The organism is Burkholderia sp. Ax-1720 (assembly GCF_011753035.1).
Classification (GTDB): domain Bacteria; phylum Pseudomonadota; class Gammaproteobacteria; order Burkholderiales; family Burkholderiaceae; genus Burkholderia; species Burkholderia gladioli.
In genome coordinates this window covers 1-51508 of record NZ_VWWK01000039.1, presented here as the reverse complement: position 1 = coordinate 51508, position 51508 = coordinate 1, and the positions used below count along the sequence as shown (strand labels likewise).

The window sequence follows — 51508 nt, the reverse complement described above, 5'->3', positions numbered from 1 at the left end:
CAGGACCGTGAAACGACTCCACGCCGATGATAGTGCGGATTGCCCGTGTGAAAGTAGGTAATCGTCAGGCTTCCCTTCATGACAACCCCCGTTGCCCAAAAGGCAGCGGGGGTTTTGTCTTTTCAGCAGCTGGATAGTAGCGCAGCGTAGAATCGCCACATTCGTCCGAATGTCGAGCGCTCCATGCACGCCCCCGTTGAATTCGCCCGTGCCGTCTGCCCGCACGATTGCCCTGACACATGCGCGCTTCGCGTTTCGATCGACGGCGAGGGCCGTGTCAGCAAGGTCAATGGCGACCCCGATCATCCACCGACACAAGGTGTGCTCTGCACCAAGGTCAGTCGCTACGCGGATCGAATCTATCATCGCGAGCGCCTGAATACGCCTCTGAAGCGAATCGGGCCGAAGGGCGAAGGGCGCTTCGAAGCGATCGGCTGGGACCAGGCGAATCGAATCGTAGCCGAGCGACTCGGTGAAATCGCGCGGCGCGCGCCGGAGGCGATCGTCCCTTACAGCTACGCGGGCACCATGGGCTTGATCCAGGGCGAAAGCCTCGCCCAGCGCTTCATGAATGTGCTTGGTGCCTCGCGTCTCGAGCGCACGATCTGTTCGTCGGCGGGGTCGGCCGGATTGCGCTACACCTACGGCGCAAGCGTGGGCATGCATGTCGACTTCTTCGAGGAAAGCGAACTCATCCTGATCTGGGGCGCGAATCCCGTCGCCTCGAGCCTGCACTTCTGGACGCGAGCGCAGGAAGCAAAACGGCGCGGCGCTCGACTGATCGCCATCGATCCTTATCGCTCGCTAACCGCGGACAAATGTCATCAACATATCGCGATTCGGCCGGGAACCGATGCTGCCTTCGCGCTCGGCATGATGCATGTACTGATCACGGAAGACCGGCTCGACCACGCCTATCTGCGCGACCACACGCACGGTTTCGAAGAACTGAAGGCGCGGGCTTGGTCCTATCCGCCTACGCGCGTGGCCGAAATCTGTGGCGTATCCGAAGCGGAAATCATCGATCTTGCTCGCATCTACGGTCAAACCCGGAAATCGGCGATTCGCCTCAACTACGGGATGCAGCGAACCCGAGGCGGCGGCAATGCTACGCGGGCCATCGCGAGCTTGCCGGCGCTGACCGGTGCCTGGCGCGATCGCGCGGGCGGCTTGCTGTTGTCGGCGTCGGAATGGGCGCCGGTGAATTCAGCGGCGCTAGGCCGTCCCGATCTGCTGCCGGGTTGGCCGAACAAGCTGCCGAGATCGATCAATATGAACGCCATTGGCGACGCCTTGCTACATCCTGGCGATGCCGGCTTCGGCCCGAAAATCGAAGCGCTGATCGTCTACAACTCGAATCCAGTAGCGGTGGCTCCGGATTCGGTGAAGGTGGCGCGTGGCTTTGCCCGCGAGGACCTGTTCACCGTGGTTCTGGAGCATTTCCAGACCGACACCGCCGATTATGCCGACCTCGTGCTGCCGGCCACGATGCAACTCGAGCACCTCGACGTCCATAAATCCTACGGCCACACTTATGTCATGGCCAACCTGCCGGCGATCGCGCCGATCGGCGAATCGAGGCCGAATACCGAGATCTTTCGCGGCTTCGCCCGTGCGATGGAGCTGACCGAGCCCGCCCTATATGAAGACGACGAAACGCTTGCGCGTGTGTCCTTGCGCTGGGATGATCCGGCACTCGATTGCGATTGGGATGCGCTGAAAGAGAACGGATGGCAAAAGCTGAAGCTGGCTGATGCGCCGTTTGCAAACGGTGGATTTCGCACGCCTTCCGGGAAATGCGAGTTCTACAGCGAGCGGCTCGCGCAAATGGGCCTCGATCCGGTGCCTGACTACCTGCCGCCGCACGAATCGCCGGATGGCGCCCCGGAGTTGGCAGCACGTTATCCGCTCGCGATGATCTCGCCGCCGGCGCGCCATTTCCTGAACAGCACCTTCGTCAACATCGAGAGCCTTCGCGCGACGGAGCGCGAACCCCATCTCGAACTGCATCCCGACGATGCTGCTGCGCGAGACATTGTCGAGGGCGATAGGGTGCGCGTGTTCAACGACCGCGGTTCCATGCAGGCTCGCGCGGTGGTTACCGAGCGGGCGCGCCGTGGCCTCGTGGTTGGCCTGTCGATCTGGTGGAAGAAATTCGCGCCGGACGGCTGCAACGCCAACCAGGTGACGAGCCAGGCGCTGACCGACCTCGGCAACGCCGCGACTTTCTACGACTGCCTGGTCGAGGTCGCGCGCGCTTGATGGTGAGCAAGCGCAGGGCGCGCGTTCGATCTGCGTCGGAATCGTGGCGAAAGCGCGGTGAACGGGGTCGAACACGAGCCAAGCCCGTCGCGGAAGTTGGAAAGGAGTGTCTAACCCGGTTGTTTCGAAGCAGCCGAGCGGCTAGGATGCGTTTTTAGCACGACCATTCGAAAATCAGTGAGGAGACGTGTTGCATGGACAAGATTTGGCTGAAATCGTACCCACCCGGCGTTCCGGCCGAAATCGATCCATCGCGTTATCCGACCGTACCCGACCTGCTCGATGAGAGCTTCCGCTCGTATCGCGACCGGGCCGCTTTCATCTGCATGGGCAAGTCGTTGAGCTATGGCGAACTCGATGCGATGTCGCGCAAGCTCGGCGCCTGGTTCCAGTCGCGCGGCCTCGCGCGCGGCGCGCGCATCGCGATCATGATGCCGAACGTGCTTCAGTATCCCGTCGCGATTGCTGCCGTGCTGCGCGCCGGTTATACGGTGGTCAACGTCAATCCCCTCTACACGCCGCGCGAGCTCGAGCATCAGCTGACGGACAGCGGCGCTGAAGCGATCGTGATCCTCGAGAACTTCGCGGCCACCCTCCAGGCGGTGATCGACAAGACGGCGGTCAAGCATGTCGTCGTGGCGGCGATGGGCGATCTGCTCGGCTTCAAGGGCTTGATCGTCAACTACGTCGTGCGCAAGGTGAAGAAGATGGTGCCGGCCTGGCAACTGAAGTCCTTCACGCGCTTCAATGCCGCGCTGGCCGAGGGCGCGCGCCAGACATTCACGGCGCCGAAGCTCGGCCCGGACGACGTCGCCTTCCTCCAGTACACGGGCGGCACGACCGGGGTCGCGAAGGGCGCGACGCTGTTGCAGCGGAACATCGTCGCCAACGTGCTGCAGTCGGAGGAGTGGCATGCGCCGGCCTATACCAAGGTGCCGGGCCTGTCGCAGTACATCACGGTCGCCGCGTTGCCGCTCTATCACGTGTTCGCGCTGACCGTCTGCGGCTTCCTGACCATGCGCACTGGCGGTACCGCGCTGCTGATCCCGAATCCGCGCGACATCGGCGGCATGTTCAAGGAGCTCAAGCGCTACTCGGTGTCGACCTTCCCGGCCGTCAACACGCTCTACAACGCGATGCTGAATCATCCCGATTTCGACCAGCTCGACTTCTCGAAACTGGCGGTCGCGAATGGCGGCGGCATGGCGATCCAGGAAAGCGTCGCGAAGCGCTGGTACGAGAAGACCGGCACGCCGATCGTCGAGGGTTACGGCCTGTCCGAAACCTCTCCCGTGGTCAGCTGCAATCCGGTGACCGCGACCGAGTACACCGGCACCATCGGCCTGCCGGTGTCGTCGACCGAAATCTCGATTCGCGACGACGACGGCAAGGAAGTCCCGCTCGGCCAGCCCGGCGAGATCTGCATCCGCGGCCCGCAGGTGATGGCGGGTTACTGGAATCGCCCCGACGAAACCGCCAAGGTCATGATGACCGACGGCTTCTTCAAGTCCGGCGATATCGGCGTGATGGACGAGCGCGGCTACGTGAAGATCGTCGATCGCAAGAAGGACATGATCCTGGTCTCGGGCTTCAACGTCTATCCGAACGAGGTGGAGGACGTGGTGGCCTCGCATCCGGGCGTGTTCGAGGTCGCCGCGGTGGGCGTGCCCGACGAGCATTCTGGCGAGGCCGTGAAGCTGTTCGTGGTGAAGAAGGATCCGGCACTGACCGACCAGGACATCATTGCCTACTGCAAGGAACGATTGACGGGCTACAAGCGGCCGCGCTTCATCGAATTCCGCACTGAACTGCCGAAGACCAATGTCGGCAAGATCCTGCGCCGCGAACTGCGCGACGGCAAGGTCTGATCCGGGCGGGCTTCCACCTCGACGGGCGTCGCGTGAGCGGCGCCCGTTTTCGTTTGGAGGCCAGTCGCTCGTGCGCGCCGAAAGTGGCCAAGAAAAAAGGCGCCCCGCGGGGCGCCTTCGAGGCTGCTACGTATCGTTATTCCACGCTTGTTCGTCAGAACTTGTGACGGATGCCGACCTGGGCGGCCACCTGGTTCGGCGTGGCCGAGGCCGTGATGTTGTTGATCGACGCGACCGCGCGGTTGCCGGTCGAATCATAGCCGAGCGCGTGCTGATAGACGCCGATCGCATACAGATCGGTGCGCTTGGACAGGAAGTAGTCGACGCCCAGGTTCACCTGGTGATACTGCGCCGCCGACTGGCCGTTGACCTTCGAGCCGCGCGTGTAGTCGTAGGCGATACCGGCCAGCAGCGCCGGGGTCAGCTGGTACTTGAAGTTCGCTTCGACGTTGTTGAACACGGCGTCGCCGCGCAGGTTCAGCGGGTTCAGGCCCGTGCCGCCGGTCGAGCCGACCGCGTCGAAACGCGTGTAGCTGTAGGTGAAGCCGAGCGTGGCCGCGCCGATCGAGTAGGCGCCGGCCGCGCCGACGATCTCGAGCGTGTTGGCCGAGGCGTAGCCGCGGTAGACCGGGCTCGTCATGTTCAGGCCCGAGGTCGAGGTGGCCGTGTTCGCGTTCGGGTTGTTGCCGAAGAACGAGTAGTTCGGGTTGCGCGCGTTCACGTAACCGACGCCCAGGGCGAGCGGGCCGTTGTTGTAGCCGGCACCGACCGAGAAGATCTGGTTGCGGCCCGGCTGGCCGGCCACGCCGCCCAGGCTGTACAAGCCGCCGAACTGGAAGCCGCCATACACCGGGCTGGTGTACTTGACCGCGTTGTTGACGCGGTTGGCGTTGTTCATGTTGTCGAGGTCGCCCGGGTGCGCGCCGATATAGCCCGCCCACTGGCTGCCGGTGGCGAGTGCGCCGGTGTAGTCGACCACCGAGTCGTATTGGCGACCCAGCGTGACCTTGCCCAGCGAATCGCTCGACAGGCCGACGTAGGCTTGCCGGCCGAACATCGCGCCACCCTGGCCGAGCGAGCCATTCGAGATGCTGAAGCCGTTTTCGAGCACGAAGATGGCCTTGAGCCCGCCGCCGAGATCCTCGGCGCCTTTCAGGCCCCAGCGGCTGCCCTGCAGCACGCCGCTCGACTGTTGCCACTGTCGGGCGCCATTCGCATTGTTGTTGAAGAGAATGCCGGCATCGATGATGCCGTACAGCGTGACGCTGCTCTGCGCGTGGGCCGCGCCAGCAAACGCACTCAGCGCGACGAGCGCGAGAAGCGACTTTTTCATTCAACGATCTCCAAGGATTACAGAATGATTTTTATCTGGCGGGGCGTATGGTTTTCATTGATCGGGTGCCCCGCCGTACTTCTGAGTAGCCGGTCGTACTGTAGCGCAAGGCTTTTTCACGAAAAAGCAAAAGCCCGGCGTGAGCCGACTCATGTTTCCTTTTGGCAACAATGGTTAAAATCGGGGGTTTACCGCAATGTTCGCGGCAGAATCGGTTCAGTTATTGCAACAAACAACTGACGAAACGCCTGCCGCGGGGCGGCTGACCGGAGGTAGCGAATGCTGTTCGATGAACTGATCAATGAATTCGACCGGGGCCTGCGAGCGATCGCGGGCGTGAGTCGCATGACGCGTCCCTTGCCCGTGCCGGCCGACGACACGTCGCCGGAACTGGATGCCGAGGCGCGCAAGCACGCGGCCGGGCTGATGCGCGTCAACCATGTCGGCGAGGTCTGCGCGCAGGCGCTGTACCAGGCGCAGAAGCTGTCGACCTCGTCGCCGTCGCTGAAGGCGCTGTTCGAGGAATCGGCGCGCGAGGAGGAGGATCACCTCGCCTGGACCATGCAGCGGCTGCGCTCGCTGGACTCGCGGCCGAGCCTGCTCAACCCGCTCTGGTACGGCGGGGCGCTCGCGATCGGCCTGGTGGCCGGGCGGCTCGGCGACAGGGCAAGCCTGGGCTTCATGGCCGAGACGGAGCGCCAGGTCGAGCGGCACCTGGACAGTCATCTGTCCGAGCTGCCGAGCGGCGATACCGCCTCGCGCGCGATCGTCGAGCAGATGCGTGACGACGAGGCCAAACACGGCCGCACCGCCGCCGACGCGGGCGGCGCCGAGCTGCCGATGCCGGCTCGCTGGCTGATGCAGGCCGCCTCGAAAGTCATGACGAGGACTGCCTACTATCTGTAGCATCCGCGGTGGGGCGCGGCGGTTGCCGCGTCCACCGTCCCACCCCGAGAATCCGGACTTTCCCGCCCGCCGAACCCCCGCCCTCACACCGCCTTGCGCGCGACTTTTCACGTATCACATTCACAAGTTGCACTAGCTCATTAATTTATAACGAGTTTTGGTTTGAGGGTCGGCTTGAGGACTTGCACGTAAGTCCTTGTTCTAACTAACAAAATTCGTCAAAAAATCGTTGGCCTCCCTTGACCGTCCCTGACCCTTCCTCTAAAGTGGGAGACAGTGTGAGAAAGTGTATTTTTGTGTGATCCAGAGAGCGGTTCCGGGTAGATTCTGAGCCAATTGGGCGGGTGCCGAGGCACCCCGATCGGGAGAGCGGAAAGTGTTCCAAGGGGCGTCGGCGCTGACGCTCGATGCGAAAGGACGGATGTCGGTGCCGTCTCGCTATCGCGAAGCGCTGCAAGGACAGGCAGAAGGACGGGTGACTGTGACCAAGCACCCGGACGGCTGCCTGTTGCTGTTTCCGCGCCCCGAATGGGAAGTATTCCGCGCCAAGATCGCCGCGCTGCCGATGGACGCGCACTGGTGGCGCCGCATTTTTCTCGGCAACGCGTCGGATGTCGATCTCGACAGCGCGGGCCGGATTCTCGTATCGCCCGAGCTGCGCATGGCAGCCGGGCTGGAAAAGGAAGTCATGTTGTTGGGAATGGGTAGTCACTTCGAGCTGTGGGATTCGCAGACCTACACCGCGAAGGAGCAGGCGGCGATGGCGCAGGGCATGCCCGATGCGCTGAAGAACTTCACGTTCTGATTGCGGTGACGGAGACGCCCGCGATGGGAAACGAATTCCAGCACCGCACGGTGCTGCTCGACGAGGCGGTGGACGCGCTCGTGACGCGGCCCGACGGCATCTATGTCGACGGCACCTTCGGTCGCGGCGGCCATAGCCGCCTGGTGCTCGACCGGCTGGCGGAAGGCGGCCGGCTGATCGCCTTCGACAAGGATCCGCTGGCGATCGAGACGGCCAGCCGGATCGGCGATACGCGCTTCTCGATCGTGCATGACAGTTTTGCGTCGCTCGGCGGCGCGCTCGCCGAACGCGGCGTGGGTCGCGTGACGGGCGTGCTGCTGGATCTGGGCGTGTCCTCGCCGCAGATCGACGATCCCGAGCGCGGTTTCAGTTTTCGCGCGAACGGCCCGCTCGACATGCGGATGGACACGACACGTGGCGAATCGGCGGCCGACTGGCTGGCCCGCGCGTCGCTGCAGGAACTGACGGAGGTGATACGAGATTATGGGGAAGAACGGTTTGCTTTTCAGATTGCAAAGGCGCTTGTTGCTCGCCGGGCAGAATCCGATCGTCTCGGGCCCCTCGACAGCACGGGCGAGCTTGCCCAAATCGTGGGTCACGCCGTCAAGACACGTGAGAAAGGCAAGGATCCGGCAACCCGCACCTTTCAGGCTATACGGATTCACGTCAATCAAGAGCTTGCGGACCTGCAGGTCGTTCTAGAGTCCGCGTTGTCGTCGTTGGAGCAAGGGGGGCGGCTGGTCGTGATCAGCTTTCATTCGCTCGAGGATCGGATCGTCAAACGTTTCATGCAGGCGCACGCGAGTGCGCCGGCGGTCGACCGCCGCCTGCCGATCCGTGCCGTCGACCTCCCTTCGCCGCCCCTGAAGCTGCTCGGGCGCAAGTTCCCGGGCGAGGCCGAAGTCGCCGCCAATCCGCGTGCCCGGTCCGCCGTGATGCGCATCGCGGAGCGCGTCGCGCCATGAACCGCCTCAACATCTTCCTGCTGATCATCGTGATGGGCTGCGCCTTGTCGGTGGTCAACTCGACCAACCAGCAGCGCCAGATCTTCTTCCAGCTGCAGCGCGCGCAATCGCAGGAGCACCAGCTCCAGCAGGACTACGCGCAGCTGCAGTATCAGCAGAGCGCCTTGTCCAAGACGTCGCGTATCGAGCAGCTCGCCAACGATTCGCTCAAGATGCAGCCGATCGTGACCGGCCGCACCCAGTACCTGACGCTGCCCAACGGCGCCGCGAAGGCCGTCGACGCGCCGCTGCCGAGTTCGGCCGCGGCCGGTGGCCCGGGGAGCGGACGATGAAACAGCGCCAGTCGAAGTCGAGCGCGAAATCGAGCGTCAAGTTCGCGTCGAGCCCGGTGCTGTCGGTGCACCTGCCGATGTGGCGCTCGAAGCTGGTGGTCTTCATGCTGTTCATGGCCTTCGTGGCCCTGGCCGCGCGCGCCTTCTGGATCCAGGGGCCCGGCAACGCCTTCTACCAGAAGCAGGGCGAGAGCCGTTATCAGCGCACGCTCGAATTGCCGGCCACGCGCGGCAAGATCCTCGACCGCAACGGACTGGTGCTGGCCACCAGCCTGCCGGTGCGCGCCATCTGGGCGATTCCCGAATCAGTGCCGGACGATCTCGGCGCCGACAAGCTCACCCAGCTCGGCCAGTTGCTCGACATGAGCTCGACCGAGCTGCGTCGCAAGCTGTCCGAGGACAAGAGCTTCGTCTACGTGAAGCGGCAGGTGCCGATCGAGGTGGCCGACAAGGTCGCCGCGCTCGATATCCCCGGCATCTACGCTCGCAACGAATACAAGCGTTTCTACCCGGAAGGGGAGATCACGGCCCACCTGATCGGCTTCACCAACGTCGAGGACGAGGGGCAGGAAGGCGTCGAGCTGGCCGACCAGAAGATGCTGGCCGGCATCCCGGGCAGCCGCCACGTGATCAAGGATCGCGTCGGGCATATCGTCGAGGATGTCGACGAGCAGATGCCGCCGCACAACGGCACCGACGTCGACCTCTCGATCGACAGCAAGATCCAGTACATCACCTACGCGAACCTGAAGGCCGCCGTCGACAAATTCCACGCCAAGGCCGGCGCGGCGATCGTGGTCGACGTGCGCACCGGCGAGGTGCTGTCGCTGGTCAACTACCCAACCTACAACCCGAACGACCGCTCCCACCTGACCGGCGAGCAGCTGCGCAACCGCGTGCTGACCGACGTGTTCGAGCCCGGCTCGATCATGAAGCCGTTCACGGTGTCGCTCGCGCTGGACCTGCATCGGGTCTCGCCGACCACGCTGGTCGACACCGGCAACGGCCATTTCGTGCTGGACGGCGCGCCGATCTCGGACGATGCCGGTTTCGGCGTGCTGACGGTGGGCGGCGTGATCCAGAAATCGAGCAACATCGGCGCGACCAAGATCGCCATGACGATGCGGCCCGAGGAAATGTGGAATATGTATACCAGCATCGGTCTCGGCCAGGCGCCGAAGGTCGGTTTTCCCGGCGCGGCGGCAGGCCGCCTGCGGCCCTGGAAGAGCTGGCGCCGCATCGAGCAGGCCACCATGTCCTACGGTTATGGCCTGTCGGTCTCGTTGTTCCAGCTCGCGCATGCCTACACGGCGATCGCGCACGACGGCGAACTGATGCCGCTGTCGATCTTCAAGGCCAGCGAGACCCAGCCGCCGCAAGGCCCGCAGGTGTTCTCGCCGACCACCGCCCGCGAAGTGCGCGAGATGCTGGAGAGCGTGGTCACCAAGAACGGCACCTCGCCCGACGCGGCGGTGCCGGGCTATCGCGTCGGCGGCAAGAGCGGCACGGCCTACAAGCAGGTCGGCCGCGGCTACGACCACAAGAAGTACCGCGCCTCCTTCGTCGGCATGGCGCCGATGCCGAATCCGCGCATCGTGGTCGCCGTGTCGGTCGACGAACCGACCGCGGGCAGCCACTTCGGCGGCCAGGTTTCGGGGCCCGTGTTCTCGGCGATCGTCGGCGATACGCTGCGCGCGCTGAACGTGCCGCCCAACATGCCGGTCAAGCAGCTGGTGGTGTCCGACGACACGGCGCCGGCACCCGGCGCACCGAAATCCGCCGGCGCGCAGAAGCTGGCCGCGCTGCCCGCGAGCCATCTCAGCGTGTCGAGTTCGGCACACAATCGCCCAGGAGTCGTTCGATGAGCGCCGTCCGCAGTTCCCATCCGGCGCACTCCACCATCGCAGCCGCGCTCGCGTGGCTGCGCGCGCATGCGCAGCCCGGCGCGAACCTGTATTCCGATTCGCGCGCCGTGCAGGCGGGCGACGTGTTCCTGGCCTATGCCGTGGACGGCGTCGACAACCGCTCGCATATCGCCGGTGCGCTGGCGCGCGGCGCGGCGGCCGTGCTGGTGCAGCCCGACGGTTTCGCGATCGAGGCTCTCGACCCCGCCGTCACGCACGCGGTGCCGGATCTCGGCGCGTTGGCCGGCGAGATCGCCAGCGGCTGGTACGGCGACCCGAGCGACGCGATGTTCGCGGTCGGCGTGACCGGCACCAACGGCAAGACCTCCTGCACGCAATGGATCGCCACCGCGCTGAGCGCGCTGCGCACCCCCTGCGCGGTGATCGGCACGCTCGGCAGCGGCATGCCGGGACGCCTGGTCGCGACCGGCTTCACCACGCCCGATGCGCCGCAATTGCAGCGCAGCCTCGCGCAACTGCGCGACGAGGGTGCCAAGGCGGTGGCCATGGAGGTGTCCTCGCACGCGCTGCAGCAGGGCCGCGTCAACGGCACCGCGTTCGACGTCGCCGTGTTCACCAACCTGACCCAGGATCATCTCGACTACCACCGGACCTTCGAGGCCTACGAGGCCGCCAAGGCGAAGCTGTTCGCCTGGCGCGGGCTGCGTCATGCCGTGGTCAACCGCGACGACGCGGCAGGCGCCCGCCTGCTCGCCACGCTGGCGGGACGCGTGCGCACCGTTGCCTACGGCATCGACGAGCGCGCCGATGCGCCCGAGGCCGATCGCCAACTGATCGCGCACGAGGTGCGCGCGACCGCGACGGGCACGGCGTTCCGGCTCGAATCCTCATGGGGTTCGGCCGAGGTCGAGGTCGGCACGCTCGGCCTGTTCAATGTCAGCAACCTGCTGGCCGTGCTCGGCACGCTGCTGGTCGCCGACGTGCCGTTCGAGGCCGCGCTGGCCGAACTGCGCAGGCTCGAGTCGGTCAATGGCCGCATGCAGCGGCTCGGCGGCCGGGTCGCCAACGACGAACCGCTGGTGGTGGTCGATTACGCACACACGCCGGATGCGCTGGAGAAGACGCTGGAGGCCTTGCGGCCGATCGCCGAGGCGCGCGGCGGCGCGCTGGTCTGCATGTTCGGCTGCGGCGGCGATCGCGACGCGACCAAGCGTCCGCTGATGGGCGGCATCGCCGAGCGGCTCGCCGATCGCGTGGTGGTGACCAGCGACAACCCACGCAGCGAGCCGCCACTGGCGATCCTCGAGCAGATCGTGGCCGGCATGAAGACGCCCGCCGCCGCGCTGCGCATCGAGGACCGCGCCAGCGCGATCCTGCAGGCGGTGCGAGGCGCCGCGCGCGAGGACGTGGTGCTGCTGGCCGGCAAGGGACACGAGGCAACACAGGAAATCATGGGCAAGAAGCGGGAGTTCTCGGATCAGGATCACGCGCGGCTGGCATTGGCCGCGCGCGCGACGCAGGCACACGGAGGCGGCGAATGACGATGCTGACGCTCCAGCAGGCCGCCGCGCTGATTCCGGGCGCCATCGTGACGGGCGACGGGAACGTCTCGTTCTCGCGCGTGTCCACCGACAGCCGCAGCGTGGGCGAGGGCGACCTGTTCGTCGCGCTCAAGGGTGAGCGTTTCGACGCGCACGACTTCCTGGCCGACGTGGCCGCGCGCGGCGCGAACGCGGCGCTGGTGTCGCGCGAAGGCGCGCCGGCCTCGCTGCCGCAACTGCAGGTGGCCGATACGCGCCTGGCGCTGGGCATGCTGGCGCACGGTTGGCGCCAGCGTTTCGCGATCCCGCTGGTGGCGGTGACCGGCAGCAACGGCAAGACCACGGTCAAGGAGATGATCGCCTCGATCTTCGCGGCCGCGGTCGGCATCGACGCTCGCCTGTCGACGGCCGGCAACTTCAACAACGACATCGGCCTGCCGCTGACGCTGTTGCGCCTGAGCGCCGCGCACCGGCTCGCCGTGATCGAGCTGGGGATGAACCATCCCGGCGAGACGCAGACGCTCGCGAAGATCGCCGCGCCGACGGTCGCCTTGGTGAACAACGCGCAGCGCGAGCACCAGGAATTCATGGCGACCGTCGAGGCGGTCGCGCTGGAACACGCGTCGGTGATCCACGCGCTGGCGCCGGACGGCGTCGCGGTGTTTCCGGCCGACGACAAGTACGCGGGCATCTGGCGCGTCGCGGCGACCGGCAACGCGATTCTCGATTTCGCGCTGAACGACGCGGACCGAAGCACGGCTGCCGCCGTGACCGGAACCATGTCGGGCGGCGTGCTGGCGATCGAGACGCCGGCCGGGCGCGTCGAGGTGCGCCTGCAGGCGCTCGGCGCGCACAACGCCCGCAACGCGCTGGCGGCCACGGCCGCGGCGCTCGCCTCCGGCATCGCGCTCGAGGCGATCCGCACCGGCCTGGAAGCCTTCGAGCCGGTGAAGGGGCGCCTGCAGGTCAAGCGCGCGGCCGTCGGCTCGCTGGCGGGCGCGATGCTGATCGACGACACCTACAACGCGAACCCCGATTCGATGCGGGCCGCGATCGACGTGCTGGCCCAGCAGGCCTCGCCGCGCGTGCTGGTGATCGGCGAGATGGGCGAGGTTGGCGACGAAGGGCCGGCCTTCCATCGCGAGATCGGCGCCTACGCGCGCGAACGCGGCATCGACGCGCTGTATGCGACGGGCGATGCCACGCGCGACGCCTGCGCGGCCTATGGCGACACGACCCGGCATTTCGACGATGTCGGCGCGCTGCTCGCGGCCCTCGACGCGGCCGGCTTCGGCGCGGCGGCGACGGTGCTGGTGAAGGGCTCGCGCTATACGCGCATGGAGCGCGTGGTCGACGCGCTGACGAACCAACCCGCGACGGGCGTGACGCCCGGCGCACACTGAGAAGGAAAGTAAGCAATGTTGCTGGCGCTGGCGCAATGGCTGCAAGGTGACGCAAGCTTTTTGCGCTTGTTCACATACCTGACGTTCCGTGCGGTGATGGCCACCATCACCGCGCTGGGCATCGGCCTGGTCTGTGGCCCCTGGGTGATCCGCAAGCTGACCGAAATGAAGGTCGGCCAGGCCGTGCGCAAGGACGGCCCGCAGACGCACCTGGTGAAATCGGGCACGCCGACCATGGGCGGCGTGCTGATCCTGATCGGCATCGCGGTCGCGACCCTGCTGTGGGGCGACCTGACCAACCGTTTCATCTGGATCGTGATGCTGGTCACCTTCGGCTTCGGCGTGGTCGGCTGGGTCGACGACTACCGCAAGGTGGTCCACAAGGACCCGCGCGGCATGTCGTCGAAGGAGAAGTATTTCTGGCAATCGCTGATCGGGCTGTTCGCGGCGGTCTACCTCGCCTTCAGCGTCTCGGAAGCCAGCAACGTGCGCGTGTTCGACCTGTTCATGGCCTGGGTGCGCAGCGGCCTGTCGATGGGCCTGCCGGCGCGCGCCGACCTGATGCTGCCCTTCCTCAAGTCGATCAGCTATCCGCTCGGCGTGTGGGGCTTCATCGCGCTGACCTACCTGGTGATCGTCGGCGCGAGCAATGCCGTCAACCTCACCGACGGCCTCGACGGCCTGGTGATCATGCCGGTGGTGCTGGTGGGTTCCTCGCTGGGCATCTTCGCCTACGTGATGGGCAGCTCGGTCTACTCGAAATACCTGCTGTTCCCGCACATCCCCGGCGCCGGCGAGCTGCTGATCTTCTGCTCGGCGATGGGCGGCGCGGGCCTGGCCTTCCTCTGGTACAACACGCACCCCGCGCAGGTGTTCATGGGCGACGTCGGCGCGCTGGCGCTGGGCGGCGCGCTCGGCACGGTGGCGGTGATCGTGCGCCAGGAAATCGTGCTGTTCATCATGGGCGGGATCTTCGTCGCCGAAACGCTCTCCGTGATGCTGCAGGTCACCTGGTTCAAGTACACCAAGCGCCGCTACGGCGAAGGGCGCCGCATCTTCAAGATGGCGCCGCTGCATCACCATTTCGAATTGTCCGGCTGGAAGGAAACGCAGGTGGTGGTGCGCTTCTGGATCATCACCCTGATGCTCTGTCTGTTCGGTTTGTCCACCCTCAAGCTGCGGTAAAGGGATAGCAAGGATGTCTGGCGAGATGTTTGGAGATCGGCAACGGCCGATGGTGCTGGTGCTGGGGCTCGGTGAATCGGGTCTCGCGATCGCGCGTTGGTGCGCGAGGCACGCCTGTCCGCTGCGGATCGCGGATACGCGCGAGGCGCCGCCGAATCTTGCCGCGCTGCGCGAGACCGTCGCCGAGGCGGAATTCGTCGGCGGTTCGTTCTCGCCCGCTCTGCTCGACGGTGGCATCGAACTGGTCGCCCTGAGCCCGGGCCTGTCGCCGCAGGAGCCCGCGCTGGCCTCGCTGCTGGCGGCCGCGCGCGAACGCGGCATCCCGGTGTGGGGCGAACTCGAATTCTTCGCGCGCGCGCTGGCGGCGCTGGCCGCGAACGGTTACGCGCCCAAGGTGCTGGCGATCACGGGCACCAATGGCAAGACCACCACCACCAGCCTGACCGGGCTGCTCTGCGAACGCGCCGGACGCTCGGTGGCGGTGGCGGGCAATATCAGCCCGGCCATGCTCGACAAGCTCTCGGCCGCGATCGACGCGGCCGCGCTGCCGGACGTGTGGGTGCTCGAGCTGTCGAGCTTCCAGCTGGACAGCGCGGAAAGCTTCGCGCCCGACGCGGCCACCGTGCTCAACATCACGCAGGATCACCTCGACTGGCATGGCGGCTTCGAGGCCTACGCGGCCGCCAAGGGCCGCGTCTTCGGGCCGCGCACGGTACGCGTGCTCAACCGCGGCGACGCCGAAGTCATGAAGTTCGTGCCGCCGGCCGCCGCCGCCGACGCGCCGCGCGTCGTCACCTTCGGCCTGGACGAGCCGAGCCGCGAGGGCGATTACGGCCTCGCGCGCGACAACGGCATCAACTGGCTGGTGGAAGCGGTCGATCGCGACGGCAACGACGAACCGGTCTCGCCGCGTCGCCGCAAGGCCGAGGCCGCCGCCGCGCCGAACCTGGTTTCCAAGCGGCTGATGCCGGCCGACGCGCTGCGCATCCGCGGCCTGCATAACGCCGCGAACGCGCTGGCCGCGTTCGCGCTGGCGCGCGCGATCGAGCTGCCGCCCGCCGCCCTGCTGCACGGCCTGCGCGAATACCGCGGCGAAGCCCATCGCGTCGAGCTGATCGCCTCGCTCGACGGAGTCGACTACGTCGACGACAGCAAGGGCACCAATGTCGGCGCGACGGTCGCCGCGCTCGACGGCCTGGCGCAACGCACTGTGCTGATCGCCGGCGGCGACGGCAAGGGCCAGGCGTTCGCGCCGCTCGCGGCGCCCGTGGCGCGCTGGTGCCGGACCGTGATGCTGATCGGCCGCGACGCGCCGCTGATTCGCGAGGCGCTTGCCGAGACCGGCGTGCCGCTGGTCGAACACGCCACGCTCGAGGCGGCCGTGCAGGCCGCCAGCATGATGGCCGAGCCCGGCGACGTGGTGCTGCTGTCGCCGGCCTGCGCGAGCTTCGACATGTTCACCGGCTACGCGCATCGCGCCGCCGTGTTCCGCAGCGCACTCGAGGACATCGCACTCGATCGAGGTACGACGCTATGAGCTGGTCCGACCGTTTCGTCTCCCGTTTCATCGGCCAGCGCGAGGCCGGCGGTGCCGCCTCCGTCGCCCGTGCCGCCACCGGCCGCGCCGCCTCGGCCGCCAGCGGCCTGGCCGCCGGCCTCGGCGGGGTGCGCCCGACGCGCTCGCGCATGCTCGACTTCGACTACTCGCTGATGTGGGTGGCGATCGCCCTGCTCGGGCTCGGCGTGGTGATGGTCTATTCGGCGTCGATCGCGATGCCCGATTCGCCGAAGTACGCCGCCTATCACGACTATGCCTTCCTGCTGCGCCATATCGTGTCGCTGACGGTCGCCTTCGTGGCGGCCGTGTTCGCGTTCCGGGTGCCGATCGCGACCTGGGACAAGTACGCGCCGCACCTGTTCCTGCTGGCGCTGGTGGCCCTGGCGATCGTGCTGGTGCCGCACGTCGGCAAGGGCGTGAACGGCGCGCGCCGCTGGATTCCGCTCGGCATCACCAATATGCAGCCGTCCGAGATCATGAAGCTCGCGGTGACGATCTACGCGGCCAACTACACGGTGCGCAAGCAGGAGTACATGCAGAGCTTCGCCAAGGGCTTCATGCCGATGGCGGCCGCGGTCGGCCTGGTCGGCATGCTGCTGCTGCTCGAGCCCGACATGGGCGCCTTCATGGTGGTGGCCGCGATCGCGATGGGCGTGCTGTTCCTCGGCGGCGTGAACGGCAAGCTGTTCGGCGGCCTGGTGGCCACCGCGGTCGGCACCTTCACGATGCTGGTCTGGCTCTCGCCCTGGCGGCGCGAGCGGATCTTCGCCTATCTCGATCCCTGGGACGAGCGCTACGCGCAGGGCAAGGCCTACCAGCTCACCCACTCGCTGATCGCCTTCGGTCGCGGCGAGTGGTTCGGCGTCGGCCTGGGCGGCAGCGTCGAGAAGCTCAACTACCTGCCCGAGGCGCATACCGACTTCATCCTCGCCGTGATCGGCGAGGAGCTCGGCTTCGTCGGCGTGCTGGTGGTGATCCTGCTGTTCTACTGGATCGTGCGCCGGGCCTTCGAGATCGGCCGCCAGGCGCTCGCGCTCGACCGCACCTTCGCGGGGCTGATGGCCAAGGGCGTCGGCATCTGGTTCGGCGCGCAAGCCTTCATCAACATGGGCGTGAACCTCGGCCTGCTGCCGACCAAGGGCCTCACGCTGCCGCTGGTCAGCTACGGCGGCTCGGGCATCCTGCTCAACTGCATCTCGCTGGCGGTGCTGCTGCGCGTCGACTACGAGAACCGGGTGCTGATGCGCGGAGGCAAGATATGAGCGCCAAACCGCGCACGCTGATGGTGATGGCAGGCGGCACCGGGGGCCACGTGTTCCCGGGGCTGGCCGTCGCCCATCGGATGGAGGCGCAGGGCTGGCGCGTGGTGTGGCTCGGCAATCCGGCCGGCATGGAAGCGAGCCTGGTGCCCAAGCACGGCATTCCGATGGAGCCGGTGCGCTTCGGCGGGCTGCGCGGCAAGGGCCTGAAGACCAAGCTGACGCTGCCCTTCAACCTGCTGCGCGCCTGCGCGCAGAGCCTCGGCGCATTGCGCCGCGTGCAGCCCGACGTGGTGCTCGGCATGGGCGGCTACATCACCTTCCCGGCCGGCGTGATGACCGCGCTGACCGGCCGCCCGCTGGTGCTGCACGAGCAGAATTCGGTCGGCGGCCTGGCCAACAAGGTGCTGGCCAAGCTGGCCCGGCGCGTGCTGGTGGCCTTCCCCGGTGCCTTGCCGAAGGCCGAGTGGACCGGCAACCCGATTCGCGACGAGCTCGCGCATTGCGCGCTGCCGGCCGCGCGCTACGCCGCGCGCAGCGGCCCGCTGCGCCTGCTGGTGGTGGGCGGCAGCCTGGGCGCGGCCGCGCTCAACGAAGTCGTGCCCCGCGCGCTGGCGCTGCTCTCGCCCGAAAGCCGCCCGCGGGTGGTGCACCAGGCCGGCGCCAAGCATATCGACGCGCTGCGCGCGAACTACGACGCGGCAGGGCTCGCGGCCGGCCAGGACGTCGAGCTGCTGCCCTTCATCGACGACATGGCCGCGGCCTATGCGAACGCCGACCTGGTGATCTGCCGCTCCGGCGCGATGACGGTCTCGGAGATCGCCGCGGTGGGCGTAGCCGCGTTGTTCGTGCCGTTCCCGCACGCGGTCGACGATCACCAGACCACCAACGCCGCCTTCCTGGCCGACCAGGGCGCGGCGGTCCTCGTACAACAACGCGACCTGTCGGCCGAGCTGCTCGCCGACTGGCTGCGCGGCCAGACGCGCGACTCGCTCGCGCAGATGGCCGAACGTTCGCGCTCGCTTGCGAAGCCCGATGCCACCGATGTGGTCGCGCGCGTGTGCGCGCAGGCCGCGGGCGCGAACCTGGAATCGAAGTCATGAAACACATCGTCAAACACATCCATTTCGTCGGCATCGGCGGTGCTGGCATGAGCGGCATCGCCGAGGTGCTGGTCAATCTGGGCTACCAGGTCAGCGGCTCCGACCTGTCGCGCAATGCCGTGACCGAGCGGCTCGAGGCGCTCGGCGCGCGCGTGGCGATCGGCCACGACGCGGCCAATATCGAGGGGGCGAACGCCGTGGTGGTGTCCACCGCGGTGCGCTCGGACAATCCCGAGGTGCTAGCCGCGCGCCGGCTGCGCGTGCCGATCGTGCCGCGCGCGGTGATGCTGGCCGAGCTGATGCGCCTGAAGCAGGGCATCGCGATCGCCGGCACCCACGGCAAGACCACCACCACCAGCCTGGTGGCCAGCGTGCTGGCCGCGGGCGGCCTGGACCCGACCTTCGTGATCGGCGGCCGCCTGATCAGCGCCGGCGCCAACGCGCGGCTCGGCTCGGGCGACTTCATCGTGGCCGAGGCGGACGAGTCGGATGCCTCGTTCCTGAACCTGTATCCCGTCATCGAGGTGATCACCAACATCGATGAAGACCACATGGATACCTACGGGCACGATTTCGCGCGCCTGAAGCAGGCCTTCATCGAATTCACCCAGCGGCTGCCGTTCTACGGCAGCGCGGTGGTCTGCGTCGACGATCCGAACGTGCGCCAGATCATTCCCTTCATCTCCAAGCCGGTGGTGCGCTACGGCCTGTCGCCCGACGCCGAGGTGCGGGCCGAGCAGGTCGACGCGCGCGACGGCCGCATGCACTTCACGGTGATCCGCGACGGCCACGCGCCGCTGCCGGTGGTGCTGAACCTGCCGGGTCTGCACAACGTGCAGAACGCGCTGGCGGCGATCGCGATCGCCACCGATCTCGGCGTGGCGGACGCGGCGATCCAGCAGGCGCTGGCCGACTTCAACGGCGTGGGCCGGCGCTTCCAGCGCTACGGCGAACTCGCCGCGGCCGACGGCGGCAGCTACACGCTGATCGACGACTACGGCCATCACCCGGTCGAGATGGCGGCCACCATCGCCGCGGCGCGCGGCGCGTTCCCGGGCCGCCGGCTGGTGCTGGCGTTCCAGCCGCATCGCTATACGCGCACGCGCGACTGCTTCGAGGATTTCGTCAACGTGCTGTCGACCGTCGACGCGCTGGTGCTGACCGAGGTCTACGCGGCCGGCGAGGCGGCGATCCCGACCGCCAGCGGCGAGGCCCTGTCGCGCGCGCTGCGCGAGATCGGCCGGGTCGATCCGAGCTTCGTGGCCGGCGTCGACGAGGTCCCGGCCGCGCTCGCCCAGGTGGTGCGCGCCGGCGATGTGGTGATCACGATGGGCGCGGGTTCGATCGGCGCGGTGCCGGGCCGGATCGCGCAGCAACAGCAACAGAAGGGATGACATGAGCGGGATCGATCCGAAACGTTTCGGCAAGGTGGCGGTACTGTTGGGCGGCGTGTCCGCCGAGCGCGAGGTATCGCTGAAATCGGGCACGCTGGTCGTGCAGGGGCTGCGCGAGGCCGGCATCGACGCGCATCCGTTCGATCCGTCCGAGCGGCCGCTGGCCGCGCTCAAGGACGAAGGCTACGTGCGCGCCTTCAACGCGCTGCACGGCGGCTACGGCGAGAACGGCCAGATCCAGGGCGCGCTCGACTTCTACGGCATCCGCTACACCGGCACCGGCGTGCTCGGCTCGGCGCTCGGCCTCGACAAGTTCCGCACCAAGCTGGTCTGGCAGCAGACCGGCATCCCCACGCCGCCGTTCGAGGTGGTGCTGCGCGGCGACGACTACGCCGCGCGCGCGCCGGAAATCGTCGCGAAGCTGGGCCTGCCGCTGTTCGTGAAGCCGGCCAGCGAGGGCTCGAGCGTGGCGGTGATCAAGGTCAAGGACGCGGCGGCGCTGCCTGCCGCGCTCGACGAGGCCGCGCGGCACGACAAGATCGTGCTGGTCGAGAAGAGCATCGAGGGCGGCGGCGAGTACACCGCCTGCATCGCCGGCGACCTGGACCTGCCGGTGATCCGCATCGTGCCGGCCGGCGAGTTCTACGACTACCACGCGAAGTACATCGCCGACGACACGCAGTACCTGATTCCTTGCGGCATCGAGGCTGGCCGCGAAGCCGAAGTCAAGCGCCTGGCGCGCCGAGCCTTCGACGTGCTGGGCTGCACCGACTGGGGGCGCGCCGACTTCATGCTCGACGCCGCGGGCAACCCGTATTTCCTGGAAGTGAACACCGCGCCGGGCATGACCGACCACTCGCTGCCGCCCAAGGCGGCGCGCGCGGTCGGCATCAGCTACTCGGAGCTGGTGGTGAAGGTGCTGGCCATGACGCTCGAAGACTGACGGGACACGGGACGCAACCATGTGGAACAACGTTCGCCAACTCAACCTCGCGGCCAGCGCGCTCTACGCGCTGCTGCTGCTCGGTTGCACGGCGGCGGGCTGCTACTGGCTGATCCAGCGCCCGGCTTTCGCGCTGCGGACGATCCTGATCGACGGCGACACCGAGCACATCAACGCGCCCACCGTGCGCGCCGGCGTGGTCGGGCGGCTGAAGGGCAATTTCTTCACGGTCGATCTCGACACCGCGCGCGTCGCGTTCGAGCAGATGCCGTGGGTGCGCCACGCCAGCGTGCGGCGGGTCTGGCCGAACGCGCTGGCTGTCACGCTGGAGGAGTACAAGCCGCTGGGTACCTGGGGCAGCGACCAGCTGGTCAGCACCGACGGCGAGCTGTTCACGGCCAACCAGGGCGAACTCGACGAGGAACTGCCGGCCTTCGACGGACCGGACGGCAGCGCGAGGGAGGTGGTGCAGCGCTATCGCGACTTCGCGAAGTGGCTCGCGCCGCTCGACTCGGCGCCCGAGGAGGTGAGCCTGTCCTCGCGCTACGCCTGGACGGTGAAGCTGGCCAACGGCATGGAGATCGAATTCGGTCGCGAGCGCAATGGCGACACGCTGCCGGATCGCGCGCAACGGCTGGTCGCCGCGTGGCCGGCCGTGACGCAACGCTGGGGCAAGGACATCGAGTACGCGGACCTGCGTTATCCGAACGGTTTTGCGATCCGGGCGGCGAACATGCGCTTCCTGAGCGACGCCGACAAGGCCAAAAAGTAACAAGACATCACACGCAAGAGCACTTATGAGCAAAGACTACAAGGATCTGCTGGTTGCCCTCGACATTGGCACGTCGAAGGTCGTGGCCGTCGTGGCGGAGCTGAAAGGCGAGGGCCACTACGAGGTGATCGGGCTTGGCCAGAGCGAGTCGAAAGGTCTCAAGAAAGGCGTGGTGGTGAACATCGAGGCCACCGTGCAGTCGATCCAGCGCGCGCTCGAGGAAGCCGAGCTGATGGCCGACTGCAAGATCACGAACGTGTTCACGGGGATCGCCGGCAGCCACATCCGCAGCTTCAACTCGAGCGGGATGGTGGCGATCAAGGAGAAGGAGGTCACCCAGACCGACGTGGCGCGCGTGATCGAGACCGCCAAGGCGATCAACATCCCGACCGACCAGCAGGTGCTGCACATCCTGACCCAGGAATTCATCATCGACGGCCAGGAGGACGTGCGCGAGCCGATCGGCATGAGCGGGATCCGCCTCGAGGTGAAGGTGCACATCGTGACGGGCGCGGTCAGCGCCGCGCAGAACATCGTCAAGTGCGTGCGCCGCTGCGGGCTGGAAGTGAACGACCTGATCCTGCAGCCGCTGGCCTCGTCGCTGGCGGTGCTGACCGAGGACGAGAAGGATCTCGGCGTGGTGCTGGTCGACATCGGCGGCGGCACCACCGACATCGCGATCTTCGCCGAAGGCGCGATCCGCCATACCGCGGTGATCCCGATCGCCGGCGACCAGATCACCAGCGACATCGCGATGGCGCTGCGCACGCCGACGCCGGACGCGGAGGACATCAAGGTCAGCCACGGCATCGCCAAGCAGGCGCTGGCCGACCCGGACGAGATGGTCGAGGTGCCGGGGCTCGGCGAGCGCGGCCCGCGCACGCTGTCGCGCCAGGCGCTGGCGGCGGTCATCGAGCCGCGCGTCGAGGAGCTGTTCTCGCTGGTGCAGCAGGTGGTGCGCGAGTCGGGTTACGAAGAGTTACTGAGTTCCGGTGTCGTGCTGACCGGCGGTGCTGCGATGATGCCGGGCATGGTCGAACTCGGCGAGGACATCTTCCTCAAACCGGTGCGCATCGGCGCGCCGGAATACGCGGGCGGCCTGGCCGACGTGGTGCGCAATCCGCGCTACTCGACGGCGATGGGGCTGCTGGTGGAGGGCAGCGCGCAGCGGATGCGCGGGCGCAAGGTCGCCGTGCAATCCGGTTCCGCGGGGCAGATCTTCACGCGCATGAAGGACTGGTTCCTGAGCAATTTCTAAGGGTTTTAGCGCCGGTGCCGGCGGCCGGCGCGCGGACAGGAGGTTGCCCGATCTCCTGCCGGATAACGGCCGAGCAGATTTATCTTTCTTGACGGAGGCAACAATGGAATTCGAAATGCTGGAAACCGAGACCAACGGCACCATCATCAAGGTGATCGGGGTCGGTGGCGCGGGCGGCAACGCCGTGGCGCACATGATCAACCGTGGTGTCCAGGGCGTCGATTTCGTCGTCATGAACACCGACGCGCAGGCGCTCTCGCGCTCGCGCGCACCGAACGTGATCCAGCTCGGCAACACCGGCCTGGGCGCCGGCGCGAAGCCGGACATGGGTCGTGCGGCGGCGGAAGAGGCGCGTGAGCGCATCGCCGATTCGCTGCGCGGCGCGCACATGGTGTTCATCACCGCCGGCATGGGCGGCGGCACCGGCACGGGCGCCGCGCCCGTGGTGGCGCAGATCGCCAAGGAAATGGGCATCCTGACGGTGGGTGTCGTCAGCAAGCCGTTCGAGTTCGAGGGCGGCAAGCGCATGCGCGTGGCCGAGGCCGGCGCGCAACAGCTCGAGGATCACGTCGATTCGCTGATCGTGGTGCTCAACGACAAGCTGTTCGACGTGATGGGCGACGACGCCGAGATGGACAAGTGCTTCCAGTGCGCCGACGACGTGCTGAACAACGCCGTGGCCGGCATCGCCGAGATCATCAATGTCGACGGCCTGGTCAACGTCGACTTCGAGGACGTGAAGACGGTGATGGGCGAGCAGGGCAAGGCGATGATGGGCACCGCGACGGTCGCGGGCGTCGATCGCGCGCGCCTGGCCGCCGAGCAGGCGGTCGCAAGCCCGCTGCTGGAAGGCGTGGACCTGTCGGGCGCGCGTGGCGTGCTGGTCAACATCACCTCGAGCCGTTCGCTGCGTCTGTCGGAAACGCGCGAAGTGATGAACACCATCAAGAGCTACGCCGCGGAAGACGCGACCGTGATCTTCGGCGCGGTCTACGACGACGCGATGGGCGATGCGCTGCGCGTGACGGTGGTCGCCACCGGCCTGGGCCGTGCCGCGAAGAAGCAGCAGACCACGCCGATGACGCTGCTGCGCACCGGCACCGACAACCAGCCGGTTGGCGCGGTCGGCCACAGCTACGCGCCGGCGCACGTGAATACGTCGGACTACGGCGCGCTCGACACGCCGGCGGTCTGGCGCAATTCGCGCGAGACGGCGGCGTCGCACGTGCAGGCGCTGCAGGAAAAGGGCGTCGACACGTACGACATCCCGGCCTTCCTGCGCAAGCAGGCCGACTGACAGGGGCAGGCCGGCCGCTCGCGCGGCCAGCCGACCTGACGGGTTGAACGCAACCGCAACAGGCCGCGTCGCTGTCGACGCCGGGCCGGGCCAGCTGCCCTCTTCGCATTCGCGAGGCGGAATGGGCCTTGCCGTCCCTGTCGGTTACGTCACCCGCAACCGCATCGCAATGAAGGACCAGTCATGATTCAAGCAGGCGACACGCTGCCCGACGCACAAGTCTTCGAATTCGTCGACGAAGCGCGCGAGGGCTGCACGCTCGGGCCGAATGCGCTCGACGTGCGTGAGCAGACGGCGGGCAAGCGCGTGGTGATCTTCGGATTGCCGGGCGCGTTCACGCCGACCTGTTCGGCGAAGCATGTACCGGGTTATGTCGAGCAGTTCGACGCGTTTAGCGCGGCCGGCATCGACGAGATCTGGTGCGTGTCCGTCAACGACGCATTCGTGATGGGCGCTTGGGGACGGGATCAGCACACCGCGGGCAAGGTGCGCATGATCGCGGACGGCAGCGCAGCCTTCACTCATGCACTGGGGCTTACGCAGGATCTGTCCGCGCGCGGCATGGGAATTCGTTCCCAGCGCTACGCGATGGTGGTCGACGACGGCGTGGTCAAGACGCTGGCCGTCGAGGCACCGGGCAAGTTCGAAGTCAGCGACGCGGCAAGCATCCTGGCGGCCGTGAAGCGCTGACGCGCTTCGCGCCGCACGTTGCGTCGCGGCAACGCGTCGCATAAAAGGGTGCCGCAACACGGGCCGTCGTCCGGGAACGCCTCCGTTCCGGGCGCCGGCCCGTCTTTCTTGACCTGTGCGTGCCTTGCAGGGGTAACGTGCAGAAACAGTTGATACGACATTCGGCGCAACCCGGCCTGTCGTTTTGCGCTATACTCTCGTCTATCGAATAAAAGTCCTGATTGATAACTTCAATCAAGAAGCACAACACCATGTTGAAGCAGCGAACCATCAAATCGATCGTGAAGACCGTCGGCATTGGCGTCCACTCGGGCCGCAAGGTCGAACTGACGCTCCGTCCGGCCGCAGCGGGCACGGGGATTGTTTTCACGCGCGTCGATTTGGCCACGCCGGTCGAGATCCCGGCCAAGCCGCTGGCGATCGGCGACACGCGCCTGGCCTCGGTGCTGCAGAAGGACGGCGCGCGCGTCTCGACCATCGAGCACCTGATGTCGGCCTGCGCCGGCCTCGGCATCGACAATCTCTACGTCGACGTGACCGCCGAGGAAATCCCGATCATGGACGGCAGCGCCGCGTCCTTCGTGTTCCTGATCCAGTCGGCCGGCATTGAGGAACAGAACGCGCCGAAGCGCTTCATCCAGGTCAAGCGCCGGGTGGAGATCCGCGACGGCGACAAGTTCGCGCGACTCGATCCCTACTTCGGCTTCAAGCTCAAGTTCACCATCGACTTCCGCCATCCGGCCGTCGACAAGACCGGCCAGGAGCTCGAGGTCGATTTCGGTACCACCTCGTATGTTCGCGAGATCGCGCGGGCCCGCACCTTCGGCTTCGCGCACGAGGTCGAGATGCTGCGCGAGCTCGGCCTTGCGCGCGGCGGCAGCATGGACAACGCGATCGTGCTCGACGAGTACCGCATCCTCAACAACGACGGCCTGCGCTACGACGACGAGTTCGTGAAGCACAAGATGCTCGACGCGATCGGCGATCTCTACGTGATCGGCCATCCGCTGCTGGCCTCGTATACGGCCTACAAGTCGGGCCACGGGCTGAACAACGCGCTGCTGCGTGAATTGCTCGCGCACGAGGACGCCTACGAGATCGTCACGTTCGATGACCTGAAGGCCGCGCCGCGCGGTTTCGGTTTCGAGGCGCAGACGGCCTTCGCCTGAGCGGTTTCGGCGGGGTCTAATGAGAAAGGCAGCCTTCCGGCTGCCTTTTTTGCGTTTCGGGCCGGCAAGGCGGCGATTTCAGCGCGTCGGTTTTGTCTTGGCGTGGCGCGCGGCCATCCGTGCCAGTGCGCTCTGCAGCGGCGAGGACGGCAGGCTGTCGGCCAGTTCGCGCAGTGCATCGGCACCGGCCGGCGTCATGCGCGCCTGCTTGATCCGCACCGGCTCGGGAGCATCCTGCGGGCGCACCCGGACCTTCAGCATCGCCACGTGCCAGCCGCGTGCCTGCAGGTCGGCCACCAGGCGCGGCGCGACCTGCCGCAACCGCGCGGCCAGCGCGTTGTGCCCCGCGAACAGGGTCAGCACGCCGTCCTTGATCGAGCCGGGATCGACATGATTGGCCAGGTACTCGGGCAGCAGCGCGCGCAGGTCGCGCTGCAGCGAGGCGACCTGCTCGACGCCGGCGCGCAGCGCGGCGAACGCGTCGGTGCGCTTGAGCACGTCGGCGGCGACCTGCGGCCGCGCGAAGCCTGACGGATGGGCGTACCTGGAGGAGCGGTTCATGGACGGACAGGCGGGAGCAATGGCCGGATTGTACCGCGCGCAATGGCGGCCGGCGGCCGTTTCCACGGGGCCGGATCGTTTTGCGGTGGGTCCCGCGATGGCCCTGCAGTCGCCCCTCGCCGTGTCCTCGCGGCGCCTCTTGCGGTGGCGCCGATCCGCCCGCATATCGGTAGCGGCGCGGGCAGCTTCGGCCCGGGCGTCGCGGCCCGCGAAGTCGGTGCCGGCGCGACACCGGCTTGCCTAAATGCGCGTGCTAAAATTCCTCGTTTGAATTCACTCATACGCTAAGCCGCCAAGGCTCGGCGCGCCGGGGCCGGCGTCATCCGCTCCGGGGCCGTTGCTGCGACGCAGACCCGATCGATGACAACCGGTTTTCTCCAGAAGATTTTTGGCAGCCGCAACCAGCGGCTAGTCAAGCAATACCAAAAGACCGTCACGGCGATCAATGCGCTCGAATCGCAATTCGAGCAGCTGACGGATGACCAGTTGCGCGGCAAGACGGGTGAATTCCGGCAGCGTGTCGCGGCCGGCGAGTCGCTCGACAAGCTGCTGCCGGAGGCGTTCGCGGTGTGCCGCGAAGCCAGTCGGCGAGTGCTGAAGATGCGCCACTTCGACGTGCAACTGATCGGCGGCATGGTGCTGCATTACGGCAAGATCGCCGAAATGCGTACCGGCGAGGGCAAGACCCTGGTGGCGACGCTGCCGGTCTACCTGAACGCGCTGTCGGGCCGCGGCGTGCACGTGGTGACCGTCAACGACTACCTGGCGCAGCGCGATGCCGAGTGGATGGCGCGCCTCTACAACTTCCTCGGGCTGTCGGTCGGCATCAACCTGTCCGGCATGGAGCACGAGCAGAAGCAGGAAGCCTACGCGTCCGACATCACCTACGGCACCAACAACGAATTCGGCTTCGACTACCTGCGCGACAACATGGTCTACGAGACCGAGGCGCGCGTGCAGCGGGCGCTGAACTTTGCGGTGGTCGACGAGGTGGACTCGATCCTGATCGACGAGGCCCGCACGCCGCTGATCATCTCGGGCCAGGCCGAGGACCACACCGAACTCTACGTGCGCATGAACGCGCTGCCGCCGCTGCTCGAGCGCCAGATCGGCGAGGAAAAGGCCGACGGCACCGGCGTCGAGAAGCCGGGCGACTACACGCTCGACGAGAAGGCGCGCCAGGTGTTCCTGACCGAGTTGGGTCACGAGAAGGCCGAGCGCCTGCTGTCCGAGTGGGGCCTGATCGGCGAGGGCGAGAGCCTGTACGCGCCGCAGAACATCACGCTGATGCACCACGTGTACGCGGCGCTGCGTGCCCACACGCTGTTCCATCTCGACCAGCACTACGTGGTGCAGAACGGCGAGGTGGTGATCGTCGACGAGTTCACCGGCCGCCTGATGGCGGGCCGCCGCTGGTCCGACGGCCTGCACCAGGCGGTCGAGGCCAAGGAGCACGCGAAGATCCAGAGCGAGAACCAGACGCTCGCCTCGATCACCTTCCAGAACTACTTCCGCATGTACGCGAAGCTGGCCGGCATGACCGGCACGGCCGATACCGAAGCGTACGAATTCAACGAGATCTACGGCCTCGAGACGGTGGTGATCCCCACCAACCGTCCGCCCAAGCGGATCGACAAGCAGGACCAGATCTACAAGAGCGCGAAGGAGCGCTACGACGCGGTGATCCGCGACATCCGCGACTGCTACGAGCGTGGCCAGCCGGTGCTGGTCGGTACCACCTCGATCGAGAACTCCGAGCTGCTCTCGCACCTGCTCAAGCAGGCCGGGCTGCCGCACGAGGTGCTCAACGCCAAGCAGCACGCGCGCGAGGCGGCGATCGTCGCCGAGGCCGGCCGGCCCAAGCGGATCACGATCGCCACCAACATGGCCGGTCGCGGTACCGACATCGTGCTGGGCGGCAACGCCGAGAAGCAGGCCGCCTTCCTCGAGGCCGACGAGGCGATCCCGGCCGAGGAGAAGGCCGCGCGCATCAAGCAGCTGCACGACGAGTGGGAGACGCTGCACGAGCAGGTCAAGGCCGCCGGCGGCCTGCACATCATCGGCACCGAGCGCCACGAATCGCGCCGGATCGACAACCAGCTGCGCGGCCGTGCCGGCCGCCAGGGCGACCCGGGTTCCTCGCGCTTCTACCTGTCGCTCGACGATCCGCTGCTGCGCATCTTCGCGGGCGACCGCGTGCGCGCCATCATGGACCGCCTGAAGATGCCCGAGGGCGAGGCGATCGAGGCCGGCATCGTGACGCGCTCGATCGAATCGGCGCAACGCAAGGTCGAGGCGCGCAACTTCGACATCCGCAAGCAGTTGCTCGAATACGACGACGTCTCCAACGACCAGCGCAAGGTCATCTACCAGCAGCGCAATGAACTGCTCGAGGCGCACGACATCGCCGAGACGATCGGCGCGATGCGCCATGGCGTGATCACCGAGGTGGTCCACCAGTTCGTGCCGCAGGGCAGCATCGAGGAGCAATGGGACCTGCCCGAGCTCGAGGAAGCGCTGCGCAACGACTGGGGGCTCGACCTGGCGATCCAGGAGATGGTCAACGAGTCGCAGTCGATCAGCGTCGACGAAATCCTCGAAGCCGTCGTGACGGCCGCCGACGAGCATTACGAGGCCAAGGTCACGATGGTCGGCCGCGAGGCCTTCAGCTCCTTCGAGCGCTCGATCATGCTGCAGACGCTCGACCGCCTCTGGCGCGAGCACCTGGCCGCGCTCGACCACCTACGCCAGGGCATCCACCTGCGCGGTTACGCGCAGAAGAACCCGAAGCAGGAATACAAGCGCGAGGCCTTCGAGCTGTTCGCCGCGATGCTCGAGGCGACCAAACAGGAAGTCACGCGCATCGTCATGAACGTGCAGATCCAGTCGCCCGAGCAGCTCGAGGAAGCCGCCGAGCAGATCGAGGAAGCGGGCGGCAATCTCGACAACGTCGAGTTCCGCCACGCCGATTTCTCCGATGCGGGCGCGGCTGCGGCCGGCGTCGCGGTGGCCGCGGCGGCCGCCACCGATGCCACGGCCGAGCTGGTCGGCGACGCGATGGCGGGCAATGCCGTGGGCGAGGTGCCGCGGGTCGGGCGCAACGATCCCTGCCCCTGCGGCAGCGGCAAGAAGTACAAGCAGTGCCACGGCAAGCTGAGCTGATCCCGGCGGCGTTCGGCGCGGCATGCGATCCATGCCGCGCACGGTCGCCGTTTCGTCACTTGGGTACTGCAAGATGAATCCGCGGCGGCCCGCAGCAATGCGCGCCGCCGCTTCGTTCGAATCCATCGATGCCGGCAGGAGCCGGCATTTTCCTTCCGGCAGGTGTCTCCATGGCTGTCAATTTCCCTTCGATCGATCCCGCGCAACTGCATCCCGTCGCCGGCGTCACGCTAGGCTGGGCCGAGGCCAACATCCGCAAGCCGAACCGCAAGGACGTGCTCGTCATCTCGGTCGAGGAAGGCGCGACGGTGGCCGGCGTGTTCACCGAGAACCGCTTCTGTGCGGCGCCCGTGATCGTCTGCCGCGAACACCTGGCTGCGGTGCGTGCCGGCGGCCCGGCGATTCGCGCGCTGGTGGTCAATACCGGTAACGCGAACGCCGGCACCGGCGAGCCGGGCCTGGCGGCGACCCGCGCGACCTGCGACGAGCTCGCGCGCCTGGCCGGCCTGCAGCCCTCGCAGGTGCTGCCGTTCTCCACCGGCGTGATTCTCGAGCCGCTGCCCGTCGATCGCCTGAAGGCCGGCCTGCCGGCCGCGCTGGCGAACCGGGCGGCCGCCAACTGGTTCGACGCCGCGCAGGCGATCATGACCACCGACACGCTGCCCAAGGCCGCCTCGCGCCAGGTCACGATCGACGGCCACACGGTCACGCTGACCGGCATCAGCAAGGGCGCCGGCATGATCAAGCCGAACATGGCCACCATGCTCGGCTACCTGGCCTTCGACGCCAAGGTCGCGCAGCCGGTGCTCGACCAACTGGTGAAGGAAGTCGCGAACCGCTCCTTCAACTGCATCACGATCGACGGCGATACCTCGACCAACGATTCCTTCATCCTGATCGCCTCGGGCAAGTCGAGCCTGCCGGCGATCGATTCGGTGGACTCGCCCGCCTACGCGGCGCTGCGCGAGGCCGTCACCGAGGTGGCGCAGACGCTGTCGCAACTGATCGTGCGCGACGGCGAGGGCGCCACCAAGTTCATGACGGTGCAGGTCGAGGGCGGCCGCGACGTGGCGGAATGCCGGAAGATCGCCTACGCGATCGGCCATTCGCCGCTGGTGAAGACGGCGTTCTACGCCTCGGACCCCAACCTCGGCCGGATCCTGGCCGCGATCGGCTACGCCGGGGTGGGCGATCTCGACGTCGGCAGGATCGACCTCTACCTCGACGACGTGCTGGTGGCCAAGGCCGGCGGCCGCAACCCGGCCTACCAGGAAGCCGACGGCCAGCGCGTGATGAAGCAGAGCGAGATCACGATCCGCGTGCTGCTGGGCCGCGGCGAGGCCAGCGCGACGGTCTGGACCTGCGACCTGTCGCACGACTACGTCAGCATCAACGCCGACTACCGCTCCTGAGCCGGCGCATGGCGCGCCCGGCGCGCCGTGCCGCCGCCGAATCTCGAATCACCCGATTGCTGGAAAGTGGATGGACAAGCTCGAACAGTTTCTCGACCGCGCCGAAGCCCTGCTGGGCCGTTTCGAAGCCCTGCTGCCGCCGGCGCCCGCCGACGTCGACTGGAATGCGGCGACGGCGTTTCGCTGGCGCAAGCGCCAGGGGCGCGGTTACCTGCAGGCCGTGCCGGCCATCTCGCAGATCGCGCTCGACGACCTGCACAACATCGATCGCCAGAAGGGGCTGATCGAACAGAACACGCGCCAGTTCGTGACGCGGCGCCCCGCCAACAACGTGCTGCTGACGGGCGCGCGCGGCACCGGCAAGTCCTCGCTGATCAAGGCCTGCCTCAATGCCTTCGCGGCCGACGGCCTGCGGCTGATCGAGGTCGACAAGGACGACCTGCATGACCTGGGCGATATCGTCGACCTGATTTCGGCGCGCCCGGAGCGCTTCATCGTGTTCTGCGACGATCTCTCCTTCGAGGACGGCGAATCCGGCTACAAGGCGCTGAAGGTGGCGCTGGACGGCTCGATCTCGGCGCAGTCCGACAACGTGCTGATCTACGCGACCTCGAACCGCCGGCACCTGCTGCCGGAGTACATGAGCGACAACGAGAGCTACAAGCACCTGCCCGACGGCGAGATTCATCCCGGCGAAGTGGTGGAGGAGAAGATCTCGCTGTCCGAGCGTTTCGGGCTGTGGGTCAGCTTCTACCCGTTCAAGCAGGACGACTACCTCGCGATCGTCGGGCACTGGCTGCGCCATTTCGGCTGCGACGAGGCGCAGGTCGAGGCCGCGCGCGGCGACGCGCTGGTCTGGGCGCTCGAACGCGGCTCGCGTTCGGGCCGGGTGGCCTGGCAGTTCGCGCGCGACCGCTCCGGTCGTCAGGAGAACGTATGACGGTGAACGCCGAAACCGCGGCCGGCGGCACGGCGCCGCGCAAGGTCACCGAGGTGGCGGTCGGCGTGCTGGTGCAGCCCGACGGCCGCTACCTGCTCGCGCAGCGCCCGGCCGGCAAGCCCTATGAAGGTTACTGGGAGTTCCCCGGCGGCAAGCTGGAGCCGGGCGAGAGCGTGGAAGCGGCGCTTTCGCGCGAGTTGCACGAGGAACTGGGGATTCACGTCACGGCCTGCCATCGCTGGCACACGCTGGAGCATGATTATCCGCACGCCTATGTGCGGCTGTTCTTCTGCAAGGTGACGGGCTGGGACGGCGAGCCGCATAGCCGTGAAGGGCAGGCCTTCGTCTGGCAGCAATTGCCGGTGGAGGTCGATCCGCTGTTGCCGGCGGCCCTGCCGGTGCTCGAACTGCTGGCACGCGAGGCCGAGGCGGGCTGATCGCTTCTCGGCCGTATCTTTTCCGCCCGGTCGTTCGGCTGGGCGGCACCACTTCCCCGTTCCCCGTTATATCGCGTCGAATTCAGGACGCCGCGCTCGCGGCAGCCTGGGAAAAGTGACCGCTCAGTCGTGACGGCCGGAGCCGCCTTCCGGCTCCGCGTCCGACGACGGCTCCTCGTCGGTGCCACCGATCCGATAGCGTTCGGCAGCCCAGGCGCCGAGATCCATCTGCTTGCAGCGGGCCGAGCAGAACGGGCGGAAGGTATTTTCCGGAACCCAGCGGACCTGTTTTCCGCAGGCCGGGCATTTGACGGCAAGAGTCACGATTTCAGAGATTACAGAGCGTCAACTGGAACGGCACGTCGATGTCGACCGCGCGCGGCCGCACGTCGCCGTCCTGGACGGTGAAGCGCACCCACAACATGTACTTGTTGGCGCTGGCTTCGGGGATCACATGGAGTTCCGGCGGCACGCGCACCTGCATCAACTGGTAGGTGCGCCCCGACAGCATCTGCTGGTAGCTGCCCTGCATCGCCATCACCTTCGAGGCCTGGCCCGATTCGCGCGCCAGGCGCAGCACGATGGTGGCCGCGTCGCGCAGCGGCAGCAGGGGCATCGCCCACTTGGTGATGTCCTGGCGCCGCTGCTCGGCGGGCCATTGCTGCCAGGCGTAATACGAGGGCAGGTCGAACTTGCAGGTGCCGCCCGGGATCACGGCGCGGCTGCGAATGCTGCCCAGCCATTCGTTGTCGAGCAGGTGCTGGCCGGTCTTGCCCTGCATCTGGCCGAGATTGGCGAGGGTCTGCTCGATTTCGCCGAGCACCGCCTCGAGCGCGTTCTGCTCGATGCCGGGGTTGCCGCGAAACGGCGCGAGCGTCTGCCGCTGGCGTTCCAGTTCCTTCATCAGGTCCGACTTGAGATCCGCCCGGCCCGCGACTTCCGCGATTTCGAACAGCGTCGTCAGCGCCACGTGATGCTCCCTCGGATCTTCCTGCGACAGGAAGAACGCCAGGCGCTCGAACAGGTCTTCGAGGCGCAGCAAGGTGCGGATGCGTTCGTTGAACGGATACTCGTAAAGGATCAAGCGCGCTCGCCTCGGGCGTTGGGACAAAGGACCGGAATTGCTGGACATTCTAATGCCCACGCTCAGGCGTCGCAATCGCGCCTTGCGCAGGGATTCGCGCGGGCGTGGCGCTTGCTCGATCCCGCGCGGGCCCGGCCCGGCGGGCCCGGGAACGTTCAGGACTTCGATGCGGCCAGCGCGAGGTAATGCGCGTGCAGCGCGTCGATGCGGGTATCGAGCGCCGCGTCGGGCGCGGCCTCGTTGACGATCACGTCGTCGGCCGCCGCCAGGCGGGCCTCGCGCGTGGCCTGGCGTGCCACGATCGCCTCGACCTGCTCGCGCGCGAAGCCATTCCTCTGCATGACGCGCGCGATCTGCGTCTCGACCTCGCAATCGACCACCAGCACGCGATCGACGCGGCGGCGCCAACTGCCCGATTCGACCAGCAGCGGTACCACGAAGATCACATAAGGGCCATTCGCTCGCGCGGCCTGCTGCTCGGTCTCGGCGCGGATCAGCGGATGCGTGATGGCCTCCAGCCGCTTGCGCGCGGCTTCGTCGCCGAACACCAGCGCGCGCATCCGGGCCCGGTCGAGCGACTCGTCGGCGGCCACGAAGGCCGGGCCGAACGCGGCGGCGATCGCCGGCATCGCGGCGCCGCCGGGCGCGGTGACCTGGTGCGCGATCGCGTCGGTGTCGACCAGGGTCGCGCCGCGCGCGCCGAAACGGTTCGCGACCGTGGTCTTGCCGCTGCCGATACCGCCCGTCAATCCCACCGAGAACATGGGGTCAGCCTCCGATCGTCAGGTAGAACGGCGTGCCGTGCAGCAAGGTGAGGATGCCGCCGAGCGCGAGGAACGGCCCGAACGGCAGCGGCTCCTCGTAGCGCATGCGGCCGCGCCACATCGCCAGCAGGCCGACCGCCGCGCCGCTGAGGGCCGCGATCAGCAGCACCTGGGGCAGGGCGATCCAGCCGAGCCAGGCGCCGAGCGCGGCGAGCAGCTTGAGGTCGCCATAACCGATGCCCTCGATGCCGCGCAGCAGCTTGAACAGCCAGAACACGCACCAGAGGAACAGGTAGCCGGCGATCGCGCCGATCACGGCCTCGCGCAGGTCGACGAAATTGCCCCACAGATTGACGAGCAGCCCGGCCCACAGCAGGGGCAGGGTCATCGAATCGGGCAGGTAGCCGGTCTTGATGTCGATCAGGCTCATCGCCAGCAGCATCGCGCAGAGGCCGAAGGCGGCCAGCGCGGCCGGGACGGGACCGAACACGGCCAGCGAGGCGACCGCCAGCAGGCCGGAAGCCAGCTCGACCAGCGGGTAGCGCGGGCTGATCGGCGCGCGACACCGGGCGCAGCGTCCACGCAGCGCCAGATAGCTCAGCACCGGCACGTTTTCCCAGGCGCGCAGCACGTGGCCGCAGTGAGGACAGGCGCTGCGTGGCGCCCACAGATCGTAGCGCGGCGGCAGGCCGTCGTCGGGCGCCGGGTCGGCGCCGGTGGCCTCGGCGAGTTCGGCCTGCCAGGCGCGCTGCATCATGATCGGCACGCGATGCGCGACCACGTTCAGGAAGCTGCCGATCACCAGCCCGAGCACGGCCGCGAACACGTAGCGGACGGCGGCCGGCAGCGCGGCGAACGCGAGCGACGGATCGGCAAGGGCGAAAGACGAGATCATCGGGAAGGCTGGGAAAAGGGATTCGAGAGGAATCGGCGCGAGTCGGAACCGGGAGCGATGCTACACCACGTTGCCGAGCTGGACGATCGGCAGGTACATCGCGACCACCAGGGCGCCCACCAGCACGCCGAGCACGATCACCACCAGCGGCTCGCAGAGGCTCGTCAAGGCGCCGATCCGCTCGTCGACCTGCCGCTCGCAGAGCGAGGCGATGTCGGCGAGCATCGCGTCGAGCGTGCCCTCGCCGCCGTCGGCCATCGGGCAGCCGCGCACGATCGCGTCGGGCCGCGCACGGCGCAGGCCGGCCGCGATCGCGTCCGTCACCTGTTGCGCGGACAAGGATCCCTTGAACGAATCGGGCGCAATGACGACGACAGGCGCGGACGGGAAGGGCTGCATGGTGTCTCCAGTGGAATATTCGGTTGGGGTCGCAACGTTCGCCGCGGCTGCGGCCGGGTTGCGATCGGGGTGCCCGCGTCGCCGGCGCGTGGTGCCGAGCCGGGCAGACGCGAGCTTAACAGGCCGGCGGCGCGCGGCGAATAGGCGGGACGGTATGACCGGAATCGAGGCGCGGGGCGCGCACTTTGCGCGCGAGGGCGCAATCTGGCGGCTTGGAGAAAATAGTTTGCTAGAATAGTCGATTCTTCCGGCCAAAGCCGTGCTTTTCAAGCCGCAGGCGCCGCGCTCCGCAAGGCGGGGCGGCGGTGCCGACGAATGGGAACGGCGGCGGTGCGATGACCACTGGGACTATCGCGTCGCGAGGCGGGCACGGCAAGGAAAACCGATTCGCTCGAATAATTTTAGGACGATTGAAGCCATGGCTAACGTTGTTGAAAACCTCGGCAAGCTCGAACGCCGTGTGACGATTTCCCTGCCCAAGGAAGTCGTGCAGAAGGAGATCGACGCCCGTATCCAGAAACTCGCGAAGAACGTGCGCATGCCGGGCTTCCGCCCGGGCAAGGTGCCGCTCAAGATGGTCGCGCAACAATACGCGGGCCAGGTCGAGGCGGAAGTGCTGAGCGACAAGATCGGCCAGGAGTTCTTCGAAGTCAGCCGCACCGAGAACCTGCGCGTGGCAGGCCAGCCGAGCTTCGCGCCGAAGGCCGAGGCAGTTGCCGACGCCTACGCGTTCGATGCGACCTTCGAGGTCTACCCGGAAGTGAAGATCGGCGATCTGGCCACCGCTGAGGTCGAGCGCTCGACCACCAGCATCGGCGACGCCGAGATCGATCGCACCCTGGACATCCTGCGCAAGCAGCGTGTGCACTTCCACGCTCGCGGCGAAGGCGGCGAGCATGGCGACGGCGGCACGGAAACGGCTGCCCAGAACGGCGACCGCGTGACGGTCGACTTCGTCGGCAAGATCGACGACGTCGCCTTCCCCGGCGGCACCGCCGAAGACTTCCCGTTCGTGCTCGGCGAAGGCCGCATGCTGCCGGAATTCGAGACGGCCGCGCTGGGCCTGAAGGTCGGCGAGGCTCGCGAGTTCGACCTGACCTTCCCCGAGGACTATCACGGCAAGGACGTCGCCGGCAAGACGGCGAAGTTCACGGTCACGATGAAGAAGGTCGAGTGGCCGCACCTGCCGGAAATCGACGGCGAGTTCGCCAAGACGCTCGGCATCGAGGACGGCGACACCGCCAAGATGCGCGGCGAGATCAAGGACAACCTCGAGCGCGAAGCCAAGCGCCGTACCCAGTCGCTGGTCAAGAACCAGGTGATGGACGCTGTCCTGAAGATCTCGGAGCTGGACGTGCCGAACGCGCTGGTCGAGCAGGACCAGCAGCGCCTGGTCGAGATGGCTCGCCAGGATCTCGCGCAACGCGGCGTGCCCAACGCGGCGAATGCCCCGATCCCGGTCGAGATGTTCAAGGAGCAGGCCGAGCGCCGCGTCAAGCTGGGCCTGGTGATCGCCGAGCTGGTCAAGGCCAACGGCCTGGAAGCGAAGCCCGAGCAGATCCGTGCCGAAGTCGACGAGTTCGCGAAGAGCTACGAAGACCCGAAGGAAGTGGTCCGCTGGTATTATTCGAACCAGCAGCGCCTGGCCGAAATGGAAGCGTTCGTCGTTGAAAGCAACGTCGTCGACTTCGTGCTCGGCAAGGCGAAGGTGACGGACAAGGAAGTGAGCTTCGAGGCACTGGCCAGCGCATCCGCGCAGGCTTAAGCGTCGTTTCAGCGGCGTGCCGGCTGTCGGAGCGACGGCCCGCACGCCGTTTTTGCGTCGAGGGCCGGCCCAAGGCCGGCCGGCGACGCGAAACTTCGCGCCGGCGGTCCTTTCTTCCGTTCAACATTCATTTCGGACAAGGCTCATTGCATGATCAATCGCGCTGAATTGCTGGATACGCTGGCTTCCCATGCTCCGCAGGATTTCGAGACGAAGGCGCTCGGGCTGGTGCCGATCGTGGTCGAGACCAGCGGCCGCGGCGAGCGTTCGTACGACATCTACTCGCGTCTGCTCAAGGAGCGGATCGTGTTCATGGTCGGCGAAGTGAACGACCAGACCGCGAACCTGGTGGTCGCGCAGCTGCTGTTCCTGGAGAGTGAAAACCCGGACAAGGACATCAGCCTGTACATCAACAGCCCGGGCGGTTCGGTCTCCGCGGGCCTGGCGATCTACGACACGATGCAGTTCATCAAGCCGGACGTGTCGACGCTGTGCATGGGCCTGGCGGCCAGCATGGGCGCCTTCCTGCTGTCCTCGGGCGCCAAGGGCAAGCGCTACGCGCTGCCCAACGCGCGCGTGATGATCCACCAGCCGCTGGGCGGCGCGCGCGGCCAGGCCTCGGACATCGAGATCCAGGCGCGCGAGATCCTGTACCTGCGCGAGCGCCTGAACAAGATCCTGGCCGACAACACCGGCCAGGACGTCGAGCGGATCGCGCGCGACACGGATCGTGATAATTTCATGTCCAGCGACGATGCCAAGGCTTACGGCCTGATCGACCACGTGACGGCCAAGCGTCCGTAATCCCAGCAAACGGGGTGCCGCCCCAAAACGGGCGGCGCCTCGCGCCTCGAGCATCTGCGGCAAGACCAGCGCGGCCGGCCAATACCCATGGCGACGTCATGGGCGGCTGGCCAAACGGCGTATTATGTAACTCGTGTGTCCGGAGGCTCATACATCCATGGCGGACAAAAAAGGTTCGAACAGCGAAAAGCTGTTGTATTGCTCGTTCTGCGGGAAAAGCCAGCATGAGGTGAAGAAACTCATCGCCGGCCCGTCGGTGTTCATCTGCGATGAGTGCATCGACCTCTGCAACGAAATCATCCGCGACGAGGCCGCCGCATCCGGGGTCGAAGCCAGTCTGTCGAAATCGGACTTGCCGAGCCCGCAGGAAATCCGCGAGATCCTCGATCAGTACGTGATCGGCCAGGAGCGCGCGAAGAAGATCCTCGCGGTGGCCGTCTACAACCACTACAAGCGTCTCAAGCATCTCGACAAGAAGGACGAAGTCGAGCTCTCGAAGAGCAACATCCTGCTGATCGGGCCGACCGGCTCCGGCAAGACGCTGCTCGCGCAGACCCTGGCTCGCCTCTTGAACGTGCCCTTCGTGATCGCCGACGCGACCACGCTGACCGAAGCCGGCTACGTGGGCGAGGATGTCGAGAACATCATCCAGAAGCTGCTGCAGAACTGCAATTACGAGGTCGAGAAGGCGCAGCGCGGGATCGTCTACATCGACGAGATCGACAAGATCAGCCGCAAGTCGGACAACCCCTCGATCACCCGCGACGTGTCGGGCGAGGGTGTCCAGCAGGCGCTGCTCAAGCTTGTCGAGGGCACCATGGCCTCGGTGCCGCCGCAAGGCGGGCGCAAGCATCCGAACCAGGATTTCATCCAGGTCGACACGACCAACATCCTGTTCATTTGCGGCGGCGCGTTCGACGGCCTGGAGAAGGTCATCACCGATCGTACCGAAAAGACCGGCATCGGCTTCGGCGCCTCGGTGAAGAGCAAGCAGGAGCGCGATTCGGGCGAGGTGCTGCGCGAGGTCGAGCCGGAAGACCTGATCAAATTCGGGTTGATTCCCGAGCTGATCGGCCGTCTGCCGGTGGTCGCAACGCTCGGCAAGCTCGACGAGGCCGCCCTGATGAAGATCCTGGTCGAGCCGAAGAACGCGCTGGTCAAGCAGTACCAGAAGCTGTTCGCGATGGAGCGCGTGGAGCTGGAACTGCGCCCCGACGCGCTGCAGGCGGTGGCCCGCAAGGCGATCCGCCGCAAGACCGGGGCGCGCGGCCTGCGTTCGATCATCGAGCAGGCGCTGCTCGACGTGATGTACGAATTGCCGACCCTGAAGGGGGTGAGCAAGGTCATCATCGACGACAACGTGATCGATGGCGACGGCAAGCCCTTGCTGATCTACGAGGACACGCCAAAAGTGGCGGGTTCGAATTGATCGGCTTGACTGTCTGAGGAAGCAAAAAAGCCGTTCATGGCGTCGTGAACGGCTTTTTTCGTTTAGTCTTGTGGGTAACACTGACTTCCCGCTGCACGGCGACTTTTTTACCGAATATTTCCCACGCGCTGAAGGCTTGCAATCCGTTTCGCCGGCCTCAACTACCGAACAATTGATTCCACTCATGGGGAAATGAAAATGTCAGGCACCCAACTTCTCCCGCCGGAACGCATTACGCTCCCGCTGCTGCCGCTGCGGGATGTCGTCGTTTTCCCGCATATGGTGATCCCGCTCTTCGTGGGTCGGCCGAAGTCGATCAAGGCCCTCGAGGCGGCGATGGAAGGCGGCAAGCACATCATGCTGGTCGCCCAGAAGACCGCCGCGAAGGACGAGCCGACCGAAAAGGACATGTACGAGGTCGGCTGTATCGCCAACATCCTGCAGATGCTGAAGCTGCCTGACGGCACCGTGAAGGTGCTCGTCGAAGGCCTGCAGCGCGCCCAGGCACTGTCGATCGAGGAACAGGAAACCCAGTTCTCGTGCGAAGTGCTGCCGCTCGAACCCGACCACGCCGACAGCGCCGAAACCGAGGCCCTGCGTCGCGCGATCGTGTCCCAGTTCGATCAGTACGTGAAGCTGAACAAGAAGATCCCGCCGGAGATCCTGACCTCGCTGTCGGGCATCGACGAGGCGGGCCGCCTGGCCGATACGATCGCGGCGCACCTGCCGCTCAAGCTCGACCAGAAGCAGCACATCCTGGAAATGTTCCCCGTCATCGAGCGTCTCGAGCACCTGCTCGCGCAGCTCGAGGCCGAGATCGACATCCTGCAGGTGGAAAAGCGCATCCGCGGCCGCGTCAAGCGCCAGATGGAGAAGAGCCAGCGCGAGTACTACCTGAACGAGCAGGTCAAGGCGATCCAGAAGGAGCTGGGCGAGGGCGAGGAAGGCGCCGATCTCGAGGAGCTCGAGAAGCGCATCAATGCCGCGCGCATGCCCAAGGAAGCCAAGAAGAAGGCCGATGCCGAGCTCAAGAAGCTCAAGCTGATGTCGCCGATGTCGGCCGAGGCCACCGTCGTGCGCAACTACATCGACACGCTGATCGGCCTGCCGTGGCGCAAGAAGAGCAAGGTCAACAACGACCTGTCGAACGCCGAGCAGGTGCTCGACGAGGACCACTTCGGCCTCGAGAAGGTCAAGGAACGGATCCTCGAGTATCTCGCGGTGCAACAGCGCGTCGACAAGGTCAAGGCGCCGATCCTGTGCCTGGTCGGGCCTCCGGGCGTCGGCAAGACCTCGCTCGGCCAGTCGATCGCCCGCGCCACGAACCGCAAGTTCGTGCGCATGGCGCTCGGCGGCGTGCGTGACGAGGCCGAGATCCGCGGCCACCGCCGGACCTACATCGGCTCGATGCCGGGCAAGATCCTGCAGAGCCTGACCAAGGTCGGCGTGCGCAATCCGCTCTTCCTGCTCGACGAAGTCGACAAGATGGGCATGGATTTCCGTGGCGATCCGTCGTCGGCGCTGCTCGAGGTGCTCGATCCGGAACAGAACCACACGTTCGCCGATCACTACGTCGAAGTCGATTTCGACCTGTCGGACGTGATGTTCGTGGCCACCTCGAACTCGCTGAACATTCCGCCGCCGCTGCTGGACCGGATGGAAGTGATTCGCCTGTCGGGCTACACGGAAGACGAGAAGGTCAGCATCGCGCAACGCTATCTGCTGCCGAAGCAGAAGAAGAACAACGGGCTGAAGGACGGCGAGATCGACGTCACGGAAGAAGCGATCCGCGACATCATCCGCTACTACACCCGTGAAGCGGGCGTGCGTTCGCTCGAGCGCGAAGTCTCGAAGATCTGCCGCAAGGTCGTGAAGATGCTGCTGTTGAAGAAGGCGGCGAGCCCGGTGAAGGTCGATGCCGGCAACCTCGACACCTTCCTCGGCGTGCGCAAGTACGACTTCGGCCTGGCCGCGAAGGAAAACCAGGTGGGTCAGGTCACGGGCCTGGCCTGGACGGAAGTCGGCGGCGACCTGCTGACGATCGAGGCGGCGGTGATGCCGGGCAAGGGCAACGTGATCCGCACCGGCTCGCTCGGCGACGTGATGAAGGAATCGGTCGAGGCCGCGCGCTCGGTGGTGCGTTCGCGTTCGCGCCGCCTGGGCGTGAAGGACGAGGCCTTCGAGAAGCAGGACATCCACATCCACGTGCCGGAAGGCGCGACGCCGAAGGACGGTCCGTCCGCCGGTATCGCGATGACCACGGCGCTGGTGTCGGTGCTGACGGGCATCCCGGTCCGCGCGGATGTCGCGATGACGGGTGAAATCACGCTGCGCGGCGAGGTGCTGCCGATCGGCGGGCTGAAGGAGAAGCTGCTGGCGGCGCATCGCGGCGGTATCAAGCTCGTGCTGATCCCGGAAGAGAACGTGAAGGATCTCGCCGACATTCCGGACAACGTGAAGAACGCCATCGAGATCGTGCCGGTCCGCTGGATCGACAAGGTGCTCGAACTGGCGCTCGAGCGTACGCCGAGCGCGCTGCCCGAGGACGAAGCGAAGGCCGCGGCGCCGGTTGCCGAAGCCCCGAAAGATGCCTCGACGGAAGTCGTCAAGCACTGAGCGCATCCCACAGTGTGAGCTTCGAAGCATGAAGCTCCACGCAGGGAACCAACCCGCGGCCATCGCCGCGGGTTTTTATTGGCGCTTCGTGGCGAAAGATGCATCAATCCCTTGCGCTGTCTCAGCTTCGGCGCTTGACAGGCCCGTTTCGGCTTCATTTAATGATCGACCCGGCATGTACCGGGCGACGGCCGACAACGGGGCGGCCGTCCTGACATGGGACCACTGACGAAAGGGGACGGCATGAACAAGACGGACTTGATCGACCACATCGCACGCGAGGCAGATTTATCCAAGGCATCGGCAGGACGCGCGCTCGACGCGCTGATCGCCGGTGTGGTGCAGGCGCTGGAAACCGGCGGCAGCGTCACGCTGGCCGGCTTCGGCACCTTCGAGGTGGGCGAGCGGATCGCGCGCAATGGGCGCAACCCGCAAACCGGCGAAACGATCCGCATCGAGGCGGCGCGGGTCGCGAAATTCAGGGCTGGCAAAGCTCTGAAGGATGCGCTAAACTAGCGGGCTCGCTGCTTGACGATGTCCACGCGCAGTATCCAGGATGTCGGCAGGCAGGTGGCAAGCGCGAAACGGGTGCTTAGCTCAGTTGGTAGAGCGGCGCCCTTACAAGGCGTAGGTCGGGAGTTCGAGCCTCTCAGCACCCACCAGTTTCGTGATCTTGCCTGCGGTACCACACCAAGGAGCGGTAGTTCAGTTGGTTAGAATACCGGCCTGTCACGCCGGGGGTCGCGGGTTCGAGTCCCGTCCGCTCCGCCAGATTCAGTACGAAGCCCCGTGAGTTCACGCTCACGGGGCTTTTTGCTTTGGCGCGCCTCGACGACATGTTTGCCCGGGCAGCACGATCCCGTCGCCGCCCGGGGCACCGCCTTCAGGGCAGCAGTTTGTCGAGCAGCGGCGAGCTGAAGATCCGGCTCGGGTCGAGGCGATCGAGCGTGGCGCGCGCGGTATCCCAGTTGCTCGAGGCGGGCTGGCCGTCGCGATACAGGCCTGGGATGGTGGTGCCGATCATGGTGGCATCCTGCCAGGCCGCCGTATCGGTATAGCCCCAGCCCTTCGACCATTCGGGGCGCAGCGTCGCGTAGGAGCCGCTGTAGTTCGACAGCATCCACTGCTCGATCTCGCGATAGAAGCGATCCGCCGAGGGCGTGCCGGGCAGCGAGAGGATGTCGAACCACACCGCCACATCCCATTCGGCATGATCGGGGCGCGGCTTGAGCGCCGAGAGGGTCGGCGCGACCGTGCCGGCACCGATGTCGCCTGGCTGGTCGAGGCCGGTCACGCGGATCTCCACCGGGCCGTTCATCGGATACAGGCCCTGCGCCTGGTAGGCGCTCACGCGGTTCTGGTAGAACTGCACGAACTCGTTGATGGCGCGCTGCACGTCGGCGCGGCGTGTCAGCACCGCATAACCGTTGGCGGTCACCCGCAGCGTGGTCGGGCGGATGTACTGCTGCACGGTGCGCGACCAGCCCCAGATGTCGGCCGACAAGGTGAGCGCCAGGCCCGCGGTGGTGACGGCGAGCTGGGTCTGCCCGAACAGCGGCGTCAGGCTGCCGTCGCCGCCGCCGATGATGCCCTGGATCAGATCCGACAACTGCTTCGGAATCGAATCGGAGAACGGATAGTTGTATGGCTGGGTGACCGCTCGCGAGAGCAGCGGCTTGTTCGGCGCGACGGTCCAGACCTTGAGCCAGGGATTCGCGGTGAACGGAAACCAGATCGCTTCCATGCGGCCGGTCTGGTCGAGGAAGGACGCCACGGTGCGCCCGCTCGAACCGGCCGGCGCGAACAGCTCCGTCGCCGGGATGTTGGTATAGCTCTGGCATCGCAGGCGCTGGTTCGGCGCGGCGACCAGGGTTGCCTCGACGACGAAGGCGCGGCCGACGTGCGCGAGCAGGGCGCCGATGTCGGGATCGTTGCGCTGGAAGGTACGCAGCACGTATTGCTGCGAACCCGAGTCGAACACCACGGCCGTCAGCGAGACCACCAGGTTGCTCAGCGAGCCGTAGGTCTGGCCGGGCCGGCGCGTTTCGCCGGTGGCCGGCACGGCCGTGCCGTGCGCGTCGATCGCGAGGGCGCCGCCGAGCGTGATGTCGCCCGGTGCCGGCACGGCCACCAGGCCGAGCTGGCTGGCCTCGAGCGTGGCCAGCAGCGATTCGAGCGAGACGCCCGTTTGCGCCGTGACGCGCGCCGGGCTGCTCGAGGTGTCGACCGAGACGGCCGTCAGCGATTGCGTGGTGTCGAGCAGCACCAGGTTCGCGGTGCCGGCCGCCGGGTCGAGCGTGAGCGGCGACCAGTTGTGCATGTGGCCGCGCGGGCGAACCTTGTAGCCGTTCGCGCGGGCCCAGTTGACGACGTTCAGCACGTCGGCGGCCGAACGCGGCGCGGCGGTCCAGACATCCTGCAGGACGATCTCGCCGCTCCAATTCTGGAAGGCCTGCTTGTAGAGCGGCAGGTCGGCGGGGAAATTCGGCGGCGTGGCGCCGGTGGTTTGCGCGTGCGCGGCAACCTGATAGATCGGGGTCCAGCCGGCGACCACGCCGGCCGCCGCGAGTTTGGCCATGTCGGACAGGAACGCGCGACGCGGCGAGCGTTCGTCCAGGGATTTCTCGGACATTGTTTTCTCTCTTTGTTATCGATTCGCCCGATTTGCAACGAGTAAAACAAAAGGAAATCAAATCGGGCGGCCGATTATCGATTGGCAAACGGCAGTGGAATCAGGCGCGGCGTGGCCAGCCGGCAACGGCCACGCCCCTCGCGCCAGGGCGCCGTGAAGCGGGCGTCGTCGTATTGTTACTGCAAATCGATCGACGAAGAAACCGTAATTCCGAGGTTTTGATTTATTCGATGGCATGCAGGGTCGGCAGGTCGTGCTTTTCCGGGGCAAGCCGCCTGCTTTGTATTTTCAATCGATCGATATATTGCATTTTTCGTGAATGGCGACGCGGCATGTGCCGATGCACGAGCGCGTGTCACGCATGGTCGGAACCGCTGCGCCGGCGTCGATCGGCAGGTTCGGCGCGCGGTCGCCCCCCGGTTTCGCCTTTTTTCCTTGCCACTGATGTAATATCGGTCGTTTTGTCCAGCCACTTCGGTTCCGCATGCTCGATTTCTTCCGCAATCACCAGCGCCTGATGATGTTCCTCCTGCTCCTGATCGTGCTTCCGGGGCTCGGGTTCGTCGGGGTACAGGGCTTCCGCGACTTCTTCGACGACAGCGCGAATGTGGCATCGGTCGACGGACACAAGATCACGCGCGCCGAATTCGACGGCGCCTATCGCCAGCAGATCGACCAGGCGCGCCAGGCCCTCGGCGCGAACTTCGACGCCAAGCAGTTCGACACGCCCGAGCGTCGCCAGCAACTGCTCGACGGCATCATCGAGCAGCGCGCGCTGACCGACGAGGTGCGCCGCCTGCACCTGACGGCTTCCGACAACGCGGTGCGCGAAGCGCTGATGTCGAATCCGATCATCGCCTCGCTGCGCAAGCCCGACGGCTCGATCGACGCCGAGCGCTACACGCAGCTGCTGGCGATGCAGGGCATGACGCCGGACCAGTACCAGGAATCGGTGCGCTACCAGCTCTCGCAGAGCCAGCTGCCCAACAACCTTATCAACAGCGCCTTCACGCCCAAGAGCGTGGCCCAGCGCCTGACCGACCTGGCGCAGCAGCAGCGCGAGATCCAGGCGATCGTGCTGAAGCCGGCCGACTACGCCGCCAAGGTCCAGCCGACCGACGCCCAGCTCTCGGCCTACTACGACGCGCACAAGCAAGCGTTCGCCACGCCCGAGACGGCCAGCATCCAGTACCTGGTGTTCACGCCGGCCGCGGCTGCCGCCAACGCGCAGCCGTCCGACGCGGACCTCCACAAGTTCTACGAGGACAACACCGCGCGCTTCCGCACCGAGGCGCAGGTGCGCGTGAGCCACATCTTCATCGCCGCGGCGCGCAATGCCAGCGCCTCGGACAAGGCCGCCGCGAAGGCCAAGGCCGACCAGCTGCTGGCCGAGGTGACGGCCCACCCGGATCAGTTCGCCCAGATCGCCGAGAAGAATTCGCAGGACGCGCCCTCGGCAGCCAAGGGCGGCGACCTGGGCTACGTGACGCGCGGCTCGACCGCCGGCGGCCCGGCCTTCGACGATGCGGCCTTCGCGCTGAAGTCGGGCGAGCTCAGCAAGGTGGTCGAGTCGGACCTCGGCTACCACATCCTCAAGGCGACCGACGTGAAGCCGGCCGTGGTCAAGCCCTTCGACGAGGTCAAGGATTCGATCGCGACCGAGCTCAAGCAGCAGTTCGCGGCCAAGGCCTTCAGCGACAATTCGGAAGGTTTCTCCTCGCAGGTCTACGAGAAGGCCAAGAGCCTGCAGCCGGCCGCCGACAAGTACAAGCTGACGATCCAGACCGCCACCGTCACGCCGCAGCCGAACCCGGCCCTGCCGCCCGACAGCCCGCTCAACAATCCGAAGTTCCTGGCCGCCGTGTTCGCGGCGGACTCGGTCAAGAACGGCAACAACACGCAGGCGATCGACGTCGGCAACAGCACCCTGATCGCCGCGCGCGTGACGGCCGACAAGCCGGCCGCGGTGCCCGCGCTGGACGCGATCAAGGACGTGGTGCGTCAGAAGTACATCGCCGACGAAAGCGCGAAGCTGGCCAAGCAGGACGGCGCGGCAAAGCTGGCGGCGCTGCAGAAGTCGAAGTCGACCGATGGTTTCCTGCCGGCCGAGAAGGTCTCGCGCACGCAGACGCTGGGCCTGTCGCCCGAGGCGATCGCGGCGATCTACAAGGCTGACGCGAAGTCGCTGCCGGCCTATGTCGGCGTCGATCTCGGCGCGAACGGCGGTTACGCGATCTTCCGCGTCAACGCGATCGTGCCGCCCGCGCCGGTGGATCCGCAGCAACTGACCGCCGCCCAGCAGCAACTGGCCCAGGTCTATGCGCAAAGCGAGAGCGAAGCCTACATGAAGGCGCTGCGCGACCGCTCGAAGGTCAAGATGTACGGCTCGCTGGGCGACAGCAGCAGCCGCAGCGACGACAACTGATCGCCGCCGCGCCGCCAGGCACCTAGCTACAGCGAAAAGCCCCGCTCGAAACCGAGCGGGGCTTTTTCTTTGGCGGCGAGGCGGGAGAGCTGCGGGGCAGGGTGACGCTCTTGCGCCTCCCGCGAGCCTCAGTGCGCGCCCGGCCCCAGCAGCGGCTTCACCACCGGCCAGACGTTGTCGAGCAGCCTGGGCTGCGCGCCCTGGTTCGGGTGGTTCTGGTCGTCCTGGAACTGGTCGGGCTTGTCCTCGAGGCCGGCCAGCAGGAAGGGCACCAGCGGCAGGCGCAGCTCCTTCGCGAGCGTGCCGTACATGGCATGGAACTTCTGCGTGTAATCGAGGCCGTAGTTGGGCGGCACGTACATGCCGACCAGCACCACCTTCGCCTTGGCCTGCTGCGCCTGCGCCACGATCGCGCGCAGGTTCTGCTCGGTGGTGGCCAGCGGCACGCCGCGCAGCGCGTCGTTGGCGCCGAGTTCGACGATCAGGATCGAGGGCTTCAGGCGCGTGAGCACGGCGGGCAGGCGGGCCCGGCCGCCGTTGGTGGTGTCGCCGCTGACGCTGGCGTTCGCGACGCTATAATCGATTCGCTGATCCGCGATGCGCGCGCGCATCAGGGCAACCCAGCCCGTGTCGCGCGGCAGGCCGTATTCGGCGGACAGGCTGTCGCCGAGCACCACGATGTTGGGCTTGGCCGCGCTGGGTGAGGTAGCCGCGGGCGCGGCCGCTTGCGTGGCTGCCTGCGCGGCGGCACCGAGGCCGCCGAACCCGGCCGTGGCGACCACGGCGATCACGACGGCGCGCAGGCCGTCTTTCCAGGAATCACTCTGCTTCATGCTCAAGATGACGGAACCGATCATTGAAGTTCGACAAGTGGCGAAACGGGTGGCCGATGCGGCCGGCGAACTGACGATCCTCGACGGCATCGACCTGACGGTGGCGGCAGGCAGCAGCCTGGCGATCGTCGGCGCCTCGGGGTCGGGCAAGTCCACCTTGCTCGGCCTGCTTGCCGGCTTGGACAGCGCGACCGAGGGCACGGTTCGCCTGCTCGGCCGGGATCTGCAGGGGCTCGACGAGGACGCGCGCGCGGCGCTGCGCAGCGGCTCGGTCGGCTTCGTGTTCCAGTCCTTCCAGTTGATGCCGCATCTCACCGCGCTCGAGAACGTGATGCTGCCGCTCGAACTGCGCGGCGGCATCACGGCGCGCGAGGCGGCCGAGCGCGCGCGCCGCCTGCTCGAGCGGGTCGGGCTCGGCGCGCGCACCGGCCACTACCCGAAGCTGCTGTCGGGCGGCGAGCAGCAGCGCGTCGCGCTGGCCCGCGCCTTCGTCACCGATCCCGCGATCCTGTTCGCCGACGAGCCGACCGGCAGCCTCGACGCCGCCACCGGCCACGCCGTGATCGACCTGATGTTCGAGCTCAATCGCGCGCAGGGCGCGACGCTGGTGCTGGTCACGCACGACCCGGCGCTCGCGCGCCGCTGCGGCACGGTGATCACGCTCGACGGCGGGCGCATCGTCGCCGATGCCACGGAGCCGAGCACGAACTGAGCTCGCGGCGCGACGCATGTCGTCCTGTCCACGAACAAACGGCCGGAAATCCCGGCCGTTCGTATTTGCGTCGCCGCTCAGCGCTTGAGCGCCGCGCGGGCCCGCGCGATCAGCGCCGAGGTCGAGGAATCGTGCTTGGCGGGATCGACGTCGGCCGCGGTGAGATCGGCCTCCACCACCTTGCCGAGGATCTTGCCGAGCTCGACGCCCCATTGATCGAAGGGGTTGATGTTCCAGACCGAGGCCTGCACCAGCACCTTGTGCTCGTAGAGCGCGATCAGGGCGCCCAGCGTGCGCGCGGTGAGCGCATCGACCAGGATGGTGCTGGTCGGGCGGTTGCCGGGGAAGCTCAGGTGCGGTGCCAGCTCGGGCTTGTCCGGGCCGGCGATCTTGCGCGCTTCCTCCAGCGTGCGGCCCAGCATCAACGCCTCGCTCTGCGCGAAGCAGTTGGCCAGCAGCTTCGGGTGATGGCTGGCCAGCGCATGCTCGGGCGTGAGCACCGCGATGAAGTCGATCGGCACGATGGTCGGGCCCTGGTGCAGCATCTGGAAGAAGGCGTGCTGGCCATTGGTGCCCGGCTCGCCCCAGGTGACGGCCGAGGTCGGGTAGTCGACGAAGGCGCCGTCCAGGCGCGCCGACTTGCCGTTGCTCTCCATCTCGAGCTGCTGCAGGTACGAGGGCAGGAAGTGCAGTGCTTCCGAATACGGCGCCACCAGGTAGCTCTGCGAGCCGAAGAAGTTGCGATACCAGATGCCGATCAGGCCGAGCAGCACCGGCAGGTTCGCTTCCAGCGGCGCTTCGCGGAAATGGCGGTCCATCTCGTCGGCGCCGGCCAGCAGCTCGTCGAACTGCTCGGGCCCGATCGCGATCATGATCGACAGGCCGACCGCCGACCACAGCGAATAACGCCCGCCCACCCAGTCCCACATCTCGAACACGTTGTGTGCGTCGATGCCGAACTTGACCACTTCCTCCGGGTTCGCCGAAACGCCGACGAAGTGTTTCGCCAGCGCGTTCTCGGGGCAGCCGTGCGCGAGCAGCCAGTCGCGGGCCGAGCGCGCATTGGTCATGGTCTCGAGCGTGGTGAAGGTCTTCGAGACCACGATCACCAGGGTTGCCTCGGGATCGCAGTGCTCCAGCGCGCGGGAGAGATCGGCGCCGTCCACGTTCGAGACGAAGGCGCAGGACAGCTCGCGGGTGGCGAGGTGGTCGAGCGCGTGCACCACCATCTTGGGGCCGAGGTCCGAGCCGCCGATGCCGATGTTGATCACATGGCGGATGCGCTTGCCCGTGTAGCCGGTCCAGCGGCCGTCGCGGACCTGCTCGGCGAAGGCGGCCATCTTCTTGCGCTCGGCCAGCACCTGCGCGTGGAAGGGGGCATCGGGCGAACTCGCGCGCAGCGCGGTGTGCAGGGCGGCGCGCCCTTCGGTCGGGTTGACCACCTCGCCGGCGAACATCGCGTCGCGCCGCGCCTCGACGCCGGCCTCGCGCGCGAGCTGCACCAGCAGCTTCAGCGTCGCGTCGGTGATGCGGTTCTTCGAGAAGTCGATCGCGAGGCCGCCGCCCGCCACGGTGAAGCGTTCGGCGCGCGTCGGCGCGGGATCGTTGGCGGGGGCGAACCAGTCGCGCAACTGCGCGTCGCGGATCTCGTCGTAGTGCGATTGGAGGGCGGACCAGGCGGGGAGCGAATTCAGCGTCATATCGGTTCTGGCGAAACTGTCGTGACTTGGAAGGCGTGGGCGGCGGGATGCGCCGCTTGCCGGCGGACTACCGGGGACTGCGAAAGCCGCGCGCGCTGTGCTCGGCATCGATCGTGAGCGGATCGAGCGCGCGCGGGGCCATCCAGTATAACGGCCTCACCGTGGCGACGGCGCGAGGCGAGAGTAAAAGTGACGGTTCAGCAGCCGGCGCACGGCCGGCGCCAGTTCCCCGGCGGCCAGGCCCACCGGGCCGGCGCCGAGCGTGCTCAGGCAGTCGGCCGCCAGGCCATGCAGGTAGACGCCCGCCAGCGCGGCTTCCCAGGCCGGCAGGCGCTGCGCCGCGAAGGCCGCGATCAGGCCGCCGAGCACGTCGCCGGTGCCGCCGGTGGCGAGCGCGGCATTGCCGGTCGGGTTGACGGCCACGCGCCCGGCCGGCTCGGCAATCACCGTGCCCGAACCCTTGAGCACCGCGATCGCGTGGAAGCGCGCGGCCAGCTCGCGCGCGGCGGCGAGGCGCTCGCCCTGGACCTCGGCGGTGCGCGTGCCGAGCAGCCGCGCCGCTTCGAGCGGATGCGGGGTCAGGATCGACACGGCGTGACGCACGCCGCGCTTGACCAGGGCCGAGTTCAAGTCGGCATGCGCGGCGACCAGGTTCAGCGCATCGGCATCGATGACCAAGGGCAGGTCGAGCGCGAGCACCTCGCGCAGCGTCTCGATCGCGCGCTCGCGCGTGCCCAGCCCGCAGCCGATGCCGATCGCGCTAAGCCCTTCGGGGTTCAGCGAGCGCGCCGGATGCAGCATCAGTTCGGGGAAGGGCGGGTCGTAGGGCGGGGCCTCGTCGCCGAGGAAACCGACGTGCACCTTGCCCGCGCCGGCATGCAGCGCGGCGCGCGCGGCCAGGATCGGCGCGCCGCACATGCCGGTGTCGCCGCCGACGATCGCCACGCTGCCGAAGCTGCCCTTGTGCGAGGCGGCCCCGCGCGCGGGCCAGCAAGGCGCGAACAGGGCCGGCGCGTTGAGCGTGGCGGAC

General features: G+C 67.0%; 42 protein-coding genes and 2 tRNA genes. 33 read left to right on the top strand and 11 right to left on the bottom strand.

What is annotated here, in order from left to right; genetic code table 11:
• The first annotated feature begins 183 nt into the window (after positions 1–183).
• A complete protein-coding gene (locus F3J18_RS14645; RefSeq protein ID WP_166913185.1) occupies positions 184–2262 on the top strand; it encodes a molybdopterin oxidoreductase family protein in 2079 nt (692 codons plus the stop codon).
• A 194-nt stretch (positions 2263–2456) separates the two neighbouring features.
• Complete coding sequence (locus F3J18_RS14640) at positions 2457–4130, top strand: long-chain fatty acid--CoA ligase (protein WP_166913184.1); 1674 nt, start codon at positions 2457–2459, stop codon at positions 4128–4130.
• 154 nt (positions 4131–4284) lie between these two features.
• On the opposite strand, the gene F3J18_RS14635 is transcribed toward F3J18_RS14640, so the two are convergent.
• The gene (locus F3J18_RS14635) at positions 4285–5463 is read right to left on the bottom strand and encodes a porin (protein ID WP_025096864.1); all 1179 of its coding nucleotides are present in this window, start codon (positions 5461–5463) and stop codon (positions 4285–4287) included.
• 279 nt (positions 5464–5742) lie between these two features.
• Between F3J18_RS14635 and coq7 the strand changes: the two genes are divergently transcribed.
• From coq7 to lpxC, 18 genes are all read left to right on the top strand, one after another.
• A complete protein-coding gene (coq7, locus tag F3J18_RS14630) occupies positions 5743–6369 on the top strand; it encodes a 2-polyprenyl-3-methyl-6-methoxy-1,4-benzoquinone monooxygenase (RefSeq protein ID WP_166913183.1) in 627 nt (208 codons plus the stop codon).
• A 376-nt stretch (positions 6370–6745) separates the two neighbouring features.
• Positions 6746–7174, top strand: coding sequence for a division/cell wall cluster transcriptional repressor MraZ (gene mraZ / locus F3J18_RS14625; protein ID WP_013696541.1), 429 nt, complete (start codon positions 6746–6748; stop codon positions 7172–7174).
• Between the two features lie 23 nt (positions 7175–7197).
• Entirely contained in the window at positions 7198–8139 is a 942-nt protein-coding gene (rsmH, locus tag F3J18_RS14620; protein ID WP_036048366.1) for a 16S rRNA (cytosine(1402)-N(4))-methyltransferase RsmH, read from the top strand.
• Positions 8136–8471, top strand: a complete 336-nt coding sequence (ftsL, locus tag F3J18_RS14615; RefSeq protein WP_025096861.1) for a cell division protein FtsL — start codon at positions 8136–8138, stop codon at positions 8469–8471. Before rsmH ends, ftsL begins: the two co-directional genes overlap by 4 nt.
• On the top strand, positions 8468–10336 hold the full coding sequence (locus tag F3J18_RS14610; RefSeq protein ID WP_124093686.1) for a penicillin-binding protein 2: 1869 nt from the start codon (positions 8468–8470) through the stop codon (positions 10334–10336). Before ftsL ends, F3J18_RS14610 begins: the two co-directional genes overlap by 4 nt.
• Positions 10333–11877 carry a UDP-N-acetylmuramoyl-L-alanyl-D-glutamate--2,6-diaminopimelate ligase gene (locus F3J18_RS14605; RefSeq protein WP_166913182.1) on the top strand — a complete coding sequence of 515 codons (1545 nt, stop codon included), beginning with the start codon at positions 10333–10335 and terminating at the stop codon, positions 11875–11877. The genes F3J18_RS14610 and F3J18_RS14605 overlap by 4 nt, the downstream gene beginning before the upstream one ends.
• Positions 11874–13280, top strand: coding sequence for a UDP-N-acetylmuramoyl-tripeptide--D-alanyl-D-alanine ligase (murF, locus tag F3J18_RS14600; RefSeq protein ID WP_166913181.1), 1407 nt, complete (start codon positions 11874–11876; stop codon positions 13278–13280). Before F3J18_RS14605 ends, murF begins: the two co-directional genes overlap by 4 nt.
• 15 nt (positions 13281–13295) lie before the next feature.
• Complete coding sequence (mraY, locus tag F3J18_RS14595; protein WP_013696547.1) at positions 13296–14465, top strand: phospho-N-acetylmuramoyl-pentapeptide-transferase; 1170 nt, start codon at positions 13296–13298, stop codon at positions 14463–14465.
• Positions 14466–14490: 25 nt separating this feature from the next.
• Positions 14491–16002 carry a UDP-N-acetylmuramoyl-L-alanine--D-glutamate ligase gene (gene murD, locus F3J18_RS14590; protein ID WP_166913187.1) on the top strand — a complete coding sequence of 504 codons (1512 nt, stop codon included), beginning with the start codon at positions 14491–14493 and terminating at the stop codon, positions 16000–16002.
• The gene (gene ftsW / locus F3J18_RS14585; RefSeq protein ID WP_013696549.1) at positions 15999–17285 is read left to right on the top strand and encodes a putative lipid II flippase FtsW; all 1287 of its coding nucleotides are present in this window, start codon (positions 15999–16001) and stop codon (positions 17283–17285) included. The genes murD and ftsW overlap by 4 nt, the downstream gene beginning before the upstream one ends.
• Positions 17282–18385, top strand: coding sequence for an undecaprenyldiphospho-muramoylpentapeptide beta-N-acetylglucosaminyltransferase (gene murG, locus F3J18_RS14580; protein ID WP_025096856.1), 1104 nt, complete (start codon positions 17282–17284; stop codon positions 18383–18385). Before ftsW ends, murG begins: the two co-directional genes overlap by 4 nt.
• A complete protein-coding gene (gene murC / locus F3J18_RS14575) occupies positions 18382–19779 on the top strand; it encodes a UDP-N-acetylmuramate--L-alanine ligase (protein WP_098181330.1) in 1398 nt (465 codons plus the stop codon). Before murG ends, murC begins: the two co-directional genes overlap by 4 nt.
• A gap of 1 nt (position 19780) precedes the next feature.
• The gene (locus F3J18_RS14570; protein WP_025096854.1) at positions 19781–20722 is read left to right on the top strand and encodes a D-alanine--D-alanine ligase; all 942 of its coding nucleotides are present in this window, start codon (positions 19781–19783) and stop codon (positions 20720–20722) included.
• Positions 20723–20741: 19 nt separating this feature from the next.
• Positions 20742–21494: a cell division protein FtsQ/DivIB gene (locus F3J18_RS14565; protein WP_025096853.1), complete on the top strand. Its 753-nt coding sequence runs from the start codon at positions 20742–20744 to the stop codon at positions 21492–21494.
• Between the two features lie 25 nt (positions 21495–21519).
• A complete protein-coding gene (ftsA, locus tag F3J18_RS14560; protein ID WP_013696554.1) occupies positions 21520–22752 on the top strand; it encodes a cell division protein FtsA in 1233 nt (410 codons plus the stop codon).
• A 103-nt stretch (positions 22753–22855) separates the two neighbouring features.
• Positions 22856–24049 carry a cell division protein FtsZ gene (ftsZ, locus tag F3J18_RS14555; protein ID WP_013696555.1) on the top strand — a complete coding sequence of 398 codons (1194 nt, stop codon included), beginning with the start codon at positions 22856–22858 and terminating at the stop codon, positions 24047–24049.
• 183 nt (positions 24050–24232) lie between these two features.
• Entirely contained in the window at positions 24233–24739 is a 507-nt protein-coding gene (locus F3J18_RS14550) for a peroxiredoxin (RefSeq protein ID WP_025096852.1), read from the top strand.
• A 251-nt stretch (positions 24740–24990) separates the two neighbouring features.
• Positions 24991–25908: a UDP-3-O-acyl-N-acetylglucosamine deacetylase gene (gene lpxC / locus F3J18_RS14545; protein ID WP_025096851.1), complete on the top strand. Its 918-nt coding sequence runs from the start codon at positions 24991–24993 to the stop codon at positions 25906–25908.
• Between the two features lie 78 nt (positions 25909–25986).
• On the opposite strand, the gene F3J18_RS14540 is transcribed toward lpxC, so the two are convergent.
• The gene (locus F3J18_RS14540; RefSeq protein ID WP_036038922.1) at positions 25987–26469 is read right to left on the bottom strand and encodes a DUF721 domain-containing protein; all 483 of its coding nucleotides are present in this window, start codon (positions 26467–26469) and stop codon (positions 25987–25989) included.
• A gap of 360 nt (positions 26470–26829) precedes the next feature.
• On the opposite strand from F3J18_RS14540, the gene secA reads away from it, so the two are divergent.
• From secA to F3J18_RS14520, 4 genes are all read left to right on the top strand, one after another.
• The gene (gene secA, locus F3J18_RS14535) at positions 26830–29631 is read left to right on the top strand and encodes a preprotein translocase subunit SecA (RefSeq protein ID WP_025096849.1); all 2802 of its coding nucleotides are present in this window, start codon (positions 26830–26832) and stop codon (positions 29629–29631) included.
• Positions 29632–29801: 170 nt separating this feature from the next.
• Positions 29802–31043 carry a bifunctional glutamate N-acetyltransferase/amino-acid acetyltransferase ArgJ gene (gene argJ, locus F3J18_RS14530; RefSeq protein WP_025096848.1) on the top strand — a complete coding sequence of 414 codons (1242 nt, stop codon included), beginning with the start codon at positions 29802–29804 and terminating at the stop codon, positions 31041–31043.
• Positions 31044–31113: 70 nt separating this feature from the next.
• Complete coding sequence (locus F3J18_RS14525) at positions 31114–31983, top strand: ATP-binding protein (RefSeq protein ID WP_025096847.1); 870 nt, start codon at positions 31114–31116, stop codon at positions 31981–31983.
• Positions 31980–32420, top strand: a complete 441-nt coding sequence (locus F3J18_RS14520) for an NUDIX domain-containing protein (protein WP_013696562.1) — start codon at positions 31980–31982, stop codon at positions 32418–32420. Before F3J18_RS14525 ends, F3J18_RS14520 begins: the two co-directional genes overlap by 4 nt.
• Positions 32421–32543: 123 nt before the next feature.
• Here F3J18_RS14520 and F3J18_RS14515 read toward each other — a convergent pair whose 3' ends face one another.
• The 5 genes from F3J18_RS14515 to F3J18_RS14495 form a co-directional block, all read right to left on the bottom strand.
• Complete coding sequence (locus F3J18_RS14515; protein ID WP_013696563.1) at positions 32544–32744, bottom strand: DNA gyrase inhibitor YacG; 201 nt, start codon at positions 32742–32744, stop codon at positions 32544–32546.
• A gap of 4 nt (positions 32745–32748) precedes the next feature.
• A complete protein-coding gene (gene zapD, locus F3J18_RS14510; protein ID WP_013696564.1) occupies positions 32749–33504 on the bottom strand; it encodes a cell division protein ZapD in 756 nt (251 codons plus the stop codon).
• A 155-nt stretch (positions 33505–33659) separates the two neighbouring features.
• On the bottom strand, positions 33660–34268 hold the full coding sequence (coaE, locus tag F3J18_RS14505; RefSeq protein WP_166913180.1) for a dephospho-CoA kinase: 609 nt from the start codon (positions 34266–34268) through the stop codon (positions 33660–33662).
• Between the two features lie 4 nt (positions 34269–34272).
• Entirely contained in the window at positions 34273–35163 is an 891-nt protein-coding gene (locus F3J18_RS14500) for an A24 family peptidase (protein WP_240154538.1), read from the bottom strand.
• 60 nt (positions 35164–35223) lie between these two features.
• On the bottom strand, positions 35224–35562 hold the full coding sequence (locus tag F3J18_RS14495) for a glycerate kinase (protein WP_166913179.1): 339 nt from the start codon (positions 35560–35562) through the stop codon (positions 35224–35226).
• Between the two features lie 418 nt (positions 35563–35980).
• Between F3J18_RS14495 and tig the strand changes: the two genes are divergently transcribed.
• The 7 genes from tig to F3J18_RS14460 all read left to right on the top strand — a co-directional run bounded on the left by tig (position 35981) and on the right by F3J18_RS14460 (position 42947).
• On the top strand, positions 35981–37327 hold the full coding sequence (gene tig / locus F3J18_RS14490; protein WP_025096738.1) for a trigger factor: 1347 nt from the start codon (positions 35981–35983) through the stop codon (positions 37325–37327).
• Positions 37328–37477: 150 nt separating this feature from the next.
• Positions 37478–38131, top strand: coding sequence for an ATP-dependent Clp endopeptidase proteolytic subunit ClpP (gene clpP, locus F3J18_RS14485; RefSeq protein ID WP_013698348.1), 654 nt, complete (start codon positions 37478–37480; stop codon positions 38129–38131).
• A gap of 157 nt (positions 38132–38288) precedes the next feature.
• Complete coding sequence (clpX, locus tag F3J18_RS14480) at positions 38289–39560, top strand: ATP-dependent Clp protease ATP-binding subunit ClpX (RefSeq protein WP_025096739.1); 1272 nt, start codon at positions 38289–38291, stop codon at positions 39558–39560.
• A gap of 198 nt (positions 39561–39758) precedes the next feature.
• Positions 39759–42176, top strand: a complete 2418-nt coding sequence (lon, locus tag F3J18_RS14475; protein WP_013698346.1) for an endopeptidase La — start codon at positions 39759–39761, stop codon at positions 42174–42176.
• A gap of 243 nt (positions 42177–42419) precedes the next feature.
• Entirely contained in the window at positions 42420–42692 is a 273-nt protein-coding gene (locus F3J18_RS14470; RefSeq protein ID WP_025096740.1) for an HU family DNA-binding protein, read from the top strand.
• A gap of 70 nt (positions 42693–42762) precedes the next feature.
• Positions 42763–42838 (top strand) — tRNA-Val (locus F3J18_RS14465).
• A 32-nt stretch (positions 42839–42870) separates the two neighbouring features.
• Positions 42871–42947 (top strand) — tRNA-Asp (locus F3J18_RS14460).
• Positions 42948–43059: 112 nt separating this feature from the next.
• Here F3J18_RS14460 and F3J18_RS14455 read toward each other — a convergent pair.
• Positions 43060–44808 (bottom strand): cholesterol oxidase substrate-binding domain-containing protein, encoded by a 1749-nt coding sequence (locus tag F3J18_RS14455; RefSeq protein WP_166913178.1) that lies wholly within the window; start codon positions 44806–44808, stop codon positions 43060–43062.
• 484 nt (positions 44809–45292) lie between these two features.
• Here F3J18_RS14455 and F3J18_RS14450 point away from each other — a divergent pair, with 484 nt between their 5' ends.
• Entirely contained in the window at positions 45293–47233 is a 1941-nt protein-coding gene (locus F3J18_RS14450) for a SurA N-terminal domain-containing protein (RefSeq protein WP_025096742.1), read from the top strand.
• Positions 47234–47361: 128 nt separating this feature from the next.
• On the opposite strand, the gene F3J18_RS14445 is transcribed toward F3J18_RS14450, so the two are convergent.
• Positions 47362–48066 carry an arylesterase gene (locus tag F3J18_RS14445; RefSeq protein ID WP_080959666.1) on the bottom strand — a complete coding sequence of 235 codons (705 nt, stop codon included), beginning with the start codon at positions 48064–48066 and terminating at the stop codon, positions 47362–47364.
• On the opposite strand from F3J18_RS14445, the gene F3J18_RS14440 reads away from it, so the two are divergent.
• Complete coding sequence (locus F3J18_RS14440) at positions 48065–48778, top strand: ATP-binding cassette domain-containing protein (protein WP_013698341.1); 714 nt, start codon at positions 48065–48067, stop codon at positions 48776–48778. The genes F3J18_RS14445 and F3J18_RS14440 overlap by 2 nt on opposite strands.
• A gap of 77 nt (positions 48779–48855) precedes the next feature.
• Here the strand turns inward: F3J18_RS14440 and pgi are convergent, their stop codons facing one another.
• Positions 48856–50478, bottom strand: coding sequence for a glucose-6-phosphate isomerase (pgi, locus tag F3J18_RS14435; RefSeq protein WP_166913177.1), 1623 nt, complete (start codon positions 50476–50478; stop codon positions 48856–48858).
• 156 nt (positions 50479–50634) lie between these two features.
• Positions 50635–51508: NAD(P)H-hydrate dehydratase (locus tag F3J18_RS14430; RefSeq protein ID WP_166913176.1), on the bottom strand; the 874-nt coding region annotated here is incomplete at its 5' end.

What these genes read in the sequence shown, in the direction of transcription:
- F3J18_RS14455 (WP_166913178.1), bottom strand. Translation starts at nt 44,808, where the DNA reads ATGTCCGAGAAATCCCTGGACGAACGCTCGCCGCGTCGCGCGTTCCTG.
- murD (WP_166913187.1), top strand. Translation starts at nt 14,491, where the DNA reads ATGTTTGGAGATCGGCAACGGCCGATGGTGCTGGTGCTGGGGCTCGGT.
- clpP (WP_013698348.1), top strand. Translation starts at nt 37,478, where the DNA reads ATGATCAATCGCGCTGAATTGCTGGATACGCTGGCTTCCCATGCTCCG.
- ftsL (WP_025096861.1), top strand. Translation starts at nt 8,136, where the DNA reads ATGAACCGCCTCAACATCTTCCTGCTGATCATCGTGATGGGCTGCGCC.
- ftsA (WP_013696554.1), top strand. Translation starts at nt 21,520, where the DNA reads ATGAGCAAAGACTACAAGGATCTGCTGGTTGCCCTCGACATTGGCACG.
- F3J18_RS14495 (WP_166913179.1), bottom strand. Translation starts at nt 35,562, where the DNA reads ATGCAGCCCTTCCCGTCCGCGCCTGTCGTCGTCATTGCGCCCGATTCG.
- F3J18_RS14445 (WP_080959666.1), bottom strand. Translation starts at nt 48,066, where the DNA reads ATGAAGCAGAGTGATTCCTGGAAAGACGGCCTGCGCGCCGTCGTGATC.
- coaE (WP_166913180.1), bottom strand. Translation starts at nt 34,268, where the DNA reads ATGTTCTCGGTGGGATTGACGGGCGGTATCGGCAGCGGCAAGACCACG.
- pgi (WP_166913177.1), bottom strand. Translation starts at nt 50,478, where the DNA reads ATGACGCTGAATTCGCTCCCCGCCTGGTCCGCCCTCCAATCGCACTAC.
- F3J18_RS14550 (WP_025096852.1), top strand. Translation starts at nt 24,233, where the DNA reads ATGATTCAAGCAGGCGACACGCTGCCCGACGCACAAGTCTTCGAATTC.
- murF (WP_166913181.1), top strand. Translation starts at nt 11,874, where the DNA reads ATGACGATGCTGACGCTCCAGCAGGCCGCCGCGCTGATTCCGGGCGCC.
- F3J18_RS14605 (WP_166913182.1), top strand. Translation starts at nt 10,333, where the DNA reads ATGAGCGCCGTCCGCAGTTCCCATCCGGCGCACTCCACCATCGCAGCC.
- F3J18_RS14500 (WP_240154538.1), bottom strand. Translation starts at nt 35,163, where the DNA reads ATGATCTCGTCTTTCGCCCTTGCCGATCCGTCGCTCGCGTTCGCCGCG.
- murC (WP_098181330.1), top strand. Translation starts at nt 18,382, where the DNA reads ATGAAACACATCGTCAAACACATCCATTTCGTCGGCATCGGCGGTGCT.
- F3J18_RS14540 (WP_036038922.1), bottom strand. Translation starts at nt 26,469, where the DNA reads ATGAACCGCTCCTCCAGGTACGCCCATCCGTCAGGCTTCGCGCGGCCG.
- murG (WP_025096856.1), top strand. Translation starts at nt 17,282, where the DNA reads ATGAGCGCCAAACCGCGCACGCTGATGGTGATGGCAGGCGGCACCGGG.
- F3J18_RS14520 (WP_013696562.1), top strand. Translation starts at nt 31,980, where the DNA reads ATGACGGTGAACGCCGAAACCGCGGCCGGCGGCACGGCGCCGCGCAAG.
- F3J18_RS14640 (WP_166913184.1), top strand. Translation starts at nt 2,457, where the DNA reads ATGGACAAGATTTGGCTGAAATCGTACCCACCCGGCGTTCCGGCCGAA.
- F3J18_RS14525 (WP_025096847.1), top strand. Translation starts at nt 31,114, where the DNA reads ATGGACAAGCTCGAACAGTTTCTCGACCGCGCCGAAGCCCTGCTGGGC.
- mraY (WP_013696547.1), top strand. Translation starts at nt 13,296, where the DNA reads ATGTTGCTGGCGCTGGCGCAATGGCTGCAAGGTGACGCAAGCTTTTTG.
- tig (WP_025096738.1), top strand. Translation starts at nt 35,981, where the DNA reads ATGGCTAACGTTGTTGAAAACCTCGGCAAGCTCGAACGCCGTGTGACG.
- F3J18_RS14470 (WP_025096740.1), top strand. Translation starts at nt 42,420, where the DNA reads ATGAACAAGACGGACTTGATCGACCACATCGCACGCGAGGCAGATTTA.
- ftsZ (WP_013696555.1), top strand. Translation starts at nt 22,856, where the DNA reads ATGGAATTCGAAATGCTGGAAACCGAGACCAACGGCACCATCATCAAG.
- F3J18_RS14440 (WP_013698341.1), top strand. Translation starts at nt 48,065, where the DNA reads ATGCTCAAGATGACGGAACCGATCATTGAAGTTCGACAAGTGGCGAAA.
- F3J18_RS14635 (WP_025096864.1), bottom strand. Translation starts at nt 5,463, where the DNA reads ATGAAAAAGTCGCTTCTCGCGCTCGTCGCGCTGAGTGCGTTTGCTGGC.
- F3J18_RS14565 (WP_025096853.1), top strand. Translation starts at nt 20,742, where the DNA reads ATGTGGAACAACGTTCGCCAACTCAACCTCGCGGCCAGCGCGCTCTAC.
- F3J18_RS14645 (WP_166913185.1), top strand. Translation starts at nt 184, where the DNA reads ATGCACGCCCCCGTTGAATTCGCCCGTGCCGTCTGCCCGCACGATTGC.
- rsmH (WP_036048366.1), top strand. Translation starts at nt 7,198, where the DNA reads ATGGGAAACGAATTCCAGCACCGCACGGTGCTGCTCGACGAGGCGGTG.
- F3J18_RS14570 (WP_025096854.1), top strand. Translation starts at nt 19,781, where the DNA reads ATGAGCGGGATCGATCCGAAACGTTTCGGCAAGGTGGCGGTACTGTTG.
- F3J18_RS14610 (WP_124093686.1), top strand. Translation starts at nt 8,468, where the DNA reads ATGAAACAGCGCCAGTCGAAGTCGAGCGCGAAATCGAGCGTCAAGTTC.
- coq7 (WP_166913183.1), top strand. Translation starts at nt 5,743, where the DNA reads ATGCTGTTCGATGAACTGATCAATGAATTCGACCGGGGCCTGCGAGCG.
- secA (WP_025096849.1), top strand. Translation starts at nt 26,830, where the DNA reads ATGACAACCGGTTTTCTCCAGAAGATTTTTGGCAGCCGCAACCAGCGG.
- lon (WP_013698346.1), top strand. Translation starts at nt 39,759, where the DNA reads ATGTCAGGCACCCAACTTCTCCCGCCGGAACGCATTACGCTCCCGCTG.
- ftsW (WP_013696549.1), top strand. Translation starts at nt 15,999, where the DNA reads ATGAGCTGGTCCGACCGTTTCGTCTCCCGTTTCATCGGCCAGCGCGAG.
- F3J18_RS14450 (WP_025096742.1), top strand. Translation starts at nt 45,293, where the DNA reads ATGCTCGATTTCTTCCGCAATCACCAGCGCCTGATGATGTTCCTCCTG.
- argJ (WP_025096848.1), top strand. Translation starts at nt 29,802, where the DNA reads ATGGCTGTCAATTTCCCTTCGATCGATCCCGCGCAACTGCATCCCGTC.
- lpxC (WP_025096851.1), top strand. Translation starts at nt 24,991, where the DNA reads ATGTTGAAGCAGCGAACCATCAAATCGATCGTGAAGACCGTCGGCATT.
- clpX (WP_025096739.1), top strand. Translation starts at nt 38,289, where the DNA reads ATGGCGGACAAAAAAGGTTCGAACAGCGAAAAGCTGTTGTATTGCTCG.